Genomic DNA, 55,489 nt, shown 5'->3' on the forward strand with positions numbered 1-55,489 from the left:
AGCTCGCCCGGCTCAACCGCGACCTCTGGCAGTTCCTGCCCGTGCTCGCCGCCAGCCTGGACGCGCCCGCCCCAGACGTCCCCGCCGATCCGCCTCAGGGCTCGGCGAGCCAGCCCTGAAGCCGGGCGTAGCGCACGATCTGCGCCCGGGTGCGGATGCCGAGCTTGTCGCAGGCGCGCATCTTGTAGGTCTCGATGGACTTGGTGGTGACGTTGATCTGGCCGGAGATCTCCTTGTTGGTGTGGCCGAGCGCCACGAGGCGGATCACCTCGCTCTCGCGCTGGGTCAGGGCGGGCTGGATGGCCCCGTCCTCCGTCGGCGCGCGGCGGCGCCCTTGCGCGGCGCGCGGATCGAACAGCTGCCCGGCGATGGTCGGATCGAGGTAGAAGCCCTCCGTCGTCACCGCCCGGATCGCGTGGAGCAGGTGGTCGATGGGTGAACCCTTGAGTACGTAGCCGCGCACGCCCGCCTCGAACGCGGTCTGCACCAGGGTGCGGTCGTTGTGGGCCGTGAGGGCGATGAGGCGCGTCGGCAGGGCCAGGGCGGCCACCTTGCGGGCCAGGACCACGCCGGTCATGTCCGGCATGGCGATGTCGATTACCGCCACGCTCGGCCCGAACTCCTGCATCAGGCGTAAGGCCTGAGACCCGGTGCTCGCCACCGCCACCACGCGCATGCCGTCGGTGCCGTCGATGACCGACCGCAGGCCGGCCAGGATGGCGGGGTGGTCGTCGGCGAGAACGATCCGGATGCCGGTCTCCGCGCTCGTCCCGGATGCCGTCTCGTCCACCGCCGCGTCAGGCCGGGTGCGGCAGACGCAGGCGGGCCTGGATCCGCGTGCCCCGCCCACACCCCGTGTCGACCACTAGGCTTCCTCCGATCCGGGCCATCCGGGCGGCCATGCCGGGCAATCCCATCCCGGACGCCGCGGGATCGTCGGCACCGGACGCCCGGACGGGGACGGGATCGAACCCGCAGCCGTCGTCGCCGATGGTCAGGGTGAGGACGCCGCGCCGCACGGTCAGGTCCACGGAAACCCGGCTCGCCGTGCGGGCATGCTTCAGGATGTTGGTCAGGGATTCCTGGAGAATCCGCAGCAGGGGCTGCTCGAGGGCGATGGGCAGGCGCAGGCGGGGCCGGTTGCAGCGAAACGCCACCGGCAGGCCTGAGGCCAGGGACCACGCGTCCAGGGTCTCGGTGAGGAACGCGTCGAGGTCGCGACACTCCGCACCGGATCGGACATCGCCGCGCGGCGCGCGATCCGGTCGGCTCCGGGGGGCGGAGGGCTGCGCGGCCGCGATGGACCCGAGGTCGGCGGCGAAGCGCGCGAGCTGGGTCTTCGTGCGGTCGAGATGCGCCCGCGCCCGCCCTTCCGGAACGAACGCTTCGAGGAGCTTGAGGGAGATCTGGAGCAGGGCGAGGTGGTAACCGCCGCAATCGTGGAGATCCTGGGACAAACCGCCGGCGTCGTTCGCGCCGGCTGGGGACCGCGTTCCGCGCGCGATGGCCTTTCGGTGCTCCGCCAGGAGCGCGGCCATGTCGTCGGCCTTGTCGTCGGCTACGGTCTCGTTCCGCACACGCCCCTCGCGCCGGGCGGACGACACGAAACCCGGTCTGGGCCGACCGTCGATGTCCTCGGGGATTGCTTGTTCGGGGCGCACGAATATCTGCGTCATGGCAATACGTCCAATCCCTAGGTGATTTTTATCACGGTAAAAACCGCCTTTGTCTTCAACCTCGACCGTTGAACGCCTTGGGGTGAAAAACCGGAACCTTACCGCAACTGCAATTGTTTTGCGGTCAGTGTATCACATCCTGGATCGATTACCTTTCCAACAGCGCCACCATTCCACCCAATGCCCTTTGAAAAGCTGAGCCGCGAACCGAGAAAAGCGTAATCCGATTATTTGAGAGCCGCCACAAAAATATCCTACGCCTTAAACGGTAACCTTCGTCGGGAAAAACCTTACGCGCGAAACCTTCCCCGCGGCGGGACGGAACCCGCGCAAGGGCAGAGGGACAACCGGGAACCGCTCCTCGCAACGGCCGAGCCGGAAAACACCGATGGCCGCGCTGTCGGGCGCGGCCATCGGGGAAAACCGTTCGAGGCTCGTGGCGCGCAGCCCCGGGGGCCTGGATCAAGCCCGTCCGCGCTCCGGTGCAGCGGGCGTTCCGGCCGTGACGCTCAGTGGGGATCCGGCGGGCCCTCGCCCTTGCCGACGAACGGAATGCCCTCGATGGGGCATTCCTCCGTCCCGACGCCCGGGCGGGTGATGGCCCGCACGGCGTCGCGGGTGCCGTCCGGGTCCTCGATCCAGCGGCGGTAGAAGTCGTAGGGGCACTCCGACAGCCCGTGGCGGTTCTCCTTGGAGGCGATCATGCCCGTGTAGCCGCGGTGGAGCAGCTTGAAGAGGTGGTTCTCCGACTGCCCGTGGGCGCGGGCATCGCGGATGAGGAACTTCGACAGGGCGGCGTACTGGATGCCCATCTCCTCCTCGCCGCACTCGCCCAGCGTCCGCCCGTCGAAGCCGATGATCGCCGAGTGACCGAAATAGCTGTAGACCCCGTCGAAGCCGGCAGCGTTGGCCACGGCCACGTAGGTGTTGTTGGCGAACGCCATCGCCTTCGACATCAGGACCTGCTGCTCTTTCGCCGGATACATGTAGCCCTGGCAGCGGACGATGAGCTCGGCGCCCCGCATGGCGCAGTCGCGCCAGATCTCCGGGTAATTGCCGTCGTCGCAGATGATGAGGCTGATCTTCAGGCCCTTGGGACCGTCGGAGACGTAGGTCCGGTCGCCCGGATACCAGCCCTCGATGGGCGTCCAGGGCATGATCTTGCGGTACTTCTGCACGATCTCGCCCTGATCGTTCATCAGGATGAGGGTGTTGTAGGGCGCCTTGTTCGGGTGCTCCTCGTGGCGCTCGCCGGTGAGCGAGAACACGCCCCAGACCTTCGCCTTCCGGCAGGCGGCGGCGAAGATCTCGGTCTCGGGCCCCGGGACCGTGGTGGCGGTCTCGTACATCTCGGCCGCGTCGTACATGATCCCGTGGGTCGAGTATTCGGGGAAGATCACGAGGTCCATGCCGGGCAGGCCGGACTTCATGCCCACCAGCATGTCGGCGATCTTGCTTGCGTTCTCCAGCACCTCCATCTTGGTGTGTAGGCGGGGCATCTTGTAGTTCACCACCGCGACGCCGACGCTGTCGGCGCTGGACGAGATGTCTCCGTGCATCATGGCGTGATGTGCTCCTCAGGGGGGACGAACCCTCCCCCCTCCGCGGGGAGGGTGCCTGCGGAGCAGGCGGGAGAGGGGTCGGCACAGGTGTTTCCGGAAAGGGCGGCGCTGCCCCTCTTGCGGGACTTCGTCCCGCCCCGTCGCTGCGCGACCACCCTCTCCCGCAGAGGGGAGAGGGTGCTTCGCGTCAGTGGCTGATCATCCAAGGCCGCGCGTTCGGAAAACTCTTGGCGGCCGTGGGGTTGGATGTTGGCTTGGCACTGCCGCAGCACCCGCAGCCGGGGCCGTGGCCGGAGGACTTGCGGGGCGCGTGCTGGCTCCGCTCGTTCGTGGCGAAGGCCTTGCGCCGGCCCGCATCCATGGAGGCGAGGTTCGGCGCGTTGAGGAAGGCGCGGCCGCATTCCGAGCCGCAATCCGGGCAATCGTGCGGATCCTGAAACTGCGCCATCGGGCGCAGCACAGTGAACGGACCGCAGGCGGCGCAACTGTAATCGTAGACCGGCATGCTCAAAGATCCGGCGAGAGCGGCATCTGGATCGAGCCGTCGAGGAACTTCGTCGGCCCGTCCGCACCCGGATTGATGTCGAACTCGAAGATCTTCGTCGGAATCCACAGGGTCGCGCAGGCGTTGGGGATGTCGACGACGCCGGAGATATGGCCCTGGACCGGCGCCGTACCGAGGATCGAGTAGGCCTGGGCGCCCGAATAGCCGAACTTCTTCAGGTACTCGATGGCGTTGAGGCAGGCCTGGCGGTAGGCGACGGTCACGTCGAGGTAGTGCTGCTTGCCGTGCTCGTCGACGGAAATGCCCTCGAAGATCAGGTGATCGTCGAACTTCGGCGTGACCGGCGACGGCTTGAAGATCGGGTTCTTGATCCCGTACTTGGCCATCCCATCCTTGATCAGGCTCACCTTGAGATGGACCCAGCCGGCCATCTCGATGGCGCCGCAGAAGGTGATCTCGCCGTCGCCCTGGCTGAAATGCAGGTCGCCCATGGAGAGGCCGGCACCCGGCACGTAGACGGGGAAGTAGATCTTCGAGCCCCGCGACAGGTCCTTGATGTCGCAATTGCCGCCATGCTCGCGCCCCGGCACCGTGCGGGCGCCCTCGGCGGCTGCCTTGTCCTTCGCCTCGCCCTTCAGCCGGCCCATATGGGCGGTCGGCGCGAAGGGCAGGGTGGCCAAAGCCGGTATCCGGTTGGGGTCGGTGTCGAACAGGGCCTTCTCGCGGGTGTTCCAGGTCTCCAACATCTTGGGATCGGGCAGGCAGCCGATCAGGCCCGGATGGATCAGGCCGGGGAAGCGCACGCCGGGGATGTGGCGGGATTTCGTGAACATGCCCTCGAAGTCCCAGATCGACTTCTGGGCCTGGGGGAAGTGCTCGTCGAGGAACCCGCCGCCGTTCTTCTTGGAGAAGAACCCGTTGAAGCCCCACTGGCTCTCGGGCTTGGCGCCGATGTCGAGGAGGTCGACCACCAGGAGGTCGCCGGGCTCCGCGCCCTCGACGCCGATGGGCCCGGACAGGAAGTGCACGATGGAGAGGTCGATGTCGCGCACGTCGTCGGCGGAATCGTCGTTCTTGATGAAGCCGCCGGTCCAGTCGTAGGTCTCGACGATGAAGTCGTCGCCGGGCTTGACCATCGCCACCATGGGGATGTCGGGGTGCCAGCGATTGTGCACCATGCTGTTGTCGTAGGCCGACTGCGTGAGATCGACCTTGATCAGGGTCTCTGCCATCGTCTCGTGCTCCCTTCCCTAACTTCGGGACTTGCCCTGGACGTGAGGACATGCGTCCCCGTTCGCGCGCGCCGGTCATCCGGCGCCGCGCAAGAGGTGATTTTGGAGTCGGAGGGCCCGGTGGGGCCCCGAAACACTCAGACCGAGAGGAAGCGGGCGACCTGGGCCTCGTCGATGTCGGCGCGCAGGGACTCGTGGACGATGTGGCCGTTCTCGATGACCAGGACCCGGTCGGCGACATCGAGGGCGAAGCTCAGCACCTGCTCGGAGACCACGATGGAGAGGCCGCGCGCGTCGCGGATCTTCTTCAGCGTCCGGCCCATCTCGCGGATGATGGAGGGCTGGATGCCTTCCGTCGGCTCGTCCAGCAGCAGGACCTTGGGGCGACTGGCCAATGCGCGCGCGATGGCGAGCTGCTGCTGCTGGCCGCCGGACAGGTTGCCGCCGCGCCGGCCCTTCATCTCCAGCAGCACCGGAAACATCTCGTAGAGTTCGCCAGGCACCCGGCGCTCGTTCGTCACCGTCAGCCCCGTCTCGATGTTCTCCTGCACGGTCATGGCGGAGAAGATCATGCGGCCCTGCGGCACGTAGGCAAGGCCCTTGGCGACGCGCTGGTGGCTCTTGAGGGCGCCGACCTCCGTGCCGTCGACCCGGATCGAGCCGGATTTGACCGGCACGATCCCCATCAGGGTCTTCATGAGCGTGGTCTTGCCCATGCCGTTGCGGCCCATCACGGCGACGATCTCGCCGGGCGCCACCTGGATGTCGAGGCCGTGCAGCACCTCGCTCTGGCCGTAGGCGGCGTGGAGATCGCCGATCGCCAGCATCGGCTGGACGCCCGCTTGGATAGAGGGCGCGGGGGAGGGGCCGGGCGTGGTCTGGAGCATGAACCCGTTCCCTCTCAGTGGCCGAGATAGACTTCGATGACCTTGGGGTCGTTCTTGACCCGGTCCATCGAGCCCTCCGACAGGACCTTGCCCTGGTGCAGAACGGTGACCCGGTGGGCGATGTCCTCGACGAACTTCATGTCGTGCTCGATGACGAGTACCGAGCGGCCGACGATGATCTGGTTCAGGAGTTCTGCGGTCTTGATGCGCTCGCCGACGCTCATGCCGGCGACGGGCTCGTCCAGCATGAGGAGTTCGGGGTCCTGGATCAGCAGCATGCCGATCTCGAGCCATTGCTTCTGGCCGTGGCTGAGGAACTCGGCCCGCTCCAACAGCTGGTCCTTGAGGAAGATCATGCTGGCGACCTCCTCGATGCGGTCGCGGACCTCGGCGTCGCGCTTGAAGGTCAGCGCCCCGAACACCGAGCGGCCGCGGGGATAGGAGATCTCGAGGTTCTCGAACACGGTCAGGTCGTCGTAGATCGACGGCGTCTGGAACTTCCGGCCGACCCCGGCCTGCACGATGGCGCTCTCGGAGAGTTTGGTGAGCTCCGTGCCTTTGTACTTGATCGAGCCGGAACTGGCCCTGGTGCGCCCGCAGATGAGGTCGAGCACCGTGGTCTTGCCGGCGCCGTTGGGGCCGATGATCACCCGGATCTCGTTGGGGTCGACGTAGAACGACACGTCGTTGACCGCCTTGAACCCGTCGAAGGAGACGGTCAGGCCCTCCACCGCCAGGAGGAAGTTCTTCTCCGCCGGGGCGGCACCGATGATGTGCGAGGGGAGCAGCGCGGCGTTCATTCCGAAAAAATCCTACTCGGCCGCGTGGGGGAGGGCGACGGCGGGGGCGGGCTCCAGGGCCTTCACGCGCCGGGTCAGGCGGGGCTCGACATAGGTGCGGTAGATCCCCGCGAGACCGTTCGGGAAGGCGAGGACCACGAGGATGAACAGGCCGCCGAGGCCGAACAGCCAGAGTTCGGGAAAGCTCTCCGAGAAGGTGGTCTTGGCCCAGTTGACCAGGAGCGTGCCCCAGACGGCGCCGAACAGGGACAGGCGCCCGCCCACGGCCGCGTAGATCACCATCTCGATGGACGGCACGATGCCCACGAAGGACGGCGACATGAACCCGACCTGCAGGGTGAACATCGCGCCCCCGATGGCGGCGAACACGGCGGCGAGGCAGAACGCGAAGGTCTTGAAGCTCGCCACCGGGTAGCCGGAGAAGCGGACCCGGTCCTCCTTGTCGCGCATGGCGACGAGGATTCGCCCGAGCTTCGAGCGCTTCACGTATTGGGCGAACAGGATGCAGGCGACGAGCAGCCCGCCGTTGACGAAGTAGAGGATGTTGTGGGCGCGGTCCGTGCGGATGTCCCAGCCGTTCAGGGTGCGCAGGTCGGTGATGCCGTTGATGCCGCCGGTGTAGCCCTGCTGGCCGACGATGAGGATCGTCAGGATGGCGGCGATGGCCTGGGTGATGATGGCGAAGTAGGTGCCGCCGACGCGCCGGCGGAACATGGCCGAGCCGATGACGAAGGCGAAGAACGCCGGAACCACGATCACGGCGAGGATCGTGAAGGGCAGGCTGGTGAACGGCTTCCAGAACCACGGCAGCTCGGTGATCTGGTTCCAGTCCATGAAGTCGGGGATGCCCGGCGTCGACTGGATCTTCGTGTTCTCGACGCTCGACGCTTCGAGCTTCAGGAACATGGCCATGAGGTAGCCGCCCAGACCGAAGAACACCCCCTGGCCGAGGGAGAGGATGCCGCCGAAGCCCCAGCAGATGACGAGGCCCAGCGCCACGAACGAGTAGGTGAGGTACTTGCCCACCAAGTTGAGCCGGAAGGCGTCGAGGAGCATCGGCAGCACGAGGAAGATCACGGCGGCCAGCAGCGCGAGGCTGATCCACTCCATGGGCTTCATGAACGGGTTGTCGTGGACGGTCGAAGCGGTGGCGCGGGTCATGACGGGGGGCTCCTCAGCGCCGGACCTTGAGGGTGAAGAGACCTTGCGGCCGCAGCATCAGGATGCCGACGACGGCCAGCAGCGTGATCACCTTGGCGGTGGAGCCGGACAGGAAGAATTCGAGGGTCGACTGAGTCTGCGAGATCGAGAAGGCCGACGCGATGGTGCCGAGCAGCGAGGCGGCGCCGCCGAAGACCACGATGAGGAAGGTGTCGACGATGTAGAGCTGGCCCGAGGTCGGCCCCGTCGAGCCCACCATGGTGAAGGCCGAGCCGGCAACGCCGGCAATGCCGCAGCCGAGGCCGAAGGTGAGGCGGTCGACCTTTTCCGTGTCGATGCCGACCGCGCCCGCCATGGGCCGGTTCTGCACCACGGCGCGGACCTGGGCGCCGAAGCGCGAGCGGTACATGAGGAGCGCGACGCCGGCGGTGATGAGCAGGGTGATCGCCATCACGAACATGCCGTTGATGGGGATCTCGATGGTGTCGGTGACCTGCACCGAGCCGATGAGCCAGCTTGGCAACTCGACGCCGACCTCGCGCGGTCCGAAGATCGTCCGGTAGGCCTGCTGCAGGATGAGCGACAGGCCCCAGGTGGCGAGCAGGGTGTCCAGCGGGCGCTTGTAGAGGTGGCGGATCAGCGCCCATTCCACCAGCATGCCCAGCGCCCCGGACGCCACGAAGGCCAGCGCCATGGCCACGAAGAAGTAGGCGGGGAACAGGGCCGGCAGGTGGGTCTGGAAGAACCCGGAGCACAGGTAGGTCATGTAGGCGCCGAGGATCATGAACTCCCCGTGCGCCATGTTGATCACGCCCATCTGGCCGAAGATGATCGCCAGGCCCAGCGCCATCAGGGTGTAGACCGAGAACAGGATCAGCCCGGCGAAGCCCTGCATCACGAAGATCGAGCTGAGGTCCGTGAGGGAATAGTCGCCGAGCATTCTTTTCGACCTTCCGAAGGATTCGGCCATCGCGTTGCAAGCATTGGGCCGTGGGAGGCTGCGGGCGCGGTCATCTCGAAAGAGGCGCGACGCGCTCCCTCTCCTGGAAGGAGAGGGGACCCGCGCCCACTGGACCTGATCCAGCGGGCGCGGAGAGCGGTCCTACTGGTAGCCCTTGGGGAAGGGGTTCGGCTCGATGAGGTCCTTGCTCTCGTAGACCACCTCGAACTGGCCGTTCGGCAGCGCCTTGGCGACGCGGGTCTTGGACCAGAGGTGATGGTTGGGGTGGATCTTGACGTAGCCCTCGGGGGCTTCCTTGAACTCGATGTCGGCGGAGGCGGCCGCCACCTTGTCGACGTCGAATGACCCGGCCTTCTCCACCGCCATCTTCCACAGGAACGGTCCGAGATAGGCGGCCTGGGTCACGTCGCCGATGACGGTCTTCTCGCCCCACATCTTGTGGAAGGCCGCGACGAACTTCTCGTTGTTGGGGTTCTTGAGCGACTGGAAGTACTTCATGCAGGAATAGGCCCCGGCGATGTTGTCGCCACCGATGCCGTCGATCTCGTCCTCGGTCACCGAGATGGTCAGCAGGGTCTGCTTCGACAGGTCGATGCCGGCCGCCTTGAGCTGCTTGTAGAACGCCACGTTCGAGCCGCCGACGACGTCGGTGAAGATCACGTCGGGCTTGGTGAGCTTCAGCTTGTTGATCACCGAGTTGAACTGCGTGTGGCCGAGTGGAAAATATTCCTCACCCACGACCTTGGTCTTCAACACGTTCTCGATGTGCTTGCGGGCGATCTTGTTCGAGGTGCGGGGCCAGATATAATCGGAGCCGATGAAGAAGTACGTCTTGGCGCCCTTCTCCTTGGCGACCCAGTTCAGCGATTCGAGGATCTGCTGCGTGGCCTCCTGGCCGGTGTAGATGACGTTCTTCGACTGCTCCAGGCCCTCGTAGAAAGTCGGGTAGTACAGCAGGCCGTTGTACTGCTCGAACACCGGCAGCGCCGCCTTGCGCGAGGCCGAGGTCCAGCAGCCCATCACGGCGGCGCAATGGTCGTTGACCAGCAGTTTCTTCGCCTTCTCCGCGAAGGTCGGCCAGTCGGAGGCGCCGTCCTCCTGGATGATCTTGATCTTGCGGCCGAGCACGCCGCCGGCCTCGTTGATCTGCGCGATGGCGAGCTTCTCGGCCTGGATCGAGCCGGTCTCGGAGATCGCCATGGTGCCGGTGGCGGAATGCAGGATGCCGACCGTGACCTCGGTGTCGGTCACCGCGAGGCCGGTGGTGTTCACGGTGGCCGTCGCCGGCCCCGCCGCGAACGCCATCCGGGGCATCAGCGCGATGGCCGGCACGCCGGCGAGACCCATGAGAAGCCTGCGCCGCAGCGCCGATTGCAGGCCGTTGCCCTTGCTCTCTGCCATCGTGCCCAAAATCCTTGATCGTCGTCGCCCGGCCCGTCGAAAGGGCCGTGGATCGATACGCAAAGGCTAGCCCGCATGGTGCGGTGCGGTCGATACGCAGTCTTGCGTATGGAGCGGGCCCGCGCGGAGGCCCATCGTGACGGCCTTTTCGCGCATCGAACGCACGCGCGAATCGAAGCCAAGCGATGCGGCTCACCCCGCCTCGGGAATAGGGTCCGCGCGTGCTACCCTCGTGCCGACCCATGCCCCAGCACCAGCGCATCCTGCCGATCCGGCGCGACTACAACCGCTTCGTCGCCGACGAGACGCTGGAGGACTACGCCCTGCGCTTCACCGCCAAGGCGGCGCGGCGCTGGTCGGGCCTGCGGGTGGCGCAGACGGCGCTCGGCTCCGTGTCGTTCCTGGCGCTGGAGGCCATCGGCGGCACCCTGGTGCTCGCCCTGGGCTTCACCAACACCCTCGCGGCCCTCGTGGTGGTAGCGCTCATCATCTTCGCCACCGCCGTGCCGATCTGCGCCTACGCGGCCCGCTACGGCGTGGACATCGACCTCCTCACCCGGGGCGCGGGCTTCGGCTATATCGGCTCGACGGTGACCTCGCTGGTCTATGCGAGCTTCACGTTCCTGTTCTTCGCCATCGAGGCGGCCATCATGGCGATGGCCCTGCAACTGTGCTTCGGCCTGCCCCTGGCGCTGGGCTACCTCGTCAGCGCGGTGGCGGTGATTCCGCTGGTGATCTACGGCATCACCCTCATCAGCCGGTTCCAGATCTGGACCCAGCCCCTGTGGATCGTCCTCAACCTGCTGCCGCTCGCCTGCATCGCCTGGCAGGGGGGGGCGCCCGTGGGCGAGTGGCTCGGCCATGCCGGGGAAACCGGTGCCGGCGAGTTCGATCTCGCCCGATTCGGCCTCGCCACCGGCATCCTGCTGGCGCTGCTCGCGCAGGTCGGCGAGCAGGTCGACTTTTTGCGATTCGTCCCCGCGATGGAACCCGGCGGGGAGCGCCGCTGGTGGGCCGCCGTGCTCGGTGCGGGGGCGGGCTGGATCGTCCCGGGCTTCCTCAAGATCCTGCTCGGCTCGTTCCTCGCCATCCTGGCCCTGCGCCACGGTGTGCCGGCCGACCGGGCGGCGGAACCGACGCAGATGTACACGATCGCCTTCGGCTACGTGGTCGCGCCGGGCCCCTGGGCCATCGCCCTGATGACCGTGTTCGTCGTGGTCTCGCAGATCAAGATCAACGTCACCAACGCCTATGCGGGCTCCATCGCGTGGTCGAACTTCTTCTCCCGCCTCACCCACAGCCATCCGGGCCGCGTGGTCTGGCTGGTGTTCAACGTCGCCATCGCGCTCCTGCTCATGGAACTCGGCATCGACAAGACCCTGGCCAGCACCCTCAGCCTCTACGCGGTGGTGGTCTCGGCCTGGGTCGGGGCGCTCAGCGCCGATCTCGCCGTGAACAAGCCGCTGGGCCTGTCGCCCCCCGGCATCGAGTTCAAGCGGGCGCACCTCTACGCCATCAACCCCGTCGGCACGGGTGCCATGGCCCTGTCCATGGGCGCTGGCTTCGCCGCGCATCTCGGCTGGCTCGGCGTCACGCTCACGCCGTTCGGCCCGATGCTGGCCCTCGTCGTCGCCTTCGCCGCCGCCCCCGCCATCGCGTGGGGCACGGGCGGGCGCTACTACCTCGCGCGAACCCCGAAAACCGACTGGAACGGCGCGGCCGCCATCACCTGCAGGGTGTGCGAGCATCCGTTCGAGCCCGAGGACATGGCCGAGTGCCCGGCCTATGGCGGGGCGATCTGCTCCCTGTGCTGCTCCCTCGATGCCCGCTGCGGCGACCTGTGCAAGCCGCACGGTCGCCTCGATGCCCAGGCGCAGGGCGTCCTCGCACGCGTCCTGCCGGCCCGCACGGCGATCTGGATCGGCGCACCGCTCGGGCGCTACCTCGCCCTGATGCTCACACTGGTCAGCGCCGTGGCGCTGATCCTCGGCATCGTCCATGCGGGCGCGGTCTCGGAGCACCCCGAGCACCGGGACATGCTGGCCGCCGCGCTCACCTCCGTATTCCTCATCCTCATCGTGATCCTCGGCATCGTCGCGTGGCTGTTCGTGCTCGCCCAGGAGAGCCGCCACGTCGCCCTGGAGGAGACCGCCCGCCAGACCGGGCTCTACCAAGCCGAGATCGCCGCCCATAAGATCACCGACCTGAAGCTCCAGCAGGCCAAGGAAGCGGCCGAGGCGGCGAACCTCGCGAAAAGCCGCTACGTGGTCGGCATCAGCCACGAACTGCGCACGCCGCTGAACGCGGTGCTGGGCTACGCGCAATTGCTGGAGGGCGATCCTTCCATCCCGGCGCCGCGCCAGAACGGCATCCGGGTGATCCGGCGCTCGGCCCAGCACCTGTCGGGGCTCATCGACGGGCTCCTGGACATCTCCCGCATGGAGGCGGGTCGCCTGCAGATTCATCGCGATGAAATCAGGCTCTCGGATTTCCTCGATCAGATCGGCGACATGATCCGCCTGCAGGCCGAGGGCGCCGGCCTCGACTTCCGCTTCACCCGGCCGGACACCCTGCCGGTGGTGGTGGCCACCGACGAGAAGCGCCTGCGCCAGATCCTGCTCAACCTCCTGTCGAACGCCGTGAAGTTCACGCCGAAGGGACACGTCGCCCTCGACCTCGCCTATCGCAGCCAGATCGCGGTGTTCACGATTCGCGACACCGGCCTCGGCATTCCGGCCGACGATCTGCAGCGGGTGTTCGAGCCGTTCGAGCGCGGCTCCATGGCGGCGGCGCTGACCACCCCGGGCACCGGCCTCGGGCTCACCATCGCGCACCTGCTGGCCCAGATCATGGGCGGGGAGATCACCGTGGAAAGCACGGTGGGGCAGGGCACCTGCTTTCGCCTGCGCCTCATGCTCGCCTCCGTGGCGCGGCCGAAACCCGTGCGGCTGGCGGCCCAGGCGTCCGCGGTGCCGCGGACCTACACGGGTGCGCGCCGCACCATCCTGGTCGCCGACGACGACGCCGCCCATCGCGGCCTCATGCGCGACATCCTCGAACCCCTCGGGCTCATCGTGATCGAGGCCGCCGACGGCCCCGCCTGCCTCGACCTCGCCGCCCGGCATCCGCCCGATCTGTTCCTCCTCGACATCGCCATGCCGGGCATGACCGGCTGGGTCCTGGCCAGGGCCTTGCGTGAGGCCGGCCAGACCGCCCGGATCGCCATGATGTCGGCCAACGTCCACGAGATCAGCCCGTCGCGCGGGCACGACGCGCCCCACGACGCCATCATCGCCAAGCCGTTCGACCTGCGCGATTTTCTGGAGATCGTCACCGGTCTGCTCGGCCTCGCCTGGAGCGCGCCGGACCCGGCGCCCGCGTCCGACACGCCGCCCGCCGCCGCGGACGAAGCGGGCCCGCCGCCCCGGCCGGACGCCGTGGCGGATCTCCTGCGCCTCGCCCGGATCGGCCACGTCCGCGGCCTGGAGGCCAAGCTCGCGCGGATGGCGGAGGAGCCCGATCCGCCGTCCGCGTTCCTGGCGCGGATGCGCGGCCTCGTGGCGGCCTACGATCTGCGCCGCGTCATGAGCGTGCTCGAAGCACTGCGGCAAGCGCCCGCGGCCCAGGACACGTCCGCGGCCCAGGAAGCGCCTGCGGCTCAGGACACGCCCGCTGCTCAGGAAGCGCCCGCGGCCCAGCACGGGTCAGTGAACGAAGACACGCCCGCGACGGCGGCCGAGCCGGAGCCCGCCGGCCATGCGTGAGCCCCAGCGCGACATCGTCCTCGTGGTCGACGATTCCCCCGACACCCTGAGCTTCCTCACCGACGCCATCGAGCGCTCGGGCGCCACGGTGCTCGTGGCGGTGGCGGGCGACCTCGCCCTGGCGCTGGTCGACGAGATCACCCCCGACATCATCCTTCTCGACGCGGTGATGCCCGGCATGGACGGGTTCGAGACCTGCCGCCACCTCAAGGCCAAGGGTCATCTCGCCCACGTGCCGGTAATCTTCATGACCGGCCTGTCGGAGACCGAGCACATCGTGAAGGGCCTGGAGGCGGGGGGCGTCGACTACGTGACGAAGCCCATCGCGCCGGACGAGATCCTGGCGCGCATCCGGGTGCACCTCGCGGGCGCCCGGGCGGCCCAGAGCGCGCGCGCGGCCCTCGACACCACCGGCCGCACCCTGTTCGCGGTGGACGGGCAGGGGGCGGTGCTGTGGTCGACCCCCCAGGCGGCGCGCCTGCTCGCGGGCTTCGGCGACCCGGGCGCGGGCGGCCTGCCGCCGCAGGGGCGGGACTGGCTGTGGGGCTCCGTCGCCGGAACGGTCTCGGCGCCCCTGACCCTGACGGACCGCGACGGCGTCGCCCACACCCTGAGCTTCATCGGCGGCACGGGCGACGAGATCCTGCTGCGCCTCGCCCGCGACCCCGTGGAGGCCGGGATCGAGCGCCTGCGCGCGCGCCTGCCCGTGACCGGGCGGGAGGCGGAGGTGCTGCTGTGGCTGTCGCGCGGCAAGGCCAGCCGCGACATCGGCGAGATCCTGGGCCTGAGCCCCCGCACGGTGACGAAGCACCTCGAGGGGATCTACGCCAAGCTCGGCGTCGAGAACCGCACGGCGGCCTCGCTCATCGCCGCGCGCCACCTGCAGGATCTGGGGTGAGCGGAGCGGCGGCGCACCCGGAGGGGCTGCCGCTCCGGATCGTCACGCCAGGGCGCGCGCCGCGCCGCTGACCGCCTGGACGGAGGCGTCGACGTCGTGGGCCGCCCGGGCGATGCCGTCCATGGTCTGGCGGACGAGCTCGACGCTCTGGGCCGCGTTCTGCATGTTCACCGACATGTCGCGGGTGACCGCGGCCTGCTCCGTCACCGCCGACGAGACGCTGAGGGAGATCTCGCTGAGATGCCCGATGGTCCGGCCGATGGCCTCGATGGCGTGCACGGCCCGGTTCGTCGAGGCCTGCACCGCCGCGATCTGCGTGCCGATCTCCTCCGTGGCGCGGGACGACTGGTTGGCCAGCGCCTTCACCTCCGCGGCGACGACGGCGAAGCCCCGGCCCGCCTCGCCGGCCCGCGCCGCCTCGATGGTGGCGTTCAACGCCAGCAGGTTGGTCTGGTCGGCGATGGAGCGGATCACCGTGACGACCTCGCCGATCTTCTCGGCCGAGGCGGTGAGCCCGGAGATGATGGTCCCGGCCTCGCCCGCCCGGGCCACGGCCTCGTCGGCCGCGCCCTTGGCCTCGACGGCGTGCCGGCTCAGCTCCTCGATGGAGGACGAGAACTCCTCGGCGCCGGCCGCCACGGCCTGGACGTTGCCGGAGGTCTGGGCCGCGGCCTCGGCCGTGGATGCCGCCTGACGGCTCACGCCGGAGATCGCATCGGTGATGAGGGCGAGGTCGTTGTCGATGAGGCGCTGGCCGTCGCGGCGGCGGTTGCGATCGTTCACCTGGGCCGTGACGTCGTTGGCGAACTTCACCACCGCGTAAGGTTTGCCGTCGGCCCCCAGGATCGGATTGTAGGCCCCGTGGATCCAGACCTCGCGGCCGCCCTTGGCGAACCGGCGGAATTCGCCCGAATGGGCCTCGCCCCCGGCCAGGCTGCGCCAGAACCCGGCGTAGGCCGGACCGTCGCGCTCCTCGGGGGAGACGAACAGGCTGTGGTGGCGCCCCTTGATTTCGTCGAGGCGGTAGCCGAGGGCGTCGAGGAAGTTCGCGTTGGCGTCGGTGACCACCCCGTCGGGGGTGAAGTGGATCACGGCCTGCGAGCGGTTGATCGCCGCGATCTGCCCCTCGTAGGAAGCGATGCGCTGCTTCTGGGCCGTGATGTCGGTGGCGATCTTGACCACCTTCACCACCTTGCCGGCCCGGTTCAGGACCGGATTGTAGGACGCCTGGATCCAGATCTCGCGACCGCTCTTCGTGGTCCGCATGAACTCGCGCGCCTGGAACTGACCGGCACGCAGGGCCGCCCAGAACGTCTCGTAGGCCGGGCTCTCCCGCTCCTGGGCCGAGACGAACAGGCTATGATGCCGGCCCCGGACCTCGGCGAGGGGATATTCGAGCAGGTCGAGGAAGAGCCCGTTCGCGTCCAGCACCGCACCCTTCGGATCGAACTCGATCCGCGCCTGCGAACGATCGATCGCATCGAGCGTGGCGCGACTGCCGGAATCAAACATCTCGGTTTCTCCCTCTGGGCTGGAATACCCCCCAGCGCGTGCAGGACCCGTATGGCAAGTTGCGCTTAATAATCCCTCAATCGCCAAAGACATTTTCCAATGTCTGATCGTCGCAGACACTCGCCTGCCACGCGAATTATTGATCACGAGTACGTTATCCGATGATCCTCAAACAAGAGTTCGGGTTATCTTGAGATAAGATCAAATGATAGCGGAACATAGTCGATCAGGCCGGACGGCAGCGCATCCATTCCCACATACAGGTCGAAAGCACAGTAGATCCGCTCGGTCGGCCCGTGTCGCGGTCCGGACCGTTAGCCTCTTCGCCGAAGTGGTCCTTGGCTTCTGGCAAGGCCTCGCGGCGAAGGACCATCGACTACCAACGCCGACCCGGCGAGATCCGTCGCCGTCCTCGGCGATCCCTAGACACCGGACGGACGCGACATCCGGCGCCCGTTCGCCGCACCCCAGACGAGCGGACGGGACGAGGTTTCGGCCGGGATGAAGCTTGGCCGCGGGTGCGTGCGTTGTCGTCACGAATCCCGAGCCTTTCCGCCCCGTGAGATCGCAATGACCCGACACACGACCGCTACTTCCCTCCTGACCGCCCTCGCCGTCGGTACGGCTCTGGGCGGATCTCCCGCCCGCGCGCAACCGGCCCCCGGGGGCACGCCGACCGGCAACGTGCCGGCCGGAGATGCGCTGACGAAGGTCGCGAGCTTCGAGCATCAGGTCACCGGCGTCACCGTGTCGAAGGACGGCCGGATCTTCGTCAATTTTCCGCGATGGACCGAGGACACCGAGGTGTCCGTCGCCGAGGTGAAGGACGGCAAGGTGGTGCCGTTCCCCGATGCCGCCTGGAATTCCTGGCGCAACGCGAAGAAGGGCGAGGTCTCGGCCAAGGATCATTGGGTCTGCGTGCAGAGCGTGGTCGCGAGCCCGGACGGCAACCTCTGGGTCCTCGATCCCGCCGCCCCCGCCATGGGCGCCCTGGTGCCGGGCGGCGCGAAGCTCGTCGAGATCGACCTCCGGACGAACCAGCCTGCCCGCACCATCGCGTTCGACGAGACGGTGGCGCCGCAGGGCTCCTATCTCAACGACGTGCGCTTCTCGCCCGATGGCAGGACCGCCTACCTCACGGATTCGGGGGCCAAGGGCGCCCTCGTGGTGGTGGACCTCGCCAGCGGCAAGGCCCGCCGCGTCCTCGACGGCGATCCCTCGACGCAAGCGGACAAGGGCGTGACCGTGACCTACGACGGCAAGCCCCTGCGCCGGCCGGACGGGCGCGGCGTCGAGTTCGCGGCCGACGGCATCGCCCTCTCGCCCGACGGCCGGACCCTCTATTGGCAGGCGATCAAGGGCAAGACCCTCTACAGCCTGCCGACGGAAGCCCTGGCGGAGGGCGTCACCACGGCCCTGATGCCGACGGCGCTCGCCGACAAGAGCCTCTCGGGCAAGATCGAGACCGTGGGCGAGAACGGCCCGGCGGACGGGCTGATCATTTCCCGGACGAATGGGCGGATGTACATCACCTCGCCCCAGGACGATTCCATCAAGGTACGCGACCTTTCCGCCAAGGGCGGCGCGACCGCCACCCTGATCAAGGACGCGCGCCTGCGCTGGCCCGACACCTTCGCGGAGGGCCCGGACGGAACCCTCTACGTCACCACCTCGCGCATTCAGGATTCGGCCTTCTACAAGCCCGACGCGCCGGCGGCCTTGCCGACGGACCTCTGGAGCTTCAAGCCCGCCGCCCCGGACGCCACCGGCTCCACCCGGCCGGCGCGCTGACCCCGACGACCGGGCGGCCTCACGGGGCCGCCCGCCGCTTCCTCGAACCCAGGGCGACGATGCACCGACGTACCTTTCTCGGCCGGGCCGCCCTCGGCCTCGCCCTGACGGCGATGCCGCGCGAAGCGGCCGCCGCACCGGTCCTGCACGTCGACGATCCGGACTTCGCGGCCGTGGTCGATCGCGACGCGCGCCTCACCTCTCTGTATTCCGAGGGACGCTGGTGCGAGGGGCCGTGCTACGCGCGTCACCTCGGCGGCCTCGTCTTCAGCGACGTGCGGTCCAACCGGATGTTGCTCATCGGCGACGACGGGAAGACCAGAACCTTCCGCGACCCGTCCGACAACGCCAACGGCAACACCCTCGACGCCAAGGGACGCCTGGTGACCTGCGAGCACCGGGGCCGGCGCGTGGTGCGGGCCGAGGCCGACGGGTCCCTCACGGTCCTGGCCGACCGTTACGGGGGGCAGCCCCTGAACTCGCCCAACGACGTGGCGTTGGCGCCCGACGGCGCACTCTGGTTCACCGATCCGATCTTCGGCATCTCCATGCCGGACGAGGGCATCGTGCGCGAACCGGCGCAGGCCGCGCGGCGGGTCTATCGCATCGACCCCGACGGCACGCTCACGGGCATGAGCGACGCCCTCGACCAGCCCAACGGCCTCGCCTTCAGTCCGGACGGGCGCCGCCTCTACGTCAGCGAGACCGGCGCCTCCCTCAACCCCGAAGGCGCCCGCGCCATCCTGGCGTTCCCCGTCGAGAACGGGCGCACGCTCGGGCCCCCGAACACCTTCGCCACCCTGGACGCGGGCGTGCCCGATGGGCTCGCGGTGGATGCGGACGGGCGTGTCTACGCCGCGTGCGGCGACGGCGTCCGGGTCTACACGCCGGACGGACGGCGCCTCGGCCGCATCGCCACCGCCACGGATGCCGCCAACGTCACCTTCGGCGGCCCCGACGGCCGCCGCCTCTTCATCGCGTCCGGCCCCGCCATCCTGGCCATCGACCTCCGGGTCCGCGGCGCCGCCCACGGCTGAGCTCTCATCCCCTTCGAACACCCGAGACCCATCATGACCCTCGCCCGACGCGACCTCCTCGCCGCCGGCCTCACCGGGGCCGCTCTGCTGTCCGCCTCCGGTGCGACCGCGAAATCCGAATCCGGCGCTCACGAGTCAAAAACCGGTGCCGTGACGACGGACCGGACGCCAGCGGGCCTCGAACTCGCCTTCGTGGCCGATGCGCCCTCGACGCCGACGGGCCTCGCCATCGCGCGCGGCGGCCGCGCCTTCATCATGATGCCGCGCTTCGACGCCAAGGTGCCCTACACCGTGGGCGAGGTCCTGCCCGGCGGGGCCGTGCGGCCCTATCCCGATCTGGAAACCAACCAGCCCGATCCGGAGAAGGCGCAGACACGCTTCTTCCACGTCCCCAACGGCGTGTTCGACCGGGACGACACCCTGTGGCTCCTCGATGCCGGACTGCCGGACGGCTCGGGGCCGCCGGTGAAGGGCGGCGCCAAGCTGGTGCAGATGGACATCGTCGGCAACCGCATCCTGCGGGTGGTGCCGCTGGAATCCGGCATCGCCCCGACTTCGTCCCTCAACGACCTGCGCATCGACATCCGCGACGGGTACGCCCGCGCCTACATCACCGACCAGGGCCAGGACGGGGAGGGCGCGCTCCTCGCCGTCGACCTCGCCACCGGGCGGGTGGTGCGGCGCCTGCACGGGCACGCCAGCACCAAGTCGCAGAAGGGGCTGACGAAGTTCGTCGAGGGGCGCGCCGTCGTCCAGCGCAAGGGCGATGCCCCGCCCCGTCCGGTCCAGGGCGGCGCCAACGGCATCGCGCTCTCCCCCGACGGGCGGCGCCTGTACTACGCCCCCCTCATCGGCCGGCACCTCTACGCCGTCGACACCGCCGCCCTGCTCGACCCGCAGGTCACCGATGCCGGGGTGGCGGCCGGGGTCGACGATCTCGGCGAGAAGGGCATGACCGGCGGCCTGACCACGGATTCGAAGGACCGGGTGTACCTCGCCCTGCAGGAATTCAACGCGGTGGGCCGGCGCAGCCCCAACGGCACCGTCGAGATCCTGGCCGCCGACCCGCGCCTGATCTGGGCCGACACGTTCTGGATCACCCCCGACCGCTGGCTCCACATCTCGGCCGCCCAGGTGAACCGCCGGCCGGAATACAACAACGGCACCGATCGGCAGGCGCCGCCCTACGCGATCCTGAAGATCCGGATCGACGCCGACCCGGCGTGAGGGGAGACGCCGGCTCCTTCCCGGCCATCGGGGGTGGAGCCGGCAGGGGATCTACTTCAGGGTCTTGAGGTAGGCGACGACGTCGTTGATCTTCTTGTCGTCGGAATAGCCGGCGAAGACCATCTTCGTTCCAGGCACCTTGGCCTTGGGATTCTTCAGCCACTCGTGCAGATTGGCGTCGTCCCAGGTGATCCCCGAGCCCCTGAGGGCGGCGGAGTAGTTGTAGCCCTCGTAGGTTCCGGCGGCGCGGCCGACGACACCGACGAGATTGGGGCCGACCCCGTTCTTGCCGGCCTGATGGCAGGCCTTGCAGGGGGCGAACGCCTTCTCGCCCGCCGCGGCGTCACCCATGTCCTGCGCATGCGCGCCGAGCGAGAGCGCAAGTGTCAGGACCGTGCCGAGAACGATTGGCTTCATGGTTTCCCCCATCGCGATGGATAGGAACTCCTAACTATGGCGCGGGACGACCGGACGTAGGGCCGGCTATCGGCCTGCGACACCTTATCGGTTCCCAGGCGGGATTAGACCAGGTGCCGGGATCGTGTCGCCTCTCCGATCATGGACGGCCCGGCCGTCCGGACGGCGCACCGGGCGATTTCCGCCCGCCCCGATGTCCGGACCGCCCGGCCACGACCGGCTCCGGAGCGATGGAGGCCTCGTAGAAAACCCTCAGAGGGTGACCATGCCGCCCGTCACGGCGATCATGGCGCCGCTCATGTAGCTGCCCCCGTCGGAGGCGAGGAGCACGTAGGCGCCCGCGAGTTCCGCCGGCTGGCCGGGGCGTCCGGCGGGGGTCATCGAGCCGAACTTCTCCACCTGCTCGGTGTACATGGTCGAGGGGATCAGGGGCGTCCAGATCGGCCCCGGCAGCACCGCGTTGGCGCGGATGCCGCGCGCGCCCAGGATCCGGGCGAGGTTGGCGGTCATGTTGGTGATGGCCGCTTTGGTGGACGAGTAGGCGAGCTGCTGCTCCACGGGGGTCTTGGCGTTCACCGAAGCGGTGTTGATGATCGACGCCCCGGCCTTGAGGTGCGGCGAGGCGGCCTTGAGGATGTAGAACATCGCGTGGACGTTGACGGCGTAGTGCCGGTCCCAATCGGCAATCTCGATCTCTTCGAGGGTGTCGGCGAGTTTCTGGAACGCGGCGTTGTTTACTACGATGTCGAGGCGGCCGAGCTCGGAAACGGTTTTGTCGACCAGGGCCGCGCAATGGCGGTGGTCGGCGACATCGCCCGGCAGCAGAACCACGCGGCGGCCGGCGCGCTCGACCCAGGCGGCGGTGTCCCGGGCGTCGTCGTGCTCGTCGAGGTAGCTGAGCGCGATGTCGGCGCCTTCGCGGGCATACGCGATGGCGACCGCCCGGCCGATGCCGCTGTCGCCCCCCGTGATGAGCGCGACCTTTCCGGTGAGCTTGCCCGACCCCCGGTAGCTCTCCTCGCCGTGATCCGGCTTGGGGGTCATCTCGGCGGACCGGCCCGGATAGGGAATCGGCGGCTGCGGGAAGGGGGGCTTCGGGTAATCGACCATGCGGGCTCTCGTCGCTCGGGGCCCCGGGGGGCCGTCCACGGGACAAGCGCCCTGCCCCGGCCTGGTTCGCGGGGCCGAAGGTCACACCAATCCACGTTACACGAGCGACGGCTGTCTCGGCGCTGCGCTCACTCGCTCCAGCGGAGCGCTGCGGCGGAGGCCAGGGTCCCGACGACGCCGGCGATGAGGCTGAGGGCGGCGAGGATGGCCAGCGGCGTCGTGAACGGCACCGTGCCGCCGAGCGCCGCCTCGCTCGCCGAGACGCCGAAGATCAGGGTCGGGATCATCAGGGGCAGCACCAGGACGGCGAGGATGAGGCCGCCCCGCCGGATCGAGGCCGTCAGGGCCGAGCCGACGGCGCCGATGAAGGTCAGGGCCGGGGTGCCGACGAGCAGGGTCAGGCTGGTGGCCGCCATGGCCGTGCCGTCGAGCGCCACGAGGAGGCCGAACAGGGGGGCGGCGAGCGCGAGGGGCAGGCCGGTGGTGAGCCAGTGGGCCAGCACCTTGGCGAGCACCACGAGTTCCATGGGCACGGGCGCGCCGGTCATCAGGTCGAGGGAGCCGTCCTCCTCGTCGGCCTGGAACAGGCGGTCGAGGCCGATGAGGGTGGCGAGCACGGCGGCCAGCCACAGGATGGCCGGCCCGATCCGCGACAGCAGGTTGAGGTCGGGCCCCAGCGCGAACGGCACCACGGCGACGATCATCAGGAAGAATACGAGGGAGAGCGCCCCCGAGCCGCCGACCCGGGCGGCGAGCGCGAGGTCGCGGGCGACGAGGGCCTTCAGGGCGCGCATCACCACCACACGTCTCCGGTCGCAGCGTCGGACGGCGTCGCCGTCGCCTCGCTCCTGGCCGCCTCGATGCGCAGTTCGCGCGCGCCCTCCAGGCCCAGCGCCTGATGGGTCGCCGCGATGACGAGGCCGCCCGTCGCCCGGTGGCGCGCCATCATGCCGGCGAGCACGGCCTGCGAGGCGACGTCGAGGGCCGCCGTCGGCTCGTCGAGGAGCCACAGCGGCCGCCGACAGACGAGGAGGCGGGCCAGCGCCACCCGTCGGCGCTGGCCGGCCGACAGGTAGGCCACCGGCAGCCGCAACGCGTGGCCGAGGCCGAGTTCCTCCAGGGCCGCGCGCGGACTCGCGGTGGGCGCGCCCAGGAGATCGCGGGCGAAGGCGAGGTTCTCTTCCGCCGTCAGCGGGCTCTTCAGGCCGTCGCGGTGGCCGACCACGTGCAGGCACTCGGGCAGGGTCGCCTCGCCGACCTCGTGCACGGTGAGCGTCCCCGATTCGGGCTTGAGGCGACCGGCCAGCACGGCGAGCAGGGTCGACTTGCCCGCACCGTTGCGGCCGGTGACCATGAGGGCCTCGCCCGCGCCGAGCGTGAACGACACGTCCGAAAAGATGCGGCGGCCGGAGCGGCGGACGGCGAGGGTCTGGGCGGTCAGCCGCACGGGGGGTCCTGGATCATGAGCCTCGTCGAACCGGCCACGGAACGATGTCGCGCCAGTCGCCGATCCGGTCCATGCGACAAATTCAGAGCCTCGCACCGCTCGGCACCCCGCCCATCGCACGCGGATCGTTCAGTGGCGAGACCCCATGCGCGGAAAGGTCGTCAGACCCTCGCCGCCTGCGTCGGCCCTTCGTGTCTGCGATCCGCCTTCGCCCGCCCACCCACAACCGAAACGTGCTTTTGCCGAGAATCCGTTGTGGAGCGTGAACGATTGGGCTTTCCTCGACCGAGGCGCGCGATCGTTCACACACGGGTGTCATGCCTGCTCCGACCATCACCTACGCCCAACACGCACGGGACCAGATCGCCCTGCGTGCCCTGGATGAGGCTTGGGTGGAGCGGACGATCCTGACCCCGGATGCCATGGAGCCCGATCCTTTGCATCCGGATCGACGGCGGGCCTTCCGCGCATTGCCCGAACGGGACGGCCGCGTGCTTCGCGTCGTTTATGTGATACGCTCGGCCTCAACCTTTCACGTGATCACAGCATCCCTCGATCGTGGGCGGGGGCCCGGCACGCATGAAATCCCGGTATGACCGTGAGGCGGACGCACTCTACGTGCAGCTCGCCGACGCCACGATCGTTGGGAGCGAGGAAGTGCGTCCGGGCATCATGCTCGATTTCGATGCCGCCGGACGTGTCGTCGGGATCGAGATCCTCGACGCTTCCGAACACGTGGCCGAAGGCGCGGATTTCGCGCACCTCGCCGCGGCGTAGCCCCCTCCCGGCGACGACAGACCCACCGCTCTGTCAGCCCACCGGTAGCGGCCAGTTTCGAAGTGTTCTATACGGGCGTCAGGCTGCGCCGCGCGAGTCTCAGGGCGTCCAAACCGTCCTTCGCGCAACAACCTGTCCGGGCACCCCCGGAGCGGCGCGCGCATTCCAGCGCACCCAGCCGAGCACAGCTTTCGTGGCGCAGGTTATGCCTGCGCGTGTTCGACCAACCGCTCGCGAGGATCATCAACGCCGTGGCATCGCTCGACAGCTTCCAGTCCCGCCAGACCCTCACCGTCGGGGACAAGTCCTACACCTACTACTCGATTCCCCATGCCGAGAAGGCGGGCCTGGCCGACGCCACCGCCTTGCCGTTCTCCATGAAGGTGATCCTCGAGAACCTGCTGCGGTTCGAGGACAACCGTTCGGTGAAGAAGGACGACATCTCCGCCACCGTCGCGTGGCTGGGCAACCTCGGCAAGACCGAGACCGAGATCGCCTTCCGGCCCGCCCGCGTGCTGATGCAGGACTTCACCGGCGTGCCCGCCGTGGTGGATCTCGCCGCCATGCGCGACGCCATGGTGGCGCTAGGCGGCGACCCCCAGAAGATCAACCCCCTGGTGCCCGTCGACCTCGTTATCGACCACTCGGTCATCGTCGACGAGTTCGGCACCCCCAAGGCTCTCGCCGACAACGTGGCGCTGGAATACTCGCGCAACGGCGAGCGCTACACCTTCCTGAAGTGGGGCCAGTCGGCCTTCGACAATTTTTCGGTGGTCCCGCCCGGCACCGGCATCTGCCACCAGGTGAACCTGGAATACCTGTCGCAGACGGTCTGGACGAAGCAGGGCGACGGCGATTCCTTCCCGGTTGCATACCCGGACAGCCTCGTCGGCACCGATTCGCACACCACCATGGTCAACGGCCTCGCCGTGCTGGGCTGGGGGGTCGGCGGCATCGAGGCCGAGGCCGCCATGCTGGGCCAGCCCCTATCGATGCTGATCCCCGAGGTCGTCGGCTTCAAGCTGTCGGGCAAGCTCCCCGAGGGCACCACCGCCACCGACCTCGTGCTCACGGTCACGCAGATGCTGCGCAAGAAGGGCGTGGTCGGCAAGTTCGTGGAGTTCTACGGCCCCGGCCTCGACGACATGGCGGTGGCCGACCGCGCCACCATCTCCAACATGGCCCCCGAATACGGCGCCACCTGCGGCTTCTTCCCCATCGACCGGAAGACCATCGACTTCCTCACCGTCACCAGCCGCACGGACGAGCGCATCGCCCTGGTCGAGGCCTACGCCAAGGCGCAGGGGATGTGGCGCGACGCCCAGACCCCGGACCCGGTGTTCACCGACACCCTGGAGCTCGACATGAGCGACGTGCGTCCGTCGCTGGCCGGCCCCAAGCGCCCGCAGGACCGGGTGCTCCTCGATGCGGCCAAACCCGGTTTCGCCGGCTCCATGGAGACGGAGTTCAAGCGCGCCGCCGACATCGCCACGCGCTACCCGGTGGAGGGCGCCAACTTCGACATCGGCCACGGCGACGTGGTCATCGCCGCCATCACGAGCTGCACCAACACCTCGAACCCGAGCGTGATGATCGGCGCGGGCCTCCTCGCCCGCAACGCCGTGGCCAAGGGCCTGCGCTCGAAGCCCTGGGTGAAGACCTCGCTGGCCCCCGGCTCCCAGGTGGTGGCCGAGTACCTCGAGAGCGCCGGCCTGCAGCAGCCGCTGGACGCGCTGGGCTTCAACCTCGTCGGCTTCGGCTGCACCACCTGTATCGGCAATTCCGGGCCGCTGCCGGCGCCGATCTCGAAGGCCATCAACGACAACGACGTGGTGGCCGCCGCCGTGCTCTCGGGCAACCGCAACTTCGAGGGCCGGGTGAACCCCGACGTCCGGGCGAACTACCTCGCCTCGCCGCCCCTCGTGGTCGCCTATGCGCTCGCCGGCTCCATGCAGATCGATCTCGCCACCGAGCCCCTGGGCACCGGGTCGGACGGCCAGCCCGTCTACCTCCGGGACATCTGGCCCTCGACGGCGGAGGTCGCAGAGTTCATCGAGGCCAACATCACCTCGGCCCTGTTCAAGTCGCGCTACGCCGACGTGTTCGGTGGCGACGATTACTGGAAGGCCGTCGAGGTCACCGAGGCCGAGACCTTCAAGTGGGATTCGACCTCCACCTACGTGCAGAACCCGCCCTATTTCGAGGGCATGACCAAGACCCCGGCCCCCGTCGAGGACGTGGTCGACGCCCGCATCCTTGGCCTGTTCCTCGATTCCATCACCACCGACCACATCTCGCCGGCGGGCAACATCCGGGCGAACTCGCCGGCGGGCGCCTACCTGCAGGAGCATCAGGTCCGGGTGCAGGACTTCAACCAGTACGGCACCCGGCGCGGCAACCACCAAGTCATGATGCGCGGCACCTTCGCCAACATCCGCATCAAGAACCAGATGGTCCGCGACGAGGCCGGCACCGTGGTCGAGGGCGGCTGGACCCTGTTCCAGCCCTCCGGCGAGCGGATGTTCATCTACGACGCGGCGCAGAAGTACCAGGCCGAGGGCACGCCCCTGGTGGTGTTCGCCGGCAAGGAATACGGCACCGGCTCGTCGCGCGACTGGGCGGCGAAGGGCACCAAGCTGCTGGGCGTCCGCGCCGTGGTGGCCGAGAGCTTCGAGCGCATCCACCGCTCGAACCTCGTCGGCATGGGCATCGTGCCCCTGGTGTTCCAGGGCGACACGAGCTGGGAGACCCTCGGCCTCAAGGGCGACGAGACCGTGACGATCCTCGGCCTGTCGGGCGACCTCAAGCCGCGCCAGACCCTGGTGGCCCAGATCACCGCCGCCGACGGCACCAAGCGCGACGTCCCGCTGACCTGCCGGATCGATACCCTCGACGAGCTCGAGTATTATCGGAATGGCGGGATTCTGCCGTACGTACTGCGCTCGCTCGCGGCGTAGGATCGGCAAGCCCTCCGATGAACGAAGGCCCCGCCCGCAAGGACGGGGCCTTTTTCGTCGGTGGCGCTCAGGCCGCCTGCGCGTCTCCGCCCGTGAACTCCCGCCACAACAAAATCAGTGCCGCCATCACGGCCGGCCCGAGGAACAGCCCCAGCAGCCCGAAGGTCTCGACGCCGCCCAAGATTCCCAGCAGCACCCAGAGGAACGGCAGCTGCGTCGTGCCGCCGATGAGGGCGGGGCGGACGAAGTGATCGGCCGCGAAGGTGACGACGAAGCCCGCCACCACCACCACCGCCGCCGGAACCACCGAGCCGGCGGCGATGAGCACCAGGGCGGCGGCGCCGAAGACCAGGGGCGCGCCGAACGGGATCATGGCCGCCACCGCGGTCAGCGCGCCGAGCAGCACCGGGTGCGGCACGCCGGCGAAATAGTAGACGATCCCCAGAACCACGCCCACGCCGAGGCCGACGAGGACGAGGCCGTCCACGGTGCCGTGGACCGAGGCCACCATCTGGCGGGCGACCCGCTCGCCGCGCGGGCCGAACAGGCGGGCGCTCGCCGTGAGCACCTGGGCGGTCACGAGCTTCCCGTCCCGGAACAGGAAGAACAGGGCGACGAGGCTGAAGCCGAACAGCACGCTGCGCCGGACGATCTGCGCCCCGAGGCTGCGCGACAGGCCCAGCGCGGTGGACTTGTCGAGGTGGTGCAGGAGGTCGGCGCCCGCCTGCGGATGGCTGAGGTTCGCCGCCCACCACGCACTCGCCTGTGCGCCGAAGGGAACGCGCGAAAGAACCTCCGGCACCGGCAGGCCGGTCTGTTCGGCCGAACGCGCCAGGGCGACGACGTCGTGCGCCTCGCGTGCCGCCTCGATGCCGAGCACCACCAGGGGCAGGAGGAACACCAGGGCGACCCCCAGGGTGAACAGGCTCGGCAGCAGCAGGTTGTGCCGTCCCGGCGGCCAGCGCCGCTCGGCCCGGGCGTAGAGGGGCCACAGGGCGATGGCGAGGATCACCGCCCAGGCCAGGGCCGGCAGGAACGGGTGCAGCACCCAGAGCCCGAGGGCGGCGAGACCCACCACGAGAAGGATGCGGGCGACGCCCTGCGCCCGCGGCGTCAGGGCACCGGGCGGAGGGGGAGCCGGCGCCGGATCGGCGGTGCGAGGGGGAAGGGGCATGGATGGGAAAGCCTCGGAGGACGGCGGCGCCCGCGGCGGACGGCCGAGCCCTCATCTAGGCCGCCGACGCCGTGTGCGGAATGACCCCGCGCTCACGATCCGGAGGCCGCCCCGGGCAAGCGGCACGGTTGCCCGGTCTACCCCCCTCGTGTAAGGGACCGCCTTCATCTTTCGGGGACGGCGCGCGGCGTCGTCCGGCAGGGCATGCTGCGCGACCGGGGGCACCGGGCATCATGGGCCGGCCTTGAGGTCCGCCCCACGTCGGCGCGGAACGGGGCGGCGGGATATCCAGCAAACACGGCGAGAACGCATGTCCGACCTGACCCAGACCGCCACCTTCGACCGCGTCGCGGAAATCATCGCCGACACCGCCGACATCCCGCGCGACACCATCACGCCGGAGAGCCACGCCATCGACGATCTCGGCATCGACAGCCTCGCCTTCCTCGACATCGCCTTCGCGGTGGACAAGGCCTTCGGGATCAAGCTGCCCCTCGAGCGCTGGACCCAGGAGGTCAACGAGGGCAAGGTCCCGGCCGAGGAATACTTCGTCCTGAAGAACCTCTGCGCCCGCATCGACGCCCTCGTGGCCGAGAAGGCCGCCAAAGCCTCTTGAAGCCGCCGGAACCTCAGCCATGCGGCTCGAATATTTCGAGATGATCGACGCGGTCACGGTCCTCGACCGGGCCGCCGGCCGGATCGAGGCCATGGCCCGGGTGCCCCTGGAGAGCCCGGTCTTCGAGGGGCACTTCCCCGGCCACCCCCTGGTGCCGGGCGTGCTGCTCACCGAGACCATGGCGCAGGCCTCGGGCTACCTCATCCTGGCCCATCTCGACTTCCGCCAGATGCCGTTCCTCATGGGCGTGGACAAGGCGCGGTTCCGCGCCTTCGTCGGGCCCGGCGCCGAGCTCGCCGTGGAGGCGAGCCTGGAGCATGACGGCTCGGGCTACGCCGTGACCAAGGCGGCCATCCGGCACGACGGCAAGCCGCTCTGCAACGCCGAACTGCGCTTCCGCACCATGCCGTTCCCCGACGGCCTCGACGCGCCCATGCGGGCGCGGGCGCAGCGGATCGGCCTCCTGGCTCTCGCGGGGCTCACGACGGAACCGGAGCCAGCATGAACGACGTCGTCGTCACCGGCCTCGGTCTCGTCTCCTGCGCGGGCGAGGGCATCGCGGCCCATCTCGACGCCCTGGACGCCGGCGCCCCGGCCCGGACGGACACCGAGCGCTTCGCCCCCTACACGGTGCATCCCGTGGCGCCGCTGGCGCTGGACGGGCAGATCCCGAAAAAATCCGACCAGCGCCAGATGGAGCCGTGGCAGCGCCTCGGCGTCTACGCCGCCGGCCTCGCCCTCGATTCGGCGGGCCTGAAGGGCGGCGCGGCCCTGAAGGGCGCCATGCACCTCGTCGTGGCCTGCGGCGGCGGCGAGCGCGACACGGAGGTGGACGGCGCGATCCTCTCGGGCCTGCGCGACGCCGCGGACCCGGGCGCCTACCTCAACGAGCGCCTGCTGAACGACCTGCGCCCGACCCTGTTCCTCGCCCAGCTCTCGAACCTGCTCGCCGGCAACATCGCCATCGTGCACGGGGTCACGGGCGCGTCCCGCACCTTCATGGGCGAGGAGGCCGCCGGCACCGATGCCCTGCGCATCGCCCAGGCCCGCATCGCCTCGGGCCAGGTCGACTGCATGCTCGTGGGCGGGTCCTACAGCGCCGAGCGGCCGGACGTGATGGTGGTCCACGAGATGGGCGGATACCTGCGCGCCAAACCCTTCCGCCCGGTGTTCTCCCGAGAGAGCGAGGGGGAGGACGGGTTCATCCTCGGCAGCGGCGCCGCCTTCCTGGTCCTCGAATCCGCCGACCACGCCCGCGCCCGCGGCGCGAAGGCGCTCGCCCGGCTCATGCCGGTGCGCAGCGACCGCACCCGCCGCGCCCCCGGCGCCACGGCGCGGAGCGTCGAGACCCTGTGGCGCGACGCCGGATTCGAGGCCCCCGACCACGTCCTCTCCGGCGCCACGGGCGTCGGCGGGATCACGGCGGAGGAGGGCGCGGCCCTCGGCCGCCTCGCGCCCGGCATCCCCGTGACGGCGCTCGGCGACGTCACCGGCCACACGCTCGAAGTGACGGCGCCCTTCGGCGCGGCCCTGGCGGCCGGGCTGGTGGCGCAGGGTCGGGCCCGCGAGGTCGCCGTCACCACCATCGGCCACCGCCGCGGCGAGGGCGTACTCCGCGTCTGTGCGGCCTGATGGACGGCACTGGGATTTCACCCGAGTGGCTGCCAGGGTTCAGAGTTCTCTCGGGCAGCGCAGGTCCCCTCTCCTGGAAGGAGAGGGACAGGGTGAGGTGTGTGACCCTTTCGGAGAGTTCGCACACTTCACCCCAACCCTCTCCTTTCAGGAGAGGGAGCCCCGTTGCGCATCGCCCCTTGAAGCCGGGTGCCGTCCATAACCCGCTGCCCCGACGACGGCGAGAACGCGACATGCGTTCGGATTCGGTAGGTCACGTGGGGGAGAGCGGTACCCCGGCCCCAGGCCCCAAGATCCGTGAAACGGTGTAGAACGGCGCGATGACGAACGCTTCCTTTCGCGACAGCAAGGGCCGCCCCCTGGTGGCGGTCACGGGCCTCGGCATCGTGACCTCCCTCGGCCAGGGCCAGGCCGACAATTGGGCGGCCCTCACCGCCGGGCGCTCGGGCATCCACACCATCGCGCGCTTCCCCACGGAGGGCCTGCGCACCCGCATCGCCGGCACCGTCGATTTCCTCGACACCGATCCGCTCGTCGCCCCCGCCCTGTCGCAGCGCTTCGCCGAAGCCGCCGCCGAGGAGGCCGTCGCGCAATCCGGACTCGGTCCGAAAGGCGACTTTCCCGGTGCGCTGTTCATCGCCGTGCCGCCCGTCGAGATGGAATGGCCCCAGCGCCGGGCCATGGCGGAGGCGTCGGGCCAGGACGGGCCGATCACCTACGCCGACCTCCAGCGCGCCGCCGCCAGCCGCCGCTTCGACGCGTGGCACGACCTCTTCATCTTCGGCACCGTGGCGGAGAACATCGCCGACCGGTTCGGCACCCGGGGCTCGCCCATCTCGCTCTCCACCGCCTGCTCTTCGGGGGCCACCGCGATCCAGCTCGGCGTCGAGGCGATCCGCCGGGGCGAGGTGACGGCGGCCCTGTGCATCGGCACCGACGGCTCGGTGAACCCCGAATCCCTGATCCGCTTCTCCCTGCTCTCCGCCCTTTCCACCCAGAACGACCCGCCGGAGGGTGCCTCGAAGCCGTTCTCGAAGAACCGCGACGGCTTCGTCATGGGCGAGGGCGCCGGCGCCCTGGTGCTGGAGGACGCCGAAGCCGCGCGGGCGCGGGGGGCAAAGATCCTCGGCTACGTCCTCGGCTGCGGCGAGAAGGGCGACGGCTTCCACCGCACCCGCTCCAGCCCCGACGGCGCGCCCGGCATCGCGGCGATCCGCGCGGCCCTCGACGATGCCGGTGTCGGCCCCGACGCCATCGACACCGTCAACGCCCACGGCACCTCGACGCCGGAGAACGACAAGATGGAGGCCATGGGCTGCGCCGCCGTGTTCGGGGCGCGCATCGGCCGCCTGCCGATCTCGTCCAACAAGTCGATGATCGGCCACACCCTGACGGCGGCCGGGGCCATCGAGGCCGTGGTCTCGCTCCTCACGATCACGCACGGCCGCATCCCGCCGACCATCAACTACCTGGTGCCGGACCCGGCGATCCCGCTGGACGTGGTCGCCACCGCCCGCGACGCGCGGGTGTCCCGCGTGCTCTCAAACTCCTTCGGCTTCGGCGGGCAGAACACCTGCCTCGTGCTCGGGGACGAGCCCGCATGAGCACCCGCATCCTCGTCACCGGCGGCGCGTCCGGCCTCGGCGCCGCCCTGGTGCGGGCGCTCGTCGGCGCCGGCCACGACGTCGCCTTCACCTACCGCTCGTCGGCGCCCGCCGCCGAGGCCCTGGTGGCCGAGCTGGCGGCCGCCCATCCCGACCGCGCGGTAACGGCCCACGCCCTCGACCTCGCCGACCGCGACGCCCTCGAGGCGTTCTGCGCGGATCACGAGGAGACGGGCTTCTACGGCCTCGTCCACAATGCCGGGCAATCCTCCGACGCGCTGGCGGCCATGCTCGATCAGGACCGGGCGGAAGCCGCCATGCAGGTGAATTTCTGGTCCCTGACGCGGCTGGCCAAATCCCTGGTGCGCGGCATGATCCGGGCGCGCTCGGGCCGCATCGTCGCCATCGGCTCGGTGGCGGCGCTGCGGGCGAACCCCGGCAACGCCGCCTACGCGGCGAGCAAGGGCGCGCTCATCGCCTATTGCCGGACGCTCGCCATCGAATCGGCCAAGCGCGGCGTGACCGTGAACGTCATCGCGCCGGGCTTCATCGACACCGGCATGATGGCCCCCTACGCCGCCCACCGCGCCGGCATGGAGCGCCAGATTCCCGCCGGGCGCTTTGCCCGTCCGGAGGAGGTGGCGGCGCTCGCCGTCTTCCTCATGGGGGCGGGGGCCGCCTACGTCACCGGCGCGGTCCTGCCCGTCGATGGCGGTCTGACGGCGATGATGGGCGTGCACCGCTCCTGAAGCCCGCCATGCGCCTGCCCCTCATGCTGATCGCCCTGGTCCTGGCGGGACCCGCCCACGCCGTGGAGGCCTTCCGGGTCGACGGCCTGCCGCGGGGCGAGGGCCTGACGATCCGCGAGACGCCGGACGCCGCCGCCCCGTCCCTCGGGCAGGTGCCGGCCGGCGCGCGCCTGCGCGGCTTCGGTTGCACCAGCGACACCCCGAGCGGCCTGACCTGGTGCCGGGTCAAGGCCGGCCCACTCCTGGGCTGGGCGCGCCGACGCTACCTTGCGCCGGATTGAACAATGTCCCGGCCGCGACCCCTTTAAGCTTCCTTTACCATAGTTGAGCAAAGTCCGACCCGAAGGACAGGCCGCCACCACGGCGCCGTGCCTTCAGCCGGACGGCGCATGTTCCTGTTCACCACGCCCCCCGCCACCGCCCGCGACACCGGCTCCGCCCGGGATGCGGGCACGCGCGCGGTGTCGGGCACGGCCTCGGGCGCCGGTTCGGCCGTCGTCGAGGCGATCCGGGACGGGGCGCAGAGCTCCGGGGTGGGCTTCGACTACCTGCTGGCGACGGCCCAGCGCGAATCCGCCCTCAATCCCACGGCCAAGGCCGGGACCTCCTCGGCCACGGGCCTGTTCCAGTTCATCGAGCAGACCTGGCTCGGCACCATGAAGAACGCCGGGCCGAAGCTCGGCCTCCAGACCTACGCCGACGCCATCACGACGCGCCCCGACGGCACCTACACGGTGGCCGACCCGGACGCACGCCAGACCATCCTCGATCTGCGCCGCGACCCCAAGACCGCCGCGACCCTGGCGGGCGCCCTGACCCAGCGCAACGGCGAAGCCCTGACGGCGGCTTTGGGCCGCGAACCCACGGGGGGCGACCTCTACGCCGCCCACGTCCTCGGGGCCCGCGGGGCCGCCGCCCTCATCAACACCGCCCAGGCCAGCCCGGCCCGCGTCGCCGCCCTCGACATGCCGGAGGCGGCCGCCGCCAACCGCAACCTGTTCTACGACAAGACCGGTCGGGCACGGGGAGCCGCCGAACTCTACGCACTCCTGTCGACGGCCCGCACCACGGCGGGTCCCGTGGGCGCGTCTGCGGCCCAGGCGGGCGGATCGGCGCCTGCGAGCCCCATCGTGCTGCCCGAGGCTCCCACCGCCTACGCCTCCCTCGACGGGGGCCTGCGCTCCCTGTTCCAGACCGACAAGCGCCAGGGCGCCATCTCGGAGGGGGTGGCCAAGCTCTGGCAAGGCAGAGCCGCGTCGGAGCAGGGCCGGGCCGTCACCGACGGCCGACCCGCGCCGACCTACTTCCCGCGCTCGGACGGCACGGCGGACACCGTCCTGCCCGCGACTGCACCGGCGCCGACGGCGGCGGCGGCCCCCACGGCGGTCTCCGCCACCCAGGCGGAGCAGACCTCGACGCCCGCATCCGGCCCCGCCCTCGTGGACGCGCCGCTGCCGCCGCGGCGGCCGGCCGAGTTCACCACCGCCTCGGTCGCCCGGACCGGCGCCCCCCTCGATTCCTCCCTCTTCACCGCCCGGAGCGGCCCATGATCATCCGCCAGTTCCTCGCCCTGACGCAGCACGCCTCGGCCGCGCGCCGGGCGGAGGCGGCCGGCGCCCTGGTGCGGGCCACCCTGCACGGCGGCCTCGCCCCCGATACGGCGGGCGAGACCGAGGCCACGATCCTCGCGCTCCTCGACGATCCCGCCCCCATGGTGCGCCGGGCGCTGGCCGAAGCCTGCGCAGCGAGCGCCACCGCGCCGCGCTCCCTCGTGGTGGCCCTGGCCGGGGACCTGCCGGACATCGCCGGCATCGTCCTCAGGCGCTCCCCCGTCCTCACGGATGCCGACCTCGTCGACGGCGTCGCCATCGGCTGCGAGGCCACGCGCCGGGCCATCGCCGAGCGGCGCGACCTGTCGCACGCGGTGGCGGGCGCCATGGCGGAGATCGCCGGCCCCGTCGCCCTCACGGCCCTGGTGGGCAACCACAGCGCCGGCGTCACCACCGGAAGCCTCCTGCGCCTCGTCGCCCGCCACGGCGACGACGCGGCCTTGCGCGAGGCGGTGCTGGCGCGGCCCCACCTTCCCCTCGAAGTCCGCCAGGCCTGCACGGACCGGGTCGCCGAATCCCTGGCGCGCCTCGCCGTGGCGTCGGGCTGGCTGACGCCCGCCCGGGGCGAGCGAGCCGGCCGCGAGGCGCGCGAGCGCGCGACCCTGGCCTTCAGCGTCGGTGCCCACCCCATCGATCTCGCCCGCCTCGTCGCCCACCTGCGCCGGCACGGCCAGCTCAACGCCGGCCTGATCCTGCGGGCGATCCTGTCGGGCCACATGCCGTTCGCCGAGACGGCCCTTGCCGACCTCGCCGGCCTCCCGGCGGGACGGGTCGCGGGCCTCATGCACGAGGGGGCCAACGCCGCCTACGCTGCCCTCCACCGCAAGGCCGGCCTGCCCGAGCCCCTGCTGCCGGCCTTCTCCGCCGCCCTCTCGGCCTGGCGCGAGGCCGGCCGGGGCGAGACCGCCGCCCACGGCGCCGCCCTGTCGCGCCTGATGATCGAGCGGGCCCTCACCGCCTGCGAGAGCATGCCCTTCGCCGAGGCCCAGGGCGTGATGGCGCTGCTCGCCCGCTTCGAGGCGGAAGCGGCCCGCGACGCCGCGCGTACGCGGACCCGGACGATGACCGAGCGCGCGGCCCTGGCGCCCCCGGCGGCGACGGATTTCCCCGAGGCACGGATCTTCGGCATGCCAGCGTTCGACGGGCTCCTCTCCGGCCCGCAGGATTTCGACACGACGGACGTCGACGCGCAGCCCCTCGACCTGCGGGCGGTCGAGTCGGAAATCCTCGACGCCGAGTGGCGCGAGGCGCAGCAGCAGGTCCCGCCCGTTCCGCAGCACGCGGCCGCCATGAGCCGGATGCTTCGGGAGACCGCCGAGATCACCGGCCACCGGGAGCCCCCCGCGGCCGCGGTCGACCCTTCGGAGACCGCGCCGCGCCCGGAGACGCAGCCCACCTGGGGGAGGCCGACGGCCTCGGAGCAGCACGCGCCCCTGGACCTCGGGGACATGGCCCTAGCGGATTCGAACGACGCGGACTCGGAGCTTGGGGACTCGGAGCTTGCGGATCTGCCGGAGGCGCCCGAAGCCCCGGAGAGCCGCGAAGCCCCGCCGGCCCTCGGGCCCATCGCCGACGGCGACGCCGCGTCCGCCTCGACCGACATCCCGGACGCCGTCGCGGCCGAGGACGCGCCCGTCGCGTCCCGGAGCGATCCCGTCGGCCTCATCCTCGAAGCCCTGCCGCGCGCGATCCTGGCGCAGTTCCAGGAGGACCGGGCGGAAAAGCAGCGGGCGGCCGAGCGTGCGGACGAGGCCGCCCGCGCCGCCACCGTCGCGGATATCCTCGACACGATCCCGAACGCCCTGGTGGCGAGCTACCGCGCCGACCGGGAGCGCGTCCGCCTCGCGGCCTGAGGCGTCGGCCGACCTACGGGGGAACCGGCGCCTCGGCCGAACGGCAGACCGTCCGAGGCGTCAGCCGAACTGCTCGCGCAGGATCCGCTCGTCGAGGCTGTGGCCGGGGTCGTGCAGGAGCACGAGGTTGGTGGCGTGGTCGAGCCAAGTCTCCACGGTGGCGACCCGGCGAAACTCCGTGTGGTCGGCCACCGCCGCCACGGGCCGGTGCTCGGCGTCGAGCACCTCGATGAAGATGCGGGCGTGATCGGGCAGGAGGGCCCCGTGCCAGCGGCGCGGGCGGAAGGACGAGATCGGCGTCAGCGCCAGCAGGCGGGCGTTGAGGGGCAGGATCGGGCCGCCCACGGACAGGTTGTAGGCGGTGGAGCCGGCCGGCGTCGCCGCCAGAACCCCGTCGGCGATGAGTTCGGGCAGGCGCACGTGGCCGTCGACGGAGATCCGCAGCTTCGCCGTCTGATGGGTCTGGCGCAGCATGTAGACTTCGTTGAGGGCCCGCGCCCGGTGTCGGCGCCCCTCCGTGTCCACGGCCTCCATCAGCAGCGGATGGATGCGGCTGCGCTTGGTGTTCTCCAGCCGTTCGAGGAGGTCCTCCTCGCGGTACTCGTTCATGAGGAAGCCGACGGTGCCGCGGTTCATGCCGTAGATCGGCGTGCCGGCATCCATGAAGCGGTGGAGCGCCTGGAGCATGAGGCCGTCGCCGCCTAGCGCCACCACCACGTCCGCCTCCTCGGGCGGCACGTGGTCGTAGCGGCGCATCAGGGCGTCGGCCGCCTGGCGCGCATCCGGCGTCGGGCTCGCGATGAACGCGATCGTGTTGAAACGCCGCGACATGAACCCTCGTCCGCCCTGTTGACCCAACCACGCTCGGCGTCGCATCGCGCCACGGGACGCGCCGGTGGCCGGCACACCCGCCGCTGCGCGATCACGAGACCCATCGCTGGAGGACCCATAGCATGGAGCGTCCACTCCTCGTCTACACCACCTTCCCGGATGCCGAGATGGCGCTCGCCGTCGGCGAGGCCCTGGTGCGCCTGCGTTTGGCGGCCTGCGTCAACGTGCTGCCGGGGATGCGCTCGGTCTATGCCTGGAAGGGCGCGGTGGAGCGGGCCGACGAGGTGGTGGCCCTGATCAAGAGCCGCGAGGCCCTGGCCGAGCCGCTCAGTGCCGCCCTCAAGGAACGCCACCCCTACGAGACGCCGATCATCCTACATCTTCCGGTGGTGGGCGCCGACCCGGACACGGCGGCGTGGATCGCCGAAGAGACGGATCAGGCCCCGTTCAGCGGATAGCTCCGGCCCTTCCACACGGCGGCGCCGGCAGCCTTGCGACGCAGGAGCACGTTCCACTGGATCGCCAGGGCGACGGCGACGGCGACGGGATGCAGCGGGATCGTCACGAGGGGCTCGCGCATGGCGCGCGTGATCGCGGCGCGCGTGCCGAGGGAGAGCAGGAAGGCGACGAGCGCGAGGGCCGCCGCCCCAGGCGCGACGAGGCCGAAGCCGAACAGGACCAGCAGCAGCACCGGCAGGATGTGGGCGGTGAACAGCAGCCCGGTCCAGACGGGCAAGGCGCGCGGCGTCGCCATGCCCTCGTGGGCGTTCTTCGAGAAGCCGGCCCAGCACTCGCGCCAGGTCCGGTACATCCGGCAGGTGGCGAGCGCGTGCCCGGCCACGAGATCGGTGCGGTGGCCCGCCCCGCGCAAGGTACGGGCCAGCAGCACGCCGTCGTGGAGGAAGCCCCGGATGGCGCCGTGCCCGCCGGTGGCGGCGTAGACCGCCCGGTCGACGAGGACGAGCTGGCCGCAGGCCGCCCCGAGGGACGCGCGGAGGGAGGCGCGCATCATCGGCACCGGCAGGTAGCCCACGAGGAGGAAGCCGATCATCGGCACCGTGAGCCATTCGCCGAGCGTCCCCATGCGCTGACGCGGCACCGCGCTGACGAGGGCGGACTCCGTGCGGACGGCGTAGGCGGCGAGTGCCGCCGCCGCCGCCGCCGCCAGGGTCACGTCGGCGTCGATGAACAGCAGGTGCGCCCCGCGTGCCGCGCTGGCCAGCACCGCGCAGGCGTGATTCTTCCCCGTCCAGCCCTCGGCCAGGGGCGGGATCGCCACGAGCCGCAGGCGCGGGTCGGTGGCGGCGATGTCGCGCACGATGGCGGCGGTGGCGTCGGTGGAATGGTCGTCGCCCACCAGCACCTCGATGGCGACGCCCGTGCTGGCGAGCGCCGCCCGCACGGTGTGGGCGATGGTGGCGGCCTCGTCCCGGGCCGGGATGAGGATCGACACGCGGGGCGCTTCGTTGTCAGCGCCCGGCTGATGGGATTCAGACGTCGGCGATGGGGCGCCGTGAGCCGCGACCGCCCCCCTCTCCTGCAAGGAGAGGGCTGGGGTGAGGTGTGGGACATCTCCGGACAATCCACACACCTCACCCTGTCCCTCTCCTGGAAGGTGTGGGGACCCGTGGCTCCCGCCCGACGCCGGAAGGCGAGCGGTGTCGGGCACCGGCGTGCGCAGGGCGAACAGGTTCACGGCGGTGAGAATAACCGGCAGGAGGGCAAGCAGCACCGAAGCGATCGCGAGGGCGAGGATCACGGCGTGCGGTCTTTCTCGCGCAACAGATCTTCCTCGACTCGGTGGGCGGGCTCGAAGCGGCGCCCCGTCAGGGCCGCGCGCAGGCGCCGTCCCCAATCGTACACGCCCCCGACCCCCTTGGCGCCCGAGACGAGGGCGGTGAAGCGGGCGGGGTCACGGGCGATGACGTCGGCGGCGAGGCGGTCGAGGGTCGCCGTCAGCGCCTCCTCCATCCGGGCGAGGCGCTCGGGCCGGGGGAGGGCCTGGAGGTCGCAAGCTCGGATCGGCGCGCCGAAGGCGGCGCAAGCCTCGGCGCCGCGCTCCTCCCAGAAGGCGTAATCGAGGGCGAGGGGCACGAACAGGGTGTCGGGTCCGAGTTCGGGCAGGCGGGCGACGCCGCCCCGGAGGTCCAGGGGCCGGGCGCGGACATCGGCGAAGCGCCCCTGTGCGGTGATCCACATCATCGCATCCGGCTGCGCCAGGATGTTTCGCGATGAGCGGAGGAACTGGGCCGCGCCGCGCGCCGAGTCGAGGTCCACCGGGAAGGCACCGATGCGGGCGAAGATCGCGTAGCGCGCCAGCATCCGGGCATCGAACGGCGCGTAGCTCGCGCGCTTCGGAAACAGCCGCCCGGCAAGCAGGATCACCACGGCGGCATCCCACCAGGCCGGGTGGTTGCAGTAGACCACGACGGGCCCGGGATGGCCGGCGCAATCCGGCACGCCCCAGCGCGCGAGGCGCAGGGCGTTCATGTGGCGGCGCAGGAACCGGTCGAAATAACCGACCATGAACCGCCATACGAACCGCGAGCGGGCCGGGGCCGACACCGTCCGGTCCCTAAGCGCTCGCCCGGTTCCCTTCGAGGGACGCGATCGTCTGGGCATCGGTATCGTGGGCGTCGGCCGCGATCCAGCCCGACATCATCACCATGGGCATGCCGGGGCCGGGATGAGCCGCGCCGCCGGCGAGGTAGAGCCCCCGCACCTGCCGCGATCGGTTGCCGGGCTTGAACGCGCCCATGAACTTGCCGTGGGAGGCGAGGCCGTAGATCGCCCCGTTCAAGACCTTGTAGCGCTCGTGGATGTCCTGCGGCGTGAGGTGGCGCTCGACGACGATGCGCTCTTCCAGGTCCGGCATGCCGGCCGTGCGCTTCAGCTTGTCCAAAATCACCTGCCGGTAGGCCGGGAACATCTTCGACCAGTCGTGATGCGGCCGGAGGTAGGGCGTGTGGACGAGGACGTAGAGGGCCTCGCCGCCCTCCGGCGCCACGCTCGGATCGGTGGAGGAGGGGGCGGCGAGGTAGGCCGTCGGATCCGGCGCCGGCTCGCCCTTGCGGTAGATGTAGTCGAACTCCTCCTCCGGGTTGCGGGAGAAGACGAAGTCGTGGTGGCTGAGGTGGTCGTAGCGCTTGTTCAACCCGAGGTAGAGCACCACGCCCGAGCAGGCCGGCTCGAAGGACTTCTTCTCGTAGGCCTTGCCGACGGCGCCGCCGACGAGCTCGCGGTAGGTCCGCACGCTGTCCATATTGGAGATCACGGCGTCGAACGGCGTGGTGCCGGCGGCGGTCCGCACGCCCTTCACGGCGCCGTTCTCGATGGCGATGCCCGTGACCTCGTCGCCCGGCCGCAGGGTGGCGCCGAGCTCGCCGGCGAGCTTCGACAACGCCTCGGCCACCGCGCGGGTGCCGCCCATGGGGTACCACACGCCTTCGGCCGTCTGCATGTGGGCGATGGCGCAGAGCACCGCCGGCGCGCCGTAGGGCGACGAGCCGACATACTGCACGAAGTGGTCGAGCATCTGGGCGAGGCGCGCGTCCTTGACCTTGGACCGGATGGTGCCGGCCACCGAGGAGCCCATGCGCAGGGACAGCACGTCCCGCAGGGTTCCGGGGTTCATGTTGGCCCGGATGTCGATGGTGTCGAACAGGTCCTCCACCGCCTTCCAGAAGAAGAACTTGTTCGAGACGCCGTGCAGGTGCTCGGAGATCTCGATGAACTTCGTGTAGCCCTCCCCGGCGCCCGTGCCCGGGGCGAACCGGTCCATGGAGGCCGCCATGGTGGGCACGTCGGCCATGAGGTCGATCCGGGTGTCGTCGTCGAAGAAGCAGCGCCATTGCGGATCGAGGCGGCGCAGGTCGAGGTAGTCGCGGATGTCGCGCCCGGCCTCCTGGAAGATGCGCTCCAGCACCTTCGGCACCGTGAGGATGGTCGGCCCCATGTCGAACCGGAACCCGCCCTCGTGCAGCACCGCCGCCTTGCCGCCGAGCCAGTCGTTCTTGTCGTAGAGCGTGACTGTGTGGCCGCGCGCCGCACTCACGCAGGCCGCCGCGAGGCCGCCCAACCCCGCGCCGACGACGGCGACCGAAGACCCAGCCCGCATGTTCACGTTACTCCCGGTGCGGACGAAAGCCGCTCTGTACGATTGAAGCTAGGCCGCCGGCGACGGGGGTCAACGCGTTACCCCGTCGCGGCGGCGTGAAGGCGCGACCGACGATCCGACGCTTGGCCCTGTCGTAGATTAGCCCTGTCACGGTAGAGGAGCGTAGGTGATGCGGCCGTCGGCCTCGATCTCCAGAACATGATTGATGAGATCGAGTCCATCGCTCAGGGCATCGAGCACGCGTCCGAAGAGTTCGATCTGTGCCCTGCGGTGGGTGTTCGGCACGATCACGATCAAGCCGTTGTGCAAGGATTGGCGCCCATAGAGACGCAGGAAATCCAAGCGGTTGTTGGTGACGAAGCAATAATCGCCCGCTTCGATCACGGGGATCAGGCTCCGATCCTGATACCCCGCGAGGCCCAGGTAGCTGACATGATCGACGGAGTAACCGCATTCGCGGGCGACTGCCACGAGGGCGGTCGAGAGACATTCGTCGATCAGCAGTCGGATCACGCGCGGGCGGTGACCACCGCGGACTTCCAATCGGACCCGTATTGGACGGCGGCCCAGGCCTCGACAGCCGCGATCCCATCGGCCGGCAGGGCGGGATAATCGGCCCGGATCTCCAGGGGCGTGTGGCCGACGCGAAGATAGGCGGCGATGGTCTCGGCCGGAATACGCGTGCCCGCCAGCACGGGTGTTCCCCCGAGGATACGTTCATCCCTGACGATGTCCGTCAGCGCGGACTCGATCGATCGGAAGCGGGGCTCGGCCATCGAAGGCTCCATCATCGTCGCGCACGATGCCACGTGTGCGCCACAACTTCAACGGGAGCCCCCCCTCACGTCACCCGGCGCGACACCAACCCCACGGCCGCCACCAAACTCACCGCCGCGACCGCGATCATCACGCCCCAGGCGGGCAGGGCGGCGGAGACGCCTTCACCGAGCGCGGTCTGGTAGGCCTCAATGGCCCAGGCGTTGGGGGTGTACCAGCCCACCTGCTGCAGCCAGGGCGGCATGAGGAAGCGCGGGACCATGCTGCCGCCCACGGCCGAGAGCAGGAGGACACCGAAGGTCGAGGCGAGGTGCGCCTGCTGGCGGGTGGCGGCGGCGGCGCAGGCGGACAGCGCCAATCCGGCCGCCATGGCGGCGACGAGGAACGTGGTGACGAGCCACGCCCCCCAGTGGGGCTTCAGGTCGACGCCGTGCAGGAGGCTCGCGGCGGCGAAGATCAGCCCGGCCTGGAGCATGCCCTGGACGACCAGGAAGGCGAACTTGCCGAGCACGATGACGGCGAGGCCGCCGGGGGCCGCGGTGAGGCGGTCGGCGAGGCCGCCCTGGCGCTCCTCCACCAGGGACATCGCCCCCTGCATGGCGGCGAACAGCAGGAACACCGCCGCGATGGCGCCCGCATAGTAGCTCACCCGGTCGTTGCCGCCGCCCGTGGCCGTGGTGCGCAACTCCACCAGGGAGGCGAACGAGAACGGCTCCTTGCGGGCGCGCTGCTCGGCGAAGGCCTGGGTCAGGAAGGCGCGCTCGTCCGCGCCGATCTTGCCCGTCCGCTCCACGTCGGCGACGATCCGGGCCAGCACCACGTCCGGCAGGGCCGCGTTCAGCACCCGCTGGAACTGGCCGAGCGCGATGGGGGTGGCCAGCGCCCGTGCCGGGTTCTCGACGAGCACCACGGGCTGGTCGGCCGAAGCGGCGCCGGCCGGGGCGGCATCGAGGTCGCCGCGCAGGACCAGGGCGACGTCGACCTCGCCCCGGCGCACGGCGGCGGTGACCCCCGCGACGTCGCTGACGGACAGGCGGGCGATCCGAAGCGTCGGGTCAGCCTCCAGGGCGGTGACGAGGCGCTCCGTCGTCGCCGTCCGGGCGAGGTCGACGAGACCGAGATGGATGCGGATGCGCTCGCCGATGGCGCCGGAGAAGATCGCGGCGAAGATCACGAAGATCACGGTCGGCAGCACGAAGGCCATGACCAGGGCGGCGCGGTCGCGCACGAGGCCGAGGAGCATCACCCGGAAGGCGGCGGCGATCATGACGCGACGCTCTCCTGGCGGCGAAGGCGGACGGGGTCGGCCGGGTCCCACAGGCCGAGGGCGTCGCGGTAGACCGCCTCGAGTCCGGGCGCGCGGATGCGGATCTCGGCGACGGGGACGCCCTCGGCACGCAGGGCGGCGAGCAGGGCGGCCGCGTCGAAGCGCGGGCCGGCGGCTTCGAGGCGCGAGTCGGCGCCCGGATGCGCCCGCCAGGTCAGGCCGGTGTCCACGGGGCCGAACCCGGCGCGCCGCAGGGCCGCTTCGGCGGGGCCCAGGGCGGGGCTGGACAACGCGATCTCGTGCTCGGGGGCGCCGTCGCGGAGGCGGCCCAGGAGGTCGGGCAGGGCGCCCTCGCGTACGATGCGGCCTTGCGCGAGGAAGGCCGCCCGGTCGGCGAGGCGCTCGGCCTCGGCGAAGTCGTGGGTGGCGACGAGGAGGGCGGCGCCCTCGCGGCGCAGGCGCTCCAGCACGGCGTGGATCGCCGCGCGGGCGTGGAGATCGACCCCCTGCGTCGGCTCGTCGAGGAGAACGAGGCGGGGCCGGGCCATGAGGCTCGCGGCGATGTTGACCCGGCGCTGGTAGCCCCCCGACAGCAGGCCGACGGGGCGCCCGGCGACGTCGGCGATGTCCGTGAGGTCGAGGGCTTCCGCCACGGCGGCGCGGCGCGCGTGCCGCGAGAGGCCGGCGAGGCGGGCGAACACGTCGAGGTTCTCCGCCACCGTGAGGCGGGGATAGAGGGCGATGTCCTGGGGCACCCAGCCGATGGCCCGGCGGGCGGCGTGGGTCGCGAACGGATCGTACCCGGCGATGCGCACGCTGCCGGCCTGCGGGGCGAGGCGCCCGGCGACGAGGCGCATGAGGGAGGTCTTGCCGGCCCCGTTGGGGCCGAGCAGCGCCACGGTGCGGCCGGCGCACAGGTCGAGGTCGACGCCGTCGAGGACGCGCCGGTCGCGGTAGTTCAGGGTGGCCCCCCGGACCACGACCAGGGGTGCGTGGGACGGCACGGGGGCGGTCAGCGGCGGGGCAGGGCGCGGACCAGGCGCACGCGCAGGGCCAGCCCGGGCTCGCGCACGGCGATCTGGGCACGGGCGAAATCCGGCCGGGCCGTGCGCTCGGGCGCCCCGGAGAAGCCGTAGGGCTCGGTGGGCAGGCCGAGGCCGGTGCGGTCGAGGCGGCGGTCGCCGTTCAGGTCCTGGAACGCCGCCACCGCGTAGGCGCCGGGCGCCACACCCTCGAACACTACGCGCTGGCTCGCGGCCCGCACGGGCGCGTCCTGGCCGGTCCGGCACTCGGCCTCCGACAGGCCGCCCTGGCACAGGGCGACGTAGAGTGTGGAGGGCACGGGCTCGATCCCGTCCACGGTCACCTCGACGGTGGCCGCCCGGGCGGACCCGGCGATGAGGCAGAGGGCGAGGCAGGCGGCGCCCGCTATGCGATGCGTCACGCGGCGTCGCCGGAGGTGGCGAGCGGCGCCGTAGTCGGCACGCCGGCCGCTTCTGCGCCGACGCGGCCGGCCGACAACTCCTCGATGAGCAGGCGGGCGGTGATGCGCGCGCCCTCGTAGATCACCGGCAGGCCCGAGCCCGGATGGGTGCCGCCGCCGACGAGGTAGAGGCCGGGCCCGAAGCGGTTGTGCGGGCGGAAGTAGAGCATCTGCATCAGGTCGTGGGCCAGGTTGAAGGTGGCGCCTTCGTGGACGAAGAAGTCGTCGCGCCACTCCGTCGGGTCGACGATGCGCTCGTAGCGGATGCGCTCCTCGATGTCGCCGAGGCCGAGGATCTTCAAGCGGTCGAGGACGAGGCGGCGATAGGTCTGCCGCGTGGTCGCCCAGTCGATGTCGGCCTTGAGGTTCGGCACCGGCACGAGGACGTAGAGACTGGTGTGGCCGGGGGGCGCCATGCCGCCGTCGGTGAAGCCCGCATGCTGCACGTAGAGCGAGGGCTGCATCGGCAGGATGCCACCGGTGATCTCGCGGATGTTGCGGGCGTAATCCTCCGACAGCAGAATCGTGTGATGGCCGAGCGCCTCCGGCGCCGGGCCCTCGATCCCGAGATAGAGCATGAAGGTCGAGCACGAGAGGCGCGCCTTTTCGATCTTGGCGTCGCGCCAGCGCGGGCGGTGCGACTGGGGGACCAGATCTTGGATCACCTTGGCGAAATCGCCGTTGATCACCACCGCGTCGGCGTGGATCGTCTCCCCGCCGCAGACGACGCCGCAGGCCTTCTTGCCCTCGAACAGCACCCGGTCGACGCTGGCGCCGAGGCGGATGTCGACGCCCATGCGGCGCGCCAGCCCCGCCATGGCCTCCGAGACGGCGCCGCAGCCGCCGACGGGGTGATAGACGCCGTGCTCGTATTCGAGGAACGACAGGATGGTGAACAGGCTCGGGCACCGGAACGGCGACATGCCGAGGTATTTGGTCTGGAACGCGAAGGCGAGGCGCACGCGCGGATCGGCGAAGTAGCGCTGCAGGTCCTTGTCGACGCTGCGCCCCGGATGGAGGTGGGGCAGGGCGGCGATCATCGCCGGGGAGGCCATGCTGCGCAGGGTGTGGAACGCCTGCTCAAGCACCGGCTTGAAGAACTTCAGCTTGACCCGGTTGTCGGAGAAGAACTTTCGGACGTTCTTGGCGTCGTCCGGCGCGATGCGAGCGACCTCGGCCTCCAGGCGCGCCATGTCGTTGGTGGCCTGGATCGTGCCCGAGATCCCGCCATTCTCCTCGAAGACGAGGTGGTATTGCGGATCGAGACGTTCGAGCTTGACGTGGTCCTCCAGCCGCTCACCGCAGGACTCGAAGATGTCGGCGAGAATCTGTGGATAGAGGAAGAAGGTCGGTCCGATGTCGAAGCGGTACCCGCCCGGTGCCTCGACGGTCTTGGTCCGGCCGCCTACCGCCGGGTCCTTTTCGAGGAGCGTGACGTGGACGCCCGCCCGCGCCAGCAGCAGGGCCGTGGCGAGGCCGCCGGGACCGGCGCCGACGATGATGACCCGGCGTCCGGACAAAGTCCGCAAGCCATCCCGTGACTGCAGCAACGCTCACAACTCCCCATCGATCGCCTGGATCACGCCCCCTGGCCCGATCCGGCTTTACCACGCACACCGACCGGCACACGGATGCAATCTTGAGCGTAGCGACCGGCAGGGCAAGAGCCACGGATTGTCGCGTGCCGGTGCGGGGGGTGATTCGGGGCCGCGCCCGTGGAAAATCGAGCGGAATGCCATCATCCCAACCGGTGCGCGGCGAGGTGGTGCAGGGCGAGCGCCCCGGCGGTGGCGACGTTGAGGGAATCGAAGCCGGGCGCCATGGCGATGCGGATGGTCCGGGCGCGGGCCATGAGCGCCTCGGGCAGGCCGGGGCCTTCCGTGCCGAGGAGCAGGAGGGCGCGGGGCGGCGGCGTCAGGTCGGACAGGGTCTCGCCCCCGGCGGGGCTGAGCGCCAGGGGCACGAGGCCGTGATGGTGCGCGAATGCCAGACAGGCGGCACCGTCGGGCAGGCGCCCGAACGGCACCGTGAGCGCCGCGCCGGCCGAGACCCGGATCGCCTTGCGGTAGAGGGGATCGCAGGTGTCGGCGTCGAGGAGCACCGCGTCGGCCCCGAAGGCGGCGGCGTTGCGGAACAGGCCGCCGACATTGTCGTGGTTGGTCAGGCCGACGAGGCCGACGACGAGGGCCGGCGCCGGGGCGGGCGGCACCGCGAGGGCGGCCTCGCCCCCGCGCAGGCCGACGGCCAGCACGCCGCGATGGATCGGAAACCCCGTGATGGCGCTCATCACGGCCTTGGCGGCGACGTAGACCGGGACGGCGTCGGGCAGGATGTCGGCGAGGCCGTCCACGCGCTCCGGCGACAGCAGGATCGATTCCAGCGAGAACCGCGCCTTCCGCGAAACCATCACCCGCAGGGTGACGTCGCCCTCGACGATGAAGCGGCCCGCGCGCCCGACCACGTCGCGCTCGCGCATGGCCGTGTAGGGGGCGAGGCGCGGGTCGGCCGGGTCGTCGATGGGGATCGGGATCAAGTGCCGGGTCAGGCGCTCGGCGGGCGGCCGCCCATGCGGATCGCCAGGGGATCGGCTTCGGCCTTGGTCGGCACCTTCACCAGGGCCTCGCCGTCCAGCACGATCTCGCCGGCGACGGAGCAGGTGCATTTCAGGCGGGCGCGGCGGCGCTCGGGCACGAGTTCGGCCACCTCGACGGTGACCTGAACCGTGTCGCCGATCCGCACGGGCGCGCGAAAGTTCAGGGTCTGGCTGATGTAGATGGCGCCGGGGCCGGGCAGGCGGGTGCCGAGCACCGCCGAGATCAGGCCGGCGGTATAGAGGCCGTGGGCGATGCGGGTGCCGAACGGCGTACGGGCGGCGAAGTGCTCGGACAGGTGGATCGGGTTGCGGTCGCCGGTGATCTCGGCGAAGCCCACCACGTCGGAGGACGAGATCTCCTTGTTGAGGGTCTCGGACAGGCCGACTTCGAGGTCCTCGAAGTACAGGACGCGCAGTTCTGGCATCATGGGCAGTTCCCCCGTCTCGTTCCGTTTGTGGCACGCATGCGTCGGCGGCACGTCCGGGGACGCGCGGCAGGTCACGCTCGCCTCGCACAGGCGCGCGGCCAAATCCAGTCTCGGACCGCCGCGCGGCCCGTATTCACCCGAACCGGTCGAGCCTTCACGGACACCGCGGCACGTGACGGAGACGACCCTGGGTCTGCCACGATGGCGCCGCACGGGTGGCTCTTCGTGCGCAAACTCTGCCGGACAGCGAACCGATCGACGAGGCCAGCATGGCGAAGCAGTTCCCCGCGATGGAGGACACGCATCAGCACTTCATCGCATCGCAGAAGATCTTCTTCACCGGCTCCGGGGCATTGGGCGCGCGCACCAACATCTCGCCCCGGCCGACCGAACACCTTCATGTGCTCGACCCGAACCATGTCGCCTATCTGGACCTGACCGGCAGCGGCAGCGAAACGGCCGCCCATGTGAGGGCCGACGGCCCGGTGACCCTCATGTTCTGCGCGTTCGACGGCCCGCCGTCGATTCTTCGGCTCTATGGAAAAGGCCGCGTCGCGTTCCGGGGGTCATCGGATTACGCGGAGTTTCTCGACCGCTTCTACGGAGGCGTGGAACCGCTCGGGGCCCGTCAGGTCGTGTCCCTCGCGATCGACCTCGTGCAGACGAGCTGCGGCTACGGCGTCCCGCTCTTCGCGTACGCGGGCGAACGCCCGGTTCTCGCGCGTTGGGCCGAGGCCAAGGGAGAAGCCGGGCTTCGTGCCTATCGCGCCGAGAAGAATGCAGTGAGCCTCGACGGCTTGCCGACGGGGTTTCGCGAACCCTGAGGCCTCTTCTCCGGAGGAGGAGGACGCCTGCGGCCCACGGGACCAGACCGACGTGTGCGCAGGCGGGATGGATGGACGCAGTGCGCCAGGGTACCGGGGAAAGAGCCGGGACAATTCGAAGGATTGACTTCACGCTTTCGTGATCCCCAGGGCCGAGGGTGTCGGGCATGACCGATTTCGACCCCTTCGCACCCCGGCATATCGGGTCGGCGCTCTCGGTGACGGGGCTCGTCGGCCTGATGGTGAGCGAAACGCCGAGGCCGGACATCCTCGTCATCGCCTGCGCCTGCCTCGCCGGCTCCCTCGTCGCCTTCACGGTCGCGGCGTGCCGTTCGCCGCAGCCGCGGCGCACCGGTCGAACGCGCAGGCCCGCTGCGCCGAGGCCCATCACGGTCGATTGGGAAGCCGCCCCGATGGGCTGGCCGGCGCCCGGGCGGCCGCAGGGCGCACCGGTCCATCCGGCCCTGTCGTCTCGCGTGCGGACCCTGACCCCCGTCCTGCCGAAGCCGGCCCCGCCGCCGACGCCGCCGGGGATCTCTCCCACCCATCGGCGCGCGCTGAAGGACGTGCGCAACCGGCGCATCGCGCGCGGCCCCTGATCGGTCGCGCCGATCTCCGGCCCGCCCCGGTCCCTTCCATGATGCGAGATCTCCCACGATTCGAGATCTCCCATGGTTGGAGGTCTCCCGTAGTTAGAAGTCTCCCGTAGTTAGAAGTCTCCGGGGAAGGGCGGCCGCCCCCTCGACAGGGCGCGGCGCATCGGCGAAGAGGCGCAGGATGAGATGAGGCGCGCGGAGGCTCGGCCTCGTCCTGTCCCGAACGCCGACCGACGCCTTCGGGGACGATGCTTCAGGGATGGCCCCGTGACCGAATCTCCCGTCCCGATCGATCCGGCCGCGTGATGAAGCCCGCGCCCACCCCCGCGCTCCGTCCCGTCGTCGCCCGGGTGGCGGCCCTGAATCTCGGGTTCTTCGGCATCGAGATCGCCGTGGCGCTCGCCATCGGCTCCATCGCCCTCATCGCCGACAGCCTCGATTTTCTCGAGGACGCGGCCATCAACCTGCTGATCTTCGCCGGAATCGGCTGGAGCGTCCGCAACCGGGCCCGCCTCGGCATGGTGCTGGCCGGCATCCTGGTGATTCCGGGCCTCGCCACGGCCTACGCGGCCTACGAGAAGTTTTCAGACCTGACCCCGCCGGCGCCCCTGGCGCTGACCCTGACGGGGCTCGCGGCTCTGGGCGTCAACCTCGTCTGCGCGGCGATGCTGGCGCGCCACCGCGACGGCGGCGGCAGCCTGACCCGGGCGGCCTACCTTTCGGCCCGCAACGACGCCTACGCCAACCTCGCCATCATCGCCGCCGGCCTCGTCACCGCCTTGACCCTGTCCCCCTGGCCCGACCTCGTCGCCGCCGCCGGCATCGCCGTCCTCAACGCGGATTCGGCCGGGGACATCCTCCGGGCGGCCCGCGCGGAATGGCGCGCGGCCAAAACGGTGGCTTGAGGCAGAACGGTCGCTCACGGGCGGTCGCGTGAAGACGGCTTCCTGAAAGTCCGAGGCTCCAGAACTCCATGCGCGTCTTTCCGATCTCGGATCTCCACCTCGAGCGCCGCCGCCTCGACGTGATCCCCCTGCCGCGCCCCGCCTTCGATGTCCTCGCCTGCGCCGGCGACCTGTGGGAGGGCCATCCCGAGCGGGGGCTGGCGGCCGTGGTGGCCCTGGCGCAGGGCCGGCCCATCGTGCTGGTGCCCGGCAACCACGAGCGCTACGCCCCCACGGGCGACGGTCGCACGGCGCCCCAGCTCCTCGCCGCCCTGGAGGCCGAGGTCGCGCGCCTGAACGAGGCGGGGCACACGATCCACCTGCTCCAGGGGGGCGCGTCCGTGATCCTCGACGGGGTGCGCTTCACCGGCACCACCCTGTGGACCGACTGGCGCCTCGCCGGGCGCTGGTGCGACGCCGGGACGCCGGACCGGCCAGCCGACCCCGTCGCCTACGCCGCCGCGCGCATGACCGACCCCGTCACCGGGTCCCGCGAGTTCCGCGGCGCCATCCGCAACGGCGACGGCTCGGTTTGGTCGCCGCGGGACGCCATGGCGGCGCATGAGCGCGAGCGGGCGGGGCTCGTCGCGGCCCTATCGGTGCCGCATGACGGGCCGAGCGTGTGCGTGACCCACCACCCGGCCGGTACGGCGGCGGTGGATGCGTTTCGCGGGGCGCCCGGCGTGCCGTGGTGGCTGCCGGCCTTCTACGCCACCACGGTGCTGGACGACCTGCCCGACGCCGCACGCCCGGATGTGTGGATCTCGGGTCATTTCCACGCAGGCCACGATCTCAGGGTCGGGCGCACCCGTTGGGTCGCCAACCCGGTCGAGGGCGCCACGTTCTCGCCCGACACGATCCTGGAAATCGGCTGACCCGGAGATCGGCTGAAACCGGGGCGCGGCGCCGCGCGTACCCGATGATGCGTCTGTCAGCCGGAGCCCGCCCGTGAACGCCTTCATCGCCGTCGTCCTCGTCTGCGCCAACGGCATCCCCATCGAGGGCTGCACCGACGACAGGGCGAGCGAGGTCCGCAAGGTCCGCGTTGCCAACGAGCTCGGCTGCACCAACGGCTGGCAGGAGATCATCGCCCGCACGGATCTTCGCGATGAGGTCGGGAAGACCGCCTACCTCAAGACCGAGTGCCGCCGGGTGAAGGCGGAGCGGTGAGACGCGCGCCCTACTTGTCGTGCTTGATGTAGGCGAAGCGCGGGTCCGTCGGGGTGCCCTCGAGGGCGCCGCCCTCCGTGCCGGGCTGCCAGCCGACCACCTCCTCGATCTTGCGCGCCAGGGCGAAGTCCTTCTCGGTCACGCCCTTGGCGGCGTGGTTGGTCAGGCGCACCTCGACCCAGGCGTAGGAGGCCGTGAGGTCGGGATGGTGCCAGGCGGCCTCGGCGAGGTGCCCCACGGTGTTGATGACCATGAGCGTGCTCTTCCAGCTCGCGGTCTTGTAGGTGCGCTTGATCCAGCCGTCCTCGAGGCGCCAGGCCGGCAGCTCGCCGGCGAGGCGGGCCTCGATGGTGGCGTCGTCGAGGACGGGTTCGCGCGGTTCGGCCATGGTGGATCCTCCCGTGGCCCGGCGTCGGCCGGGCGCCTGGCGGCGACCCTGCGACGGGCGGGGCGCAGGTGCAAGGACGTCCGCGCGAGGACACCTGCACAAGGACGCCCGTGCAAGGACGCCCGCGCAAACGCGCGGGCCGTTTCGCCTCAGCGCCGGCGCGGGCGCGCCGGTGGACGGCCGAACCGGGACATCCTATTGAGACTCTCAACAGAATAAGGGAGGGACCGCCGATGCTGTCACGGCGCGGATTGCTCGCGACGGCGGCATTGCTGCCCCTGGCCGCTCGCCCGGCCCGGGCCGCGCCCCCCAGGGTTTCCGTGGGCAGCCTGCCCTTCGGCACGGTGTCGTGGGAGGCCGCCGTGATCAAGGCCCGCGGCCTGGACACGGCCAACGGCTTCACCCTCGACGTGGTCAAGCTCGCCGGCAACGATGCCGCCCGCATCGCCTTCCAGGGCGGTCAGGTCGACACCATCGTGGGCGATCTGCTGTGGGCGGCCCGCCTCGGCAACGAGGGCCGCGCCATGCGGTTCTTTCCCTATTCCACCACCGAGGGGTCCCTGATGGTGCCGGGCAAGAGCCCCATCGCCACCCTCAAGGACCTCAAGGGCAAGCGCATCGGCGTCGCCGGCGGCCCGCTCGACAAGAACTGGCTCCTCCTCAAGGCCCAGGCCCGCGACACCGCCGGCCTCGACCTCGAGACCGAGGCCACCATCGCGTTCGGCGCGCCGCCCCTCCTGGCGCTCAAGCTCGAGCAGGGCGAACTCGACGCCGGCCTGCTGTACTGGACCTATTGCGCGCGCCTGGAGCCGAAGGGCTTCCGGCGCATCATCGGCTCCGACGACATCATGCGGGCCTTCGGCGCTACGGGCTCCATGGCGCTGATCGGCTACCTCCTGGCGGGCGAGACCGTCTCGGCCAAGCCCGAGGCGGTGGCGGGCTTCACCCGCGCCTCGAAGGCGGCCAAGGACATGCTCGCCCAGGACGCCTCGGCGTGGGACGTGGTCCGCCCCCTCATGGCGGCCGAGGACGAGGCGACCTTCGAGGCCCTGAAGCGCGACTTCCTCGCCGGCATCCCGCGCCGGGCGCTCACCGCCGAACGCGCCGACGGCGAACGTCTCTACGGCGTCCTGGCCCGGCTCGGGGGCGAGCGCCTCGTCGGCGCCGGCATCACCCTGCCGCCGGACCTGTACTACGACGGCACGGCGAATGGCTGACGCACGCGACCGCGGGCCGGAGCCGCTCTGCGCCTCTCTGAGCCGGTTCGCTTCGGCGCCCCGACGCGAACCGACTCGGGTTCTCGACGCAGAACCGGTGCCCACTCCCGCGAAGCCTGCCTAGCACGATGAGATTCTAGCGACATGGGGACCGCCACCCGCCTCGTCTCGGTCCTCGTCCTGCTGGCCGGGTGGCAGGCGGCCGCCGTCGCGGCCGGCTCGCGGCTGCTGCCGGCGCCCCTCGCGATCCTGAGCTTCATCCAGAGCGAATCCGCCTCGGGCGACCTGTGGTCCAACGTCGGCATCACCCTCGCGCGGGTCGGGATCTCCTTCGTGCTCGCCATGGTGCTGGGCGTGCTGCTCGGCATCGCGCTGGGGCGGTCGCGGCGCCTCAACCTCGTCCTCGACACGCCGCTCCTCATCCTCCTCAACACCCCGGCGCTCGTCATCACCGTGCTGGCCTACATCTGGGTCGGCCTCAACGAGGGCGCGGCGGTGCTGGCAGTGGTGCTCAACAAGCTGCCGAACGTCGCCGTGATCCTGCGCGAGGGCGCGCGCGGCCTCGATCCGCAACTGGAGGAGATGGCCCGGACCTACCGGTTCGACCGGCGCACCTGGATCGCCCACGTGCTGGTACCCCAACTCCAGCCCTTCGTGGTGGCGGCCGCCCGCTCCGGTCTGTCGCTGGCCTGGAAGATCGTCCTGGTGATCGAGCTGCTGGGACGGCCCAACGGGGTCGGCTTCGCCATCAACTACTACTTCGTCCAGAGCCTGAACGTGGCCGCCATCGTCGGCTACAGCATCGTGTTCATGAGCGTGATGATCGCCATCGACATTCTCGTCCTCCAGCGCCTCGAAGCCCATGTCCGACGCTGGCGCTGAGCCCATGTCCGCCGGCGGCGCCGGGCCCGCGGCCCTCACCGTCGACATCCGCTCCAAGATCTACGGCGCCGGCGGCCCCGAGCCCGTCGAGGCGGTGCGGGACTTGGGCTTCTCCCTTCACGCGCGCGAGATCACCTGCCTCATCGGCCCCTCGGGGGCGGGCAAGACCACGACCCTGCGCATCCTGCTCGGCCTCGACACCGCCTACGACGGCAGCGTGACGCCCGACCCGGAGACCGCCGGCATCGCCATGGTGTTCCAGGAGCCGCGCCTGCTGCCCTGGCGCACCGTCGAGCAGAACGTGCGCCTCGCCCTGCCGCGCACCGCGCGCGGCCGCGATCTCGATGCCCTGTTCGAGTCCCTCGGCCTGACCCCGTGGCGGCGTCGCTATCCCGGCGCCCTGTCCCTCGGCATGGCCCGGCGCGTCGCCCTGGCGCGGGCCTTGGCCCAGAGCCCGCGCATCCTCATCCTCGACGAACCGTTCGTGTCCCTCGACGACGCCTCGGCGGCGGCCCTGCGCGGCCTGGTCGTCGACAGCGTCACCGGAACCGGCATGGGAGTCCTAATGGTGACCCACAACGTCGCCGAGGCCATCGCCATCGCAGACCGGCTCGTTCTGGTGTCGGCCCGACCGGCGCGCCGCGTCGCCACCGTGGCCCTGGACCGCCCGCGCGAAGCCCGCGACCGGCCCTGGGCGGACGCGACCCGGGCCGATCTCGCCGGCCGCTACCCCGGCATCATCGCCGTCTGAGCCGACAAGGGGCCCGCGGAGGCGTCGGCGTCCCCGGAAAAGCCGCCGCGCCTCCGATGCGGCGAGACAACGCATCGCCCCTGGACGTGACGGGCCGCGCGGGTTCCGCGGCTTTCCACCGATACGGCGGCCGGAATACCCGCCTGCACTATACTGCATGGCCCCAGGGCTGACGGCGGCGCCCGACCGAAGCCGAGGGCGCGTTCGGTCCGGATCCCGCCGGAATCGAGGACCACGCATGCATTCCGCATGTCCGCATGCGTTTCGCGCATAAGATCCCGTCCGCCCTATAAAAAGCTTTGGTAACAAGATCGCTGTTTTTGCACCGCAACATCGGTTGCGCCGCAGCATTAGGGGTCGATTCACCAAGGTCGTAGCGTTACGACCTTTGGCCTAGCCTCAGGAAACCCTCACAAAGCGAGTTGACGGCCCCGGAATTTTTCTTAGAGTTCATTCAAGCTTCGGTTTCGAGGGGCGCCGCAAAGGGATAGCGGCCCTCGGCCAGGAGGATCGACCCGGGACCTCATGGTTCGGTTCGGCCCTCCGCCCGCTACGGAAGCGTTATCTGTCCCTGTCGCAAACAGCAGGTCGCATCGAAAACTCGCGCATCTCCGGATCTGCGAACGCTCGGTGACAAGACTTGTCGGAGGAATGCATGAGAGCGGTTCACCTTCTCGCCCTGGGCGCCGGCCTGGTGGCCTCTAGCCCGGTCCTCGCCAACGAAGACGTCCTGAAGCGCACGGCCAACCCGGCCGAGCAGGTCCTTCAGACCGTCGATTACGGCAACACCCGCTATTCCAAGCTCGACCAGATCAACGCCAGCAACGTCAAGCAACTCCAGGTCGCCTGGACGTTCTCGAC

The 55,489-nt window shown here is 70.4% G+C and carries 56 protein-coding genes (2 of these 56 cut by a window edge); 27 read left to right on the forward strand and 29 right to left on the reverse strand.

Features of this window, described 5'->3' with window-relative positions; translation table 11 throughout:
- Positions 1-119, forward strand: partial view of a hypothetical protein gene (locus ASF25_RS13150; RefSeq protein WP_056305099.1) — the end only. 484 nt of this gene lie to the left of the window's left edge; the window shows 119 of its 603 coding nt (coding positions 485-603); its start codon lies off the left edge, out of view; its stop codon occupies positions 117-119.
- Here ASF25_RS13150 and ASF25_RS13155 read toward each other — a convergent pair.
- From ASF25_RS13155 to urtA, 10 genes are all read right to left on the reverse strand, one after another.
- Positions 95-790: a response regulator transcription factor gene (locus ASF25_RS13155; RefSeq protein ID WP_056175373.1), complete on the reverse strand. Its 696-nt coding sequence runs from the start codon at positions 788-790 to the stop codon at positions 95-97. The two genes, ASF25_RS13150 and ASF25_RS13155, sit on opposite strands and share 25 nt — an antisense overlap.
- Before the next feature lie 7 nt (positions 791-797).
- On the reverse strand, positions 798-1,676 hold the full coding sequence (locus tag ASF25_RS13160; protein ID WP_056305101.1) for an ATP-binding protein: 879 nt from the start codon (positions 1,674-1,676) through the stop codon (positions 798-800).
- Between the two features lie 509 nt (positions 1,677-2,185).
- A complete protein-coding gene (locus ASF25_RS13165) occupies positions 2,186-3,238 on the reverse strand; it encodes an aliphatic amidase (RefSeq protein ID WP_056305103.1) in 1,053 nt (350 codons plus the stop codon).
- Positions 3,239-3,425: 187 nt separating this feature from the next.
- Entirely contained in the window at positions 3,426-3,743 is a 318-nt protein-coding gene (locus ASF25_RS13170) for a zinc ribbon domain-containing protein (protein WP_056175365.1), read from the reverse strand.
- A 2-nt stretch (positions 3,744-3,745) separates the two neighbouring features.
- Positions 3,746-4,975: a formamidase gene (gene fmdA / locus ASF25_RS13175; protein WP_056305105.1), complete on the reverse strand. Its 1,230-nt coding sequence runs from the start codon at positions 4,973-4,975 to the stop codon at positions 3,746-3,748.
- A 137-nt stretch (positions 4,976-5,112) separates the two neighbouring features.
- Positions 5,113-5,802, reverse strand: a complete 690-nt coding sequence (gene urtE, locus ASF25_RS13180) for an urea ABC transporter ATP-binding subunit UrtE (protein WP_056261650.1) — start codon at positions 5,800-5,802, stop codon at positions 5,113-5,115.
- Positions 5,803-5,876: 74 nt separating this feature from the next.
- A complete protein-coding gene (gene urtD, locus ASF25_RS13185; RefSeq protein WP_056261530.1) occupies positions 5,877-6,662 on the reverse strand; it encodes an urea ABC transporter ATP-binding protein UrtD in 786 nt (261 codons plus the stop codon).
- Positions 6,663-6,674: 12 nt separating this feature from the next.
- Positions 6,675-7,823 (reverse strand): urea ABC transporter permease subunit UrtC, encoded by a 1,149-nt coding sequence (gene urtC / locus ASF25_RS13190; protein ID WP_056261527.1) that lies wholly within the window; start codon positions 7,821-7,823, stop codon positions 6,675-6,677.
- Between the two features lie 13 nt (positions 7,824-7,836).
- Positions 7,837-8,763 (reverse strand): urea ABC transporter permease subunit UrtB, encoded by a 927-nt coding sequence (urtB, locus tag ASF25_RS13195; protein WP_056305107.1) that lies wholly within the window; start codon positions 8,761-8,763, stop codon positions 7,837-7,839.
- 162 nt (positions 8,764-8,925) lie between these two features.
- On the reverse strand, positions 8,926-10,185 hold the full coding sequence (urtA, locus tag ASF25_RS13200) for an urea ABC transporter substrate-binding protein (protein WP_056175348.1): 1,260 nt from the start codon (positions 10,183-10,185) through the stop codon (positions 8,926-8,928).
- 242 nt (positions 10,186-10,427) lie between these two features.
- Between urtA and ASF25_RS13205 the strand changes: the two genes are divergently transcribed.
- Positions 10,428-13,949 carry an ATP-binding protein gene (locus ASF25_RS13205; RefSeq protein WP_082502680.1) on the forward strand — a complete coding sequence of 1,174 codons (3,522 nt, stop codon included), beginning with the start codon at positions 10,428-10,430 and terminating at the stop codon, positions 13,947-13,949.
- Complete coding sequence (locus tag ASF25_RS13210; RefSeq protein WP_056305108.1) at positions 13,942-14,847, forward strand: DNA-binding response regulator; 906 nt, start codon at positions 13,942-13,944, stop codon at positions 14,845-14,847. The genes ASF25_RS13205 and ASF25_RS13210 overlap by 8 nt, the downstream gene beginning before the upstream one ends.
- Before the next feature lie 42 nt (positions 14,848-14,889).
- Here the strand turns inward: ASF25_RS13210 and ASF25_RS13215 are convergent, their stop codons facing one another.
- Positions 14,890-16,359: a PAS domain-containing methyl-accepting chemotaxis protein gene (locus tag ASF25_RS13215; RefSeq protein WP_056305110.1), complete on the reverse strand. Its 1,470-nt coding sequence runs from the start codon at positions 16,357-16,359 to the stop codon at positions 14,890-14,892.
- Positions 16,360-16,929: 570 nt separating this feature from the next.
- Here ASF25_RS13215 and ASF25_RS13220 point away from each other — a divergent pair.
- Genes ASF25_RS13220 through ASF25_RS13230 form a run of 3 tightly spaced genes read left to right on the forward strand, consistent with a single transcriptional unit; the run spans position 16,930 to position 20,414 of the window.
- The gene (locus ASF25_RS13220) at positions 16,930-18,150 is read left to right on the forward strand and encodes an L-dopachrome tautomerase-related protein (RefSeq protein ID WP_056305112.1); all 1,221 of its coding nucleotides are present in this window, start codon (positions 16,930-16,932) and stop codon (positions 18,148-18,150) included.
- A gap of 59 nt (positions 18,151-18,209) precedes the next feature.
- On the forward strand, positions 18,210-19,187 hold the full coding sequence (locus tag ASF25_RS13225) for an SMP-30/gluconolactonase/LRE family protein (protein WP_056305115.1): 978 nt from the start codon (positions 18,210-18,212) through the stop codon (positions 19,185-19,187).
- Positions 19,188-19,220: 33 nt separating this feature from the next.
- Positions 19,221-20,414 carry an L-dopachrome tautomerase-related protein gene (locus ASF25_RS13230; protein WP_056305117.1) on the forward strand — a complete coding sequence of 398 codons (1,194 nt, stop codon included), beginning with the start codon at positions 19,221-19,223 and terminating at the stop codon, positions 20,412-20,414.
- A 51-nt stretch (positions 20,415-20,465) separates the two neighbouring features.
- On the opposite strand, the gene ASF25_RS13235 is transcribed toward ASF25_RS13230, so the two are convergent.
- The 4 genes from ASF25_RS13235 to ccmA all read right to left on the reverse strand — a co-directional run bounded on the left by ASF25_RS13235 (position 20,466) and on the right by ccmA (position 23,388).
- The gene (locus ASF25_RS13235; protein ID WP_056305119.1) at positions 20,466-20,831 is read right to left on the reverse strand and encodes a cytochrome c family protein; all 366 of its coding nucleotides are present in this window, start codon (positions 20,829-20,831) and stop codon (positions 20,466-20,468) included.
- Between the two features lie 252 nt (positions 20,832-21,083).
- Positions 21,084-21,941: an SDR family oxidoreductase gene (locus tag ASF25_RS13240; RefSeq protein ID WP_056175328.1), complete on the reverse strand. Its 858-nt coding sequence runs from the start codon at positions 21,939-21,941 to the stop codon at positions 21,084-21,086.
- 128 nt (positions 21,942-22,069) lie between these two features.
- The gene (ccmB, locus tag ASF25_RS13245) at positions 22,070-22,735 is read right to left on the reverse strand and encodes a heme exporter protein CcmB (RefSeq protein WP_200918861.1); all 666 of its coding nucleotides are present in this window, start codon (positions 22,733-22,735) and stop codon (positions 22,070-22,072) included.
- Complete coding sequence (gene ccmA, locus ASF25_RS13250) at positions 22,735-23,388, reverse strand: heme ABC exporter ATP-binding protein CcmA (protein ID WP_056305121.1); 654 nt, start codon at positions 23,386-23,388, stop codon at positions 22,735-22,737. The genes ccmB and ccmA overlap by 1 nt, the downstream gene beginning before the upstream one ends.
- A gap of 317 nt (positions 23,389-23,705) precedes the next feature.
- Between ccmA and ASF25_RS21995 the strand changes: the two genes are divergently transcribed.
- The 3 genes from ASF25_RS21995 (at position 23,706) to acnA (ending at position 27,122) form a co-directional block, all read left to right on the forward strand.
- On the forward strand, positions 23,706-23,984 hold the full coding sequence (locus tag ASF25_RS21995) for a DUF4258 domain-containing protein (protein WP_082502682.1): 279 nt from the start codon (positions 23,706-23,708) through the stop codon (positions 23,982-23,984).
- A complete protein-coding gene (locus ASF25_RS13255; RefSeq protein WP_056261508.1) occupies positions 23,968-24,165 on the forward strand; it encodes a DUF2283 domain-containing protein in 198 nt (65 codons plus the stop codon). The genes ASF25_RS21995 and ASF25_RS13255 overlap by 17 nt, the downstream gene beginning before the upstream one ends.
- Before the next feature lie 251 nt (positions 24,166-24,416).
- Positions 24,417-27,122 carry an aconitate hydratase AcnA gene (gene acnA / locus ASF25_RS13260; RefSeq protein WP_056305268.1) on the forward strand — a complete coding sequence of 902 codons (2,706 nt, stop codon included), beginning with the start codon at positions 24,417-24,419 and terminating at the stop codon, positions 27,120-27,122.
- A 67-nt stretch (positions 27,123-27,189) separates the two neighbouring features.
- Here acnA and ASF25_RS13265 read toward each other — a convergent pair whose 3' ends face one another.
- Positions 27,190-28,296 (reverse strand): AI-2E family transporter, encoded by a 1,107-nt coding sequence (locus ASF25_RS13265; RefSeq protein ID WP_082502684.1) that lies wholly within the window; start codon positions 28,294-28,296, stop codon positions 27,190-27,192.
- A 310-nt stretch (positions 28,297-28,606) separates the two neighbouring features.
- On the opposite strand from ASF25_RS13265, the gene ASF25_RS13270 reads away from it, so the two are divergent.
- The 8 genes from ASF25_RS13270 (at position 28,607) to ASF25_RS13305 (ending at position 36,360) form a co-directional block, all read left to right on the forward strand.
- Positions 28,607-28,912, forward strand: a complete 306-nt coding sequence (locus ASF25_RS13270; protein WP_056095482.1) for an acyl carrier protein — start codon at positions 28,607-28,609, stop codon at positions 28,910-28,912.
- A gap of 19 nt (positions 28,913-28,931) precedes the next feature.
- Positions 28,932-29,417, forward strand: a complete 486-nt coding sequence (locus ASF25_RS13275) for a 3-hydroxyacyl-ACP dehydratase FabZ family protein (protein ID WP_056261505.1) — start codon at positions 28,932-28,934, stop codon at positions 29,415-29,417.
- Positions 29,414-30,544 carry a beta-ketoacyl-ACP synthase gene (locus ASF25_RS13280; RefSeq protein WP_056305123.1) on the forward strand — a complete coding sequence of 377 codons (1,131 nt, stop codon included), beginning with the start codon at positions 29,414-29,416 and terminating at the stop codon, positions 30,542-30,544. Before ASF25_RS13275 ends, ASF25_RS13280 begins: the two co-directional genes overlap by 4 nt.
- Positions 30,545-30,864: 320 nt before the next feature.
- Positions 30,865-32,148 carry a beta-ketoacyl-ACP synthase gene (locus ASF25_RS13285; protein ID WP_056175318.1) on the forward strand — a complete coding sequence of 428 codons (1,284 nt, stop codon included), beginning with the start codon at positions 30,865-30,867 and terminating at the stop codon, positions 32,146-32,148.
- Positions 32,145-32,897, forward strand: coding sequence for an SDR family oxidoreductase (locus ASF25_RS13290; RefSeq protein ID WP_056261495.1), 753 nt, complete (start codon positions 32,145-32,147; stop codon positions 32,895-32,897). Before ASF25_RS13285 ends, ASF25_RS13290 begins: the two co-directional genes overlap by 4 nt.
- 8 nt (positions 32,898-32,905) lie before the next feature.
- Positions 32,906-33,178 carry an SH3 domain-containing protein gene (locus ASF25_RS13295; RefSeq protein WP_056261492.1) on the forward strand — a complete coding sequence of 91 codons (273 nt, stop codon included), beginning with the start codon at positions 32,906-32,908 and terminating at the stop codon, positions 33,176-33,178.
- Positions 33,179-33,286: 108 nt separating this feature from the next.
- The gene (locus ASF25_RS13300) at positions 33,287-34,447 is read left to right on the forward strand and encodes a transglycosylase SLT domain-containing protein (protein WP_056305125.1); all 1,161 of its coding nucleotides are present in this window, start codon (positions 33,287-33,289) and stop codon (positions 34,445-34,447) included.
- Positions 34,444-36,360, forward strand: a complete 1,917-nt coding sequence (locus tag ASF25_RS13305; protein WP_056305127.1) for a DUF2336 domain-containing protein — start codon at positions 34,444-34,446, stop codon at positions 36,358-36,360. Before ASF25_RS13300 ends, ASF25_RS13305 begins: the two co-directional genes overlap by 4 nt.
- Positions 36,361-36,420: 60 nt before the next feature.
- Here the strand turns inward: ASF25_RS13305 and ASF25_RS13310 are convergent, their stop codons facing one another.
- Complete coding sequence (locus ASF25_RS13310) at positions 36,421-37,191, reverse strand: NAD kinase (RefSeq protein WP_056261485.1); 771 nt, start codon at positions 37,189-37,191, stop codon at positions 36,421-36,423.
- Positions 37,192-37,313: 122 nt separating this feature from the next.
- On the opposite strand from ASF25_RS13310, the gene cutA reads away from it, so the two are divergent.
- On the forward strand, positions 37,314-37,649 hold the full coding sequence (gene cutA / locus ASF25_RS13315; protein WP_056175303.1) for a divalent-cation tolerance protein CutA: 336 nt from the start codon (positions 37,314-37,316) through the stop codon (positions 37,647-37,649).
- On the opposite strand, the gene ASF25_RS13320 is transcribed toward cutA, so the two are convergent.
- The 11 genes from ASF25_RS13320 to croR form a co-directional block, all read right to left on the reverse strand.
- A complete protein-coding gene (locus ASF25_RS13320) occupies positions 37,628-38,734 on the reverse strand; it encodes a glycosyltransferase family 2 protein (protein WP_082502686.1) in 1,107 nt (368 codons plus the stop codon). The two genes, cutA and ASF25_RS13320, sit on opposite strands and share 22 nt — an antisense overlap.
- A gap of 212 nt (positions 38,735-38,946) precedes the next feature.
- Positions 38,947-39,717, reverse strand: a complete 771-nt coding sequence (locus ASF25_RS13325) for a lysophospholipid acyltransferase family protein (RefSeq protein ID WP_056305272.1) — start codon at positions 39,715-39,717, stop codon at positions 38,947-38,949.
- A 49-nt stretch (positions 39,718-39,766) separates the two neighbouring features.
- The gene (crtI, locus tag ASF25_RS13330) at positions 39,767-41,308 is read right to left on the reverse strand and encodes a phytoene desaturase family protein (protein WP_056175660.1); all 1,542 of its coding nucleotides are present in this window, start codon (positions 41,306-41,308) and stop codon (positions 39,767-39,769) included.
- A gap of 147 nt (positions 41,309-41,455) precedes the next feature.
- Positions 41,456-41,821, reverse strand: coding sequence for a DUF5615 family PIN-like protein (locus ASF25_RS13335; RefSeq protein ID WP_244473011.1), 366 nt, complete (start codon positions 41,819-41,821; stop codon positions 41,456-41,458).
- Positions 41,818-42,084, reverse strand: coding sequence for a DUF433 domain-containing protein (locus ASF25_RS13340; protein WP_056305129.1), 267 nt, complete (start codon positions 42,082-42,084; stop codon positions 41,818-41,820). Before ASF25_RS13340 ends, ASF25_RS13335 begins: the two co-directional genes overlap by 4 nt.
- Positions 42,085-42,149: 65 nt before the next feature.
- Complete coding sequence (locus ASF25_RS13345; RefSeq protein WP_056305131.1) at positions 42,150-43,352, reverse strand: ABC transporter permease; 1,203 nt, start codon at positions 43,350-43,352, stop codon at positions 42,150-42,152.
- Positions 43,349-44,356 carry an ABC transporter ATP-binding protein gene (locus tag ASF25_RS13350; protein ID WP_056305133.1) on the reverse strand — a complete coding sequence of 336 codons (1,008 nt, stop codon included), beginning with the start codon at positions 44,354-44,356 and terminating at the stop codon, positions 43,349-43,351. Before ASF25_RS13350 ends, ASF25_RS13345 begins: the two co-directional genes overlap by 4 nt.
- A gap of 8 nt (positions 44,357-44,364) precedes the next feature.
- Complete coding sequence (locus ASF25_RS13355) at positions 44,365-44,796, reverse strand: DUF2141 domain-containing protein (RefSeq protein WP_056305136.1); 432 nt, start codon at positions 44,794-44,796, stop codon at positions 44,365-44,367.
- Positions 44,793-46,385: a phytoene desaturase family protein gene (crtI, locus tag ASF25_RS13360; RefSeq protein ID WP_056305138.1), complete on the reverse strand. Its 1,593-nt coding sequence runs from the start codon at positions 46,383-46,385 to the stop codon at positions 44,793-44,795. The genes ASF25_RS13355 and crtI (ASF25_RS13360) overlap by 4 nt, the downstream gene beginning before the upstream one ends.
- Before the next feature lie 188 nt (positions 46,386-46,573).
- Entirely contained in the window at positions 46,574-47,311 is a 738-nt protein-coding gene (locus tag ASF25_RS13365; protein WP_056305274.1) for an RNA methyltransferase, read from the reverse strand.
- Between the two features lie 65 nt (positions 47,312-47,376).
- Positions 47,377-47,856: a 3-hydroxybutyryl-CoA dehydratase gene (croR, locus tag ASF25_RS13370; RefSeq protein ID WP_056175651.1), complete on the reverse strand. Its 480-nt coding sequence runs from the start codon at positions 47,854-47,856 to the stop codon at positions 47,377-47,379.
- 269 nt (positions 47,857-48,125) lie between these two features.
- Between croR and ASF25_RS13375 the strand changes: the two genes are divergently transcribed.
- From ASF25_RS13375 to ASF25_RS13395, 5 genes are all read left to right on the forward strand, one after another.
- Positions 48,126-48,680, forward strand: a complete 555-nt coding sequence (locus tag ASF25_RS13375; RefSeq protein WP_056261461.1) for a hypothetical protein — start codon at positions 48,126-48,128, stop codon at positions 48,678-48,680.
- Between the two features lie 167 nt (positions 48,681-48,847).
- A complete protein-coding gene (locus ASF25_RS13380) occupies positions 48,848-49,279 on the forward strand; it encodes a hypothetical protein (RefSeq protein WP_056261459.1) in 432 nt (143 codons plus the stop codon).
- 299 nt (positions 49,280-49,578) lie between these two features.
- On the forward strand, positions 49,579-50,181 hold the full coding sequence (locus tag ASF25_RS13385) for a cation transporter (RefSeq protein ID WP_056175282.1): 603 nt from the start codon (positions 49,579-49,581) through the stop codon (positions 50,179-50,181).
- Between the two features lie 68 nt (positions 50,182-50,249).
- Positions 50,250-51,095 (forward strand): metallophosphoesterase, encoded by an 846-nt coding sequence (locus ASF25_RS13390; protein WP_056305140.1) that lies wholly within the window; start codon positions 50,250-50,252, stop codon positions 51,093-51,095.
- Positions 51,096-51,168: 73 nt separating this feature from the next.
- Entirely contained in the window at positions 51,169-51,390 is a 222-nt protein-coding gene (locus ASF25_RS13395; protein ID WP_056175276.1) for a hypothetical protein, read from the forward strand.
- Between the two features lie 10 nt (positions 51,391-51,400).
- On the opposite strand, the gene ASF25_RS13400 is transcribed toward ASF25_RS13395, so the two are convergent.
- The gene (locus ASF25_RS13400; protein WP_056175274.1) at positions 51,401-51,778 is read right to left on the reverse strand and encodes a 4a-hydroxytetrahydrobiopterin dehydratase; all 378 of its coding nucleotides are present in this window, start codon (positions 51,776-51,778) and stop codon (positions 51,401-51,403) included.
- Between the two features lie 233 nt (positions 51,779-52,011).
- Between ASF25_RS13400 and ASF25_RS13405 the strand changes: the two genes are divergently transcribed.
- From ASF25_RS13405 to xoxF1, 4 genes are all read left to right on the forward strand, one after another.
- Positions 52,012-52,995 (forward strand): ABC transporter substrate-binding protein, encoded by a 984-nt coding sequence (locus tag ASF25_RS13405; RefSeq protein WP_056305142.1) that lies wholly within the window; start codon positions 52,012-52,014, stop codon positions 52,993-52,995.
- 144 nt (positions 52,996-53,139) lie between these two features.
- Positions 53,140-53,877 (forward strand): ABC transporter permease subunit, encoded by a 738-nt coding sequence (locus tag ASF25_RS13410; RefSeq protein ID WP_056175267.1) that lies wholly within the window; start codon positions 53,140-53,142, stop codon positions 53,875-53,877.
- Positions 53,858-54,628, forward strand: a complete 771-nt coding sequence (locus ASF25_RS13415; RefSeq protein WP_056305144.1) for an ATP-binding cassette domain-containing protein — start codon at positions 53,858-53,860, stop codon at positions 54,626-54,628. Before ASF25_RS13410 ends, ASF25_RS13415 begins: the two co-directional genes overlap by 20 nt.
- Before the next feature lie 655 nt (positions 54,629-55,283).
- On the forward strand, positions 55,284-55,489 hold the 5' end (the start) of the coding sequence (gene xoxF1 / locus ASF25_RS13420; protein WP_056175264.1) for a lanthanide-dependent methanol dehydrogenase XoxF1. 1,597 nt of this gene lie beyond the right edge of the window; the window shows 206 of its 1,803 coding nt (coding positions 1-206); it begins with the start codon at positions 55,284-55,286; the stop codon falls past the right edge of the window.

Source organism: Methylobacterium sp. Leaf100, from assembly GCF_001422845.1.
GTDB lineage: Bacteria > Pseudomonadota > Alphaproteobacteria > Rhizobiales > Beijerinckiaceae > Methylobacterium.

Bases quoted from the DNA above. Each gene is read 5' to 3' on its own strand.
- ASF25_RS13275 (WP_056261505.1), top strand. From the start codon at position 28,932: ATGCGGCTCGAATATTTCGAGATGATCGACGCGGTCACGGTCCTCGAC.
- ASF25_RS13160 (WP_056305101.1), bottom strand. From the start codon at position 1,676: ATGACGCAGATATTCGTGCGCCCCGAACAAGCAATCCCCGAGGACATC.
- ASF25_RS13165 (WP_056305103.1), bottom strand. From the start codon at position 3,238: ATGATGCACGGAGACATCTCGTCCAGCGCCGACAGCGTCGGCGTCGCG.
- ASF25_RS13340 (WP_056305129.1), bottom strand. From the start codon at position 42,084: ATGGCCGAGCCCCGCTTCCGATCGATCGAGTCCGCGCTGACGGACATC.
- ASF25_RS13390 (WP_056305140.1), top strand. From the start codon at position 50,250: ATGCGCGTCTTTCCGATCTCGGATCTCCACCTCGAGCGCCGCCGCCTC.
- ASF25_RS13325 (WP_056305272.1), bottom strand. From the start codon at position 39,717: ATGGTCGGTTATTTCGACCGGTTCCTGCGCCGCCACATGAACGCCCTG.
- urtD (WP_056261530.1), bottom strand. From the start codon at position 6,662: ATGAACGCCGCGCTGCTCCCCTCGCACATCATCGGTGCCGCCCCGGCG.
- ASF25_RS13380 (WP_056261459.1), top strand. From the start codon at position 48,848: ATGACCGATTTCGACCCCTTCGCACCCCGGCATATCGGGTCGGCGCTC.
- ASF25_RS13255 (WP_056261508.1), top strand. From the start codon at position 23,968: ATGAAATCCCGGTATGACCGTGAGGCGGACGCACTCTACGTGCAGCTC.
- crtI (WP_056175660.1), bottom strand. From the start codon at position 41,308: ATGCGGGCTGGGTCTTCGGTCGCCGTCGTCGGCGCGGGGTTGGGCGGC.
- ASF25_RS13210 (WP_056305108.1), top strand. From the start codon at position 13,942: ATGCGTGAGCCCCAGCGCGACATCGTCCTCGTGGTCGACGATTCCCCC.
- ASF25_RS13405 (WP_056305142.1), top strand. From the start codon at position 52,012: ATGCTGTCACGGCGCGGATTGCTCGCGACGGCGGCATTGCTGCCCCTG.
- ASF25_RS13290 (WP_056261495.1), top strand. From the start codon at position 32,145: ATGAGCACCCGCATCCTCGTCACCGGCGGCGCGTCCGGCCTCGGCGCC.
- ASF25_RS13415 (WP_056305144.1), top strand. From the start codon at position 53,858: ATGTCCGACGCTGGCGCTGAGCCCATGTCCGCCGGCGGCGCCGGGCCC.
- ASF25_RS13365 (WP_056305274.1), bottom strand. From the start codon at position 47,311: ATGCGCGAGCGCGACGTGGTCGGGCGCGCGGGCCGCTTCATCGTCGAG.
- urtA (WP_056175348.1), bottom strand. From the start codon at position 10,185: ATGGCAGAGAGCAAGGGCAACGGCCTGCAATCGGCGCTGCGGCGCAGG.
- ASF25_RS13225 (WP_056305115.1), top strand. From the start codon at position 18,210: ATGCACCGACGTACCTTTCTCGGCCGGGCCGCCCTCGGCCTCGCCCTG.
- urtC (WP_056261527.1), bottom strand. From the start codon at position 7,823: ATGACCCGCGCCACCGCTTCGACCGTCCACGACAACCCGTTCATGAAG.
- ASF25_RS13240 (WP_056175328.1), bottom strand. From the start codon at position 21,941: ATGGTCGATTACCCGAAGCCCCCCTTCCCGCAGCCGCCGATTCCCTAT.
- ASF25_RS13295 (WP_056261492.1), top strand. From the start codon at position 32,906: ATGCGCCTGCCCCTCATGCTGATCGCCCTGGTCCTGGCGGGACCCGCC.
- ASF25_RS13310 (WP_056261485.1), bottom strand. From the start codon at position 37,191: ATGTCGCGGCGTTTCAACACGATCGCGTTCATCGCGAGCCCGACGCCG.
- cutA (WP_056175303.1), top strand. From the start codon at position 37,314: ATGGAGCGTCCACTCCTCGTCTACACCACCTTCCCGGATGCCGAGATG.
- ASF25_RS13205 (WP_082502680.1), top strand. From the start codon at position 10,428: ATGCCCCAGCACCAGCGCATCCTGCCGATCCGGCGCGACTACAACCGC.
- ASF25_RS13285 (WP_056175318.1), top strand. From the start codon at position 30,865: ATGACGAACGCTTCCTTTCGCGACAGCAAGGGCCGCCCCCTGGTGGCG.
- ASF25_RS13300 (WP_056305125.1), top strand. From the start codon at position 33,287: ATGTTCCTGTTCACCACGCCCCCCGCCACCGCCCGCGACACCGGCTCC.
- ASF25_RS13220 (WP_056305112.1), top strand. From the start codon at position 16,930: ATGACCCGACACACGACCGCTACTTCCCTCCTGACCGCCCTCGCCGTC.
- fmdA (WP_056305105.1), bottom strand. From the start codon at position 4,975: ATGGCAGAGACCCTGATCAAGGTCGATCTCACGCAGTCGGCCTACGAC.
- ASF25_RS13265 (WP_082502684.1), bottom strand. From the start codon at position 28,296: ATGCCCCTTCCCCCTCGCACCGCCGATCCGGCGCCGGCTCCCCCTCCG.
- ASF25_RS21995 (WP_082502682.1), top strand. From the start codon at position 23,706: ATGCCTGCTCCGACCATCACCTACGCCCAACACGCACGGGACCAGATC.
- urtB (WP_056305107.1), bottom strand. From the start codon at position 8,763: ATGCTCGGCGACTATTCCCTCACGGACCTCAGCTCGATCTTCGTGATG.
- ASF25_RS13280 (WP_056305123.1), top strand. From the start codon at position 29,414: ATGAACGACGTCGTCGTCACCGGCCTCGGTCTCGTCTCCTGCGCGGGC.
- ASF25_RS13305 (WP_056305127.1), top strand. From the start codon at position 34,444: ATGATCATCCGCCAGTTCCTCGCCCTGACGCAGCACGCCTCGGCCGCG.
- ASF25_RS13400 (WP_056175274.1), bottom strand. From the start codon at position 51,778: ATGGCCGAACCGCGCGAACCCGTCCTCGACGACGCCACCATCGAGGCC.
- ASF25_RS13410 (WP_056175267.1), top strand. From the start codon at position 53,140: ATGGGGACCGCCACCCGCCTCGTCTCGGTCCTCGTCCTGCTGGCCGGG.
- croR (WP_056175651.1), bottom strand. From the start codon at position 47,856: ATGATGCCAGAACTGCGCGTCCTGTACTTCGAGGACCTCGAAGTCGGC.
- ASF25_RS13235 (WP_056305119.1), bottom strand. From the start codon at position 20,831: ATGAAGCCAATCGTTCTCGGCACGGTCCTGACACTTGCGCTCTCGCTC.
- urtE (WP_056261650.1), bottom strand. From the start codon at position 5,802: ATGCTGGCGATCGGCGATCTCCACGCCGCCTACGGCCAGAGCGAGGTG.
- ASF25_RS13270 (WP_056095482.1), top strand. From the start codon at position 28,607: ATGTCCGACCTGACCCAGACCGCCACCTTCGACCGCGTCGCGGAAATC.
- ASF25_RS13345 (WP_056305131.1), bottom strand. From the start codon at position 43,352: ATGATCGCCGCCGCCTTCCGGGTGATGCTCCTCGGCCTCGTGCGCGAC.
- ccmB (WP_200918861.1), bottom strand. From the start codon at position 22,735: ATGCGCGCCCTGAAGGCCCTCGTCGCCCGCGACCTCGCGCTCGCCGCC.
- ASF25_RS13230 (WP_056305117.1), top strand. From the start codon at position 19,221: ATGACCCTCGCCCGACGCGACCTCCTCGCCGCCGGCCTCACCGGGGCC.
- ASF25_RS13215 (WP_056305110.1), bottom strand. From the start codon at position 16,359: ATGTTTGATTCCGGCAGTCGCGCCACGCTCGATGCGATCGATCGTTCG.
- ASF25_RS13170 (WP_056175365.1), bottom strand. From the start codon at position 3,743: ATGCCGGTCTACGATTACAGTTGCGCCGCCTGCGGTCCGTTCACTGTG.
- ASF25_RS13375 (WP_056261461.1), top strand. From the start codon at position 48,126: ATGGCGAAGCAGTTCCCCGCGATGGAGGACACGCATCAGCACTTCATC.